This window comes from Acidovorax carolinensis (assembly GCF_002157145.1).
Taxonomy (GTDB): domain Bacteria; phylum Pseudomonadota; class Gammaproteobacteria; order Burkholderiales; family Burkholderiaceae_C; genus Acidovorax; species Acidovorax carolinensis.
In genome coordinates, this window is record NZ_CP021361.1 from 1,915,001 (window position 1) to 1,972,180 (window position 57,180).

At 62.9% G+C, this 57,180-nt stretch carries 47 protein-coding genes, 2 rRNA genes and 6 pseudogenes (2 of these 55 only partly in view); 29 read left to right on the forward strand and 26 right to left on the reverse strand.

All coding sequences use genetic code 11. The features are described from left to right. Both CBP34_RS08940 and rrf read left to right on the forward strand, forming a co-directional pair. Positions 1-1,026: ribosomal RNA gene (locus CBP34_RS08940) — 23S ribosomal RNA — on the forward strand (it extends 1,853 nt beyond the left edge of the window). A 155-nt stretch (positions 1,027-1,181) separates the two neighbouring features. After that, a 5S ribosomal RNA gene (rrf, locus tag CBP34_RS08945) occupies positions 1,182-1,294 on the forward strand. A gap of 155 nt (positions 1,295-1,449) precedes the next feature. Here the strand turns inward: rrf and CBP34_RS08950 are convergent. From CBP34_RS08950 to lptF, 5 genes are read right to left on the reverse strand one after another with little or no spacing between them, the layout of a single operon-like run. Next, a complete protein-coding gene (locus CBP34_RS08950) occupies positions 1,450-2,622 on the reverse strand; it encodes a pyridoxal phosphate-dependent aminotransferase (protein ID WP_086927168.1) in 1,173 nt (390 codons plus the stop codon). A gap of 48 nt (positions 2,623-2,670) precedes the next feature. Next, complete coding sequence (locus CBP34_RS08955) at positions 2,671-3,612, reverse strand: CysB family HTH-type transcriptional regulator (protein WP_086912307.1); 942 nt, start codon at positions 3,610-3,612, stop codon at positions 2,671-2,673. Positions 3,613-3,655: 43 nt separating this feature from the next. Beyond that, positions 3,656-4,048, reverse strand: a complete 393-nt coding sequence (locus tag CBP34_RS08960) for a sirohydrochlorin chelatase (protein ID WP_094097813.1) — start codon at positions 4,046-4,048, stop codon at positions 3,656-3,658. Positions 4,049-4,065: 17 nt separating this feature from the next. Further along, on the reverse strand, positions 4,066-5,172 hold the full coding sequence (gene lptG / locus CBP34_RS08965) for an LPS export ABC transporter permease LptG (RefSeq protein WP_094099119.1): 1,107 nt from the start codon (positions 5,170-5,172) through the stop codon (positions 4,066-4,068). Next, the gene (gene lptF, locus CBP34_RS08970) at positions 5,169-6,266 is read right to left on the reverse strand and encodes an LPS export ABC transporter permease LptF (protein ID WP_094097814.1); all 1,098 of its coding nucleotides are present in this window, start codon (positions 6,264-6,266) and stop codon (positions 5,169-5,171) included. The genes lptG and lptF overlap by 4 nt, the downstream gene beginning before the upstream one ends. Before the next feature lie 23 nt (positions 6,267-6,289). Between lptF and CBP34_RS08975 the strand changes: the two genes are divergently transcribed. The 4 genes from CBP34_RS08975 to CBP34_RS08990 all read left to right on the forward strand — a co-directional run bounded on the left by CBP34_RS08975 (position 6,290) and on the right by CBP34_RS08990 (position 10,002). Beyond that, entirely contained in the window at positions 6,290-7,810 is a 1,521-nt protein-coding gene (locus CBP34_RS08975; protein WP_094097815.1) for a leucyl aminopeptidase, read from the forward strand. 7 nt (positions 7,811-7,817) lie between these two features. Next, positions 7,818-8,252, forward strand: coding sequence for a DNA polymerase III subunit chi (locus CBP34_RS08980; RefSeq protein ID WP_094097816.1), 435 nt, complete (start codon positions 7,818-7,820; stop codon positions 8,250-8,252). A gap of 194 nt (positions 8,253-8,446) precedes the next feature. Further along, entirely contained in the window at positions 8,447-8,740 is a 294-nt protein-coding gene (locus CBP34_RS19995) for a hypothetical protein (protein ID WP_236748544.1), read from the forward strand. 131 nt (positions 8,741-8,871) lie between these two features. Then, entirely contained in the window at positions 8,872-10,002 is a 1,131-nt protein-coding gene (locus CBP34_RS08990; protein ID WP_086912313.1) for a branched-chain amino acid ABC transporter substrate-binding protein, read from the forward strand. 123 nt (positions 10,003-10,125) lie between these two features. On the opposite strand, the gene CBP34_RS08995 is transcribed toward CBP34_RS08990, so the two are convergent. Next, entirely contained in the window at positions 10,126-11,133 is a 1,008-nt protein-coding gene (locus tag CBP34_RS08995) for a D-2-hydroxyacid dehydrogenase family protein (RefSeq protein WP_094097818.1), read from the reverse strand. Between the two features lie 688 nt (positions 11,134-11,821). Further along, a complete protein-coding gene (gene lexA, locus CBP34_RS09000; RefSeq protein WP_086912315.1) occupies positions 11,822-12,496 on the reverse strand; it encodes a transcriptional repressor LexA in 675 nt (224 codons plus the stop codon). A 99-nt stretch (positions 12,497-12,595) separates the two neighbouring features. On the opposite strand from lexA, the gene CBP34_RS09005 reads away from it, so the two are divergent. Next, positions 12,596-13,543: an asparaginase gene (locus tag CBP34_RS09005; protein ID WP_086912316.1), complete on the forward strand. Its 948-nt coding sequence runs from the start codon at positions 12,596-12,598 to the stop codon at positions 13,541-13,543. A 67-nt stretch (positions 13,544-13,610) separates the two neighbouring features. On the opposite strand, the gene adk is transcribed toward CBP34_RS09005, so the two are convergent. The 6 genes and pseudogenes from adk to CBP34_RS09035 all read right to left on the reverse strand — a co-directional run bounded on the left by adk (position 13,611) and on the right by CBP34_RS09035 (position 17,588). Beyond that, positions 13,611-14,267, reverse strand: coding sequence for an adenylate kinase (gene adk / locus CBP34_RS09010; RefSeq protein WP_086912317.1), 657 nt, complete (start codon positions 14,265-14,267; stop codon positions 13,611-13,613). Between the two features lie 159 nt (positions 14,268-14,426). Next, a pseudogene (kdsB, locus tag CBP34_RS09015) lies at positions 14,427-15,220 on the reverse strand (3-deoxy-manno-octulosonate cytidylyltransferase). Positions 15,221-15,228: 8 nt separating this feature from the next. Continuing rightward, positions 15,229-15,411: a Trm112 family protein gene (locus CBP34_RS09020; protein WP_026436501.1), complete on the reverse strand. Its 183-nt coding sequence runs from the start codon at positions 15,409-15,411 to the stop codon at positions 15,229-15,231. 18 nt (positions 15,412-15,429) lie between these two features. After that, positions 15,430-16,467 carry a tetraacyldisaccharide 4'-kinase gene (gene lpxK / locus CBP34_RS09025; RefSeq protein ID WP_094097819.1) on the reverse strand — a complete coding sequence of 346 codons (1,038 nt, stop codon included), beginning with the start codon at positions 16,465-16,467 and terminating at the stop codon, positions 15,430-15,432. Positions 16,468-16,472: 5 nt separating this feature from the next. Then, positions 16,473-16,910 (reverse strand): ExbD/TolR family protein, encoded by a 438-nt coding sequence (locus CBP34_RS09030; protein WP_086927178.1) that lies wholly within the window; start codon positions 16,908-16,910, stop codon positions 16,473-16,475. A gap of 30 nt (positions 16,911-16,940) precedes the next feature. Then, on the reverse strand, positions 16,941-17,588 hold the full coding sequence (locus CBP34_RS09035) for a MotA/TolQ/ExbB proton channel family protein (RefSeq protein WP_094097820.1): 648 nt from the start codon (positions 17,586-17,588) through the stop codon (positions 16,941-16,943). 351 nt (positions 17,589-17,939) lie between these two features. On the opposite strand from CBP34_RS09035, the gene xseA reads away from it, so the two are divergent. Both xseA and CBP34_RS09045 read left to right on the forward strand, forming a co-directional pair. Next, complete coding sequence (xseA, locus tag CBP34_RS09040; protein ID WP_094097821.1) at positions 17,940-19,265, forward strand: exodeoxyribonuclease VII large subunit; 1,326 nt, start codon at positions 17,940-17,942, stop codon at positions 19,263-19,265. A gap of 153 nt (positions 19,266-19,418) precedes the next feature. Continuing rightward, positions 19,419-20,000: a superoxide dismutase gene (locus tag CBP34_RS09045; protein WP_086912323.1), complete on the forward strand. Its 582-nt coding sequence runs from the start codon at positions 19,419-19,421 to the stop codon at positions 19,998-20,000. 142 nt (positions 20,001-20,142) lie between these two features. On the opposite strand, the gene CBP34_RS09050 is transcribed toward CBP34_RS09045, so the two are convergent. Beyond that, positions 20,143-20,655 carry a DUF192 domain-containing protein gene (locus tag CBP34_RS09050; protein ID WP_094097822.1) on the reverse strand — a complete coding sequence of 171 codons (513 nt, stop codon included), beginning with the start codon at positions 20,653-20,655 and terminating at the stop codon, positions 20,143-20,145. A gap of 673 nt (positions 20,656-21,328) precedes the next feature. Between CBP34_RS09050 and CBP34_RS09060 the strand changes: the two genes are divergently transcribed. The 5 genes from CBP34_RS09060 (at position 21,329) to CBP34_RS09080 (ending at position 27,393) form a co-directional block, all read left to right on the forward strand. Continuing rightward, positions 21,329-23,566, forward strand: a complete 2,238-nt coding sequence (locus tag CBP34_RS09060) for an NADP-dependent isocitrate dehydrogenase (RefSeq protein ID WP_094097823.1) — start codon at positions 21,329-21,331, stop codon at positions 23,564-23,566. A gap of 274 nt (positions 23,567-23,840) precedes the next feature. Further along, the gene (icd, locus tag CBP34_RS09065) at positions 23,841-25,100 is read left to right on the forward strand and encodes an NADP-dependent isocitrate dehydrogenase (RefSeq protein WP_094097824.1); all 1,260 of its coding nucleotides are present in this window, start codon (positions 23,841-23,843) and stop codon (positions 25,098-25,100) included. Positions 25,101-25,463: 363 nt separating this feature from the next. After that, a complete protein-coding gene (locus CBP34_RS09070; RefSeq protein ID WP_094097825.1) occupies positions 25,464-26,405 on the forward strand; it encodes a GSU2403 family nucleotidyltransferase fold protein in 942 nt (313 codons plus the stop codon). A gap of 133 nt (positions 26,406-26,538) precedes the next feature. After that, positions 26,539-26,877, forward strand: coding sequence for a hypothetical protein (locus CBP34_RS09075; RefSeq protein ID WP_236748545.1), 339 nt, complete (start codon positions 26,539-26,541; stop codon positions 26,875-26,877). Between the two features lie 213 nt (positions 26,878-27,090). After that, a complete protein-coding gene (locus CBP34_RS09080) occupies positions 27,091-27,393 on the forward strand; it encodes a monooxygenase (protein WP_094097826.1) in 303 nt (100 codons plus the stop codon). A 204-nt stretch (positions 27,394-27,597) separates the two neighbouring features. Here CBP34_RS09080 and CBP34_RS09085 read toward each other — a convergent pair whose 3' ends face one another. The 6 genes from CBP34_RS09085 to CBP34_RS09110 form a co-directional block, all read right to left on the reverse strand. Next, positions 27,598-28,182: an HNH endonuclease gene (locus tag CBP34_RS09085; RefSeq protein ID WP_094097827.1), complete on the reverse strand. Its 585-nt coding sequence runs from the start codon at positions 28,180-28,182 to the stop codon at positions 27,598-27,600. A gap of 222 nt (positions 28,183-28,404) precedes the next feature. Beyond that, positions 28,405-29,301, reverse strand: a complete 897-nt coding sequence (gene mmsB / locus CBP34_RS09090; protein WP_094097828.1) for a 3-hydroxyisobutyrate dehydrogenase — start codon at positions 29,299-29,301, stop codon at positions 28,405-28,407. A gap of 105 nt (positions 29,302-29,406) precedes the next feature. Continuing rightward, entirely contained in the window at positions 29,407-29,847 is a 441-nt protein-coding gene (locus CBP34_RS09095) for a TfoX/Sxy family protein (protein WP_094097829.1), read from the reverse strand. 59 nt (positions 29,848-29,906) lie between these two features. Beyond that, positions 29,907-31,073 (reverse strand): acyl-CoA dehydrogenase family protein, encoded by a 1,167-nt coding sequence (locus CBP34_RS09100; RefSeq protein ID WP_094097830.1) that lies wholly within the window; start codon positions 31,071-31,073, stop codon positions 29,907-29,909. A gap of 39 nt (positions 31,074-31,112) precedes the next feature. Beyond that, positions 31,113-31,514, reverse strand: a complete 402-nt coding sequence (locus CBP34_RS09105; protein ID WP_094097831.1) for a lysozyme inhibitor LprI family protein — start codon at positions 31,512-31,514, stop codon at positions 31,113-31,115. 7 nt (positions 31,515-31,521) lie between these two features. After that, positions 31,522-33,045, reverse strand: coding sequence for a CoA-acylating methylmalonate-semialdehyde dehydrogenase (locus tag CBP34_RS09110; RefSeq protein WP_094097832.1), 1,524 nt, complete (start codon positions 33,043-33,045; stop codon positions 31,522-31,524). 153 nt (positions 33,046-33,198) lie between these two features. Between CBP34_RS09110 and CBP34_RS09115 the strand changes: the two genes are divergently transcribed. Together CBP34_RS09115 and CBP34_RS09120 are read left to right on the forward strand one after the other, a co-directional pair. Continuing rightward, a complete protein-coding gene (locus tag CBP34_RS09115; protein WP_094097833.1) occupies positions 33,199-34,101 on the forward strand; it encodes a LysR family transcriptional regulator in 903 nt (300 codons plus the stop codon). 163 nt (positions 34,102-34,264) lie between these two features. Then, on the forward strand, positions 34,265-35,233 hold the full coding sequence (locus tag CBP34_RS09120) for a patatin-like phospholipase family protein (RefSeq protein ID WP_094097834.1): 969 nt from the start codon (positions 34,265-34,267) through the stop codon (positions 35,231-35,233). 134 nt (positions 35,234-35,367) lie between these two features. Here the strand turns inward: CBP34_RS09120 and CBP34_RS09125 are convergent, their stop codons facing one another. The 4 genes and pseudogenes from CBP34_RS09125 to CBP34_RS20360 form a co-directional block, all read right to left on the reverse strand. After that, positions 35,368-35,526, reverse strand: coding sequence for a DUF3309 family protein (locus tag CBP34_RS09125; RefSeq protein WP_086912340.1), 159 nt, complete (start codon positions 35,524-35,526; stop codon positions 35,368-35,370). 149 nt (positions 35,527-35,675) lie between these two features. Continuing rightward, positions 35,676-36,143: a CopD family protein gene (locus CBP34_RS09130; protein WP_094097835.1), complete on the reverse strand. Its 468-nt coding sequence runs from the start codon at positions 36,141-36,143 to the stop codon at positions 35,676-35,678. Between the two features lie 91 nt (positions 36,144-36,234). Continuing rightward, on the reverse strand, positions 36,235-37,047 hold the full coding sequence (locus tag CBP34_RS20355; RefSeq protein ID WP_335622278.1) for a sensor domain-containing diguanylate cyclase: 813 nt from the start codon (positions 37,045-37,047) through the stop codon (positions 36,235-36,237). Then, positions 37,011-37,594: pseudogene (locus CBP34_RS20360) on the reverse strand (PAS domain-containing protein). Before CBP34_RS20360 ends, CBP34_RS20355 begins: the two are co-directional and overlap by 37 nt. Before the next feature lie 278 nt (positions 37,595-37,872). Between CBP34_RS20360 and CBP34_RS09140 the strand changes: the two are divergent. The 11 genes and pseudogenes from CBP34_RS09140 to CBP34_RS09180 all read left to right on the forward strand — a co-directional run bounded on the left by CBP34_RS09140 (position 37,873) and on the right by CBP34_RS09180 (position 53,494). Beyond that, positions 37,873-41,048, forward strand: a pseudogene (locus CBP34_RS09140) (bifunctional diguanylate cyclase/phosphodiesterase). A gap of 257 nt (positions 41,049-41,305) precedes the next feature. Continuing rightward, positions 41,306-44,830, forward strand: coding sequence for a chromosome segregation protein SMC (gene smc / locus CBP34_RS09145; protein ID WP_094097836.1), 3,525 nt, complete (start codon positions 41,306-41,308; stop codon positions 44,828-44,830). Between the two features lie 225 nt (positions 44,831-45,055). After that, positions 45,056-46,170, forward strand: a pseudogene (locus CBP34_RS09150) (cell division protein FtsZ). A gap of 13 nt (positions 46,171-46,183) precedes the next feature. Continuing rightward, positions 46,184-48,295, forward strand: coding sequence for an NAD-dependent DNA ligase LigA (gene ligA, locus CBP34_RS09155; RefSeq protein ID WP_094097837.1), 2,112 nt, complete (start codon positions 46,184-46,186; stop codon positions 48,293-48,295). Next, positions 48,295-49,239: a patatin-like phospholipase family protein gene (locus CBP34_RS09160; protein WP_086912347.1), complete on the forward strand. Its 945-nt coding sequence runs from the start codon at positions 48,295-48,297 to the stop codon at positions 49,237-49,239. The genes ligA and CBP34_RS09160 overlap by 1 nt, the downstream gene beginning before the upstream one ends. A gap of 67 nt (positions 49,240-49,306) precedes the next feature. Beyond that, positions 49,307-51,639 (forward strand): annotated as a pseudogene (locus tag CBP34_RS09165) (penicillin-binding protein 1A). A gap of 338 nt (positions 51,640-51,977) precedes the next feature. Further along, positions 51,978-52,199, forward strand: a pseudogene (locus CBP34_RS20420) (sigma factor); the annotation flags it as partial. Positions 52,200-52,273: 74 nt separating this feature from the next. Further along, positions 52,274-52,531 carry a sigma-70 family RNA polymerase sigma factor gene (locus CBP34_RS20425; protein WP_250644843.1) on the forward strand — a complete coding sequence of 86 codons (258 nt, stop codon included), beginning with the start codon at positions 52,274-52,276 and terminating at the stop codon, positions 52,529-52,531. Positions 52,532-52,593: 62 nt separating this feature from the next. Continuing rightward, positions 52,594-52,908, forward strand: coding sequence for an anti-sigma factor family protein (locus tag CBP34_RS20005; protein WP_236748570.1), 315 nt, complete (start codon positions 52,594-52,596; stop codon positions 52,906-52,908). Continuing rightward, positions 52,803-53,024, forward strand: coding sequence for a hypothetical protein (locus tag CBP34_RS20010; RefSeq protein ID WP_236748612.1), 222 nt, complete (start codon positions 52,803-52,805; stop codon positions 53,022-53,024). Before CBP34_RS20005 ends, CBP34_RS20010 begins: the two co-directional genes overlap by 106 nt. After that, positions 53,021-53,494 carry a periplasmic heavy metal sensor gene (locus CBP34_RS09180; RefSeq protein WP_086912350.1) on the forward strand — a complete coding sequence of 158 codons (474 nt, stop codon included), beginning with the start codon at positions 53,021-53,023 and terminating at the stop codon, positions 53,492-53,494. Before CBP34_RS20010 ends, CBP34_RS09180 begins: the two co-directional genes overlap by 4 nt. A gap of 198 nt (positions 53,495-53,692) precedes the next feature. Here CBP34_RS09180 and CBP34_RS20015 read toward each other — a convergent pair whose 3' ends face one another. Next, positions 53,693-53,836 (reverse strand): hypothetical protein, encoded by a 144-nt coding sequence (locus CBP34_RS20015; protein WP_236748546.1) that lies wholly within the window; start codon positions 53,834-53,836, stop codon positions 53,693-53,695. 86 nt (positions 53,837-53,922) lie between these two features. Here CBP34_RS20015 and CBP34_RS20020 point away from each other — a divergent pair, with 86 nt between their 5' ends. Together CBP34_RS20020 and CBP34_RS09190 are read left to right on the forward strand one after the other, a co-directional pair. Further along, the gene (locus CBP34_RS20020; RefSeq protein ID WP_236748547.1) at positions 53,923-54,126 is read left to right on the forward strand and encodes a hypothetical protein; all 204 of its coding nucleotides are present in this window, start codon (positions 53,923-53,925) and stop codon (positions 54,124-54,126) included. A gap of 308 nt (positions 54,127-54,434) precedes the next feature. Beyond that, a complete protein-coding gene (locus CBP34_RS09190) occupies positions 54,435-54,728 on the forward strand; it encodes a GYD domain-containing protein (RefSeq protein ID WP_086912352.1) in 294 nt (97 codons plus the stop codon). 45 nt (positions 54,729-54,773) lie between these two features. Here CBP34_RS09190 and CBP34_RS09195 read toward each other — a convergent pair whose 3' ends face one another. Continuing rightward, positions 54,774-57,180, reverse strand: the 3' portion of a protein-coding gene (locus CBP34_RS09195) for a chemotaxis protein CheW (protein WP_086912353.1). The gene runs 158 nt beyond the window's last position; only the last 2,407 of its 2,565 coding nucleotides appear in the window; the start codon falls outside the window, past its right edge; the stop codon is at positions 54,774-54,776.

Genomic DNA, 57,180 nt, shown 5'->3' on the forward strand with positions numbered 1-57,180 from the left:
GCTCTTGATTGAAGTCCCAGTAAACGGCGGCCGTAACTATAACGGTCCTAAGGTAGCGAAATTCCTTGTCGGGTAAGTTCCGACCTGCACGAATGGCGTAACGATGGCCACACTGTCTCCTCCTGAGACTCAGCGAAGTTGAAATGTTTGTGATGATGCAATCTCCCCGCGGAAAGACGGAAAGACCCCATGAACCTTTACTGTAGCTTTGTATTGGACTTTGAACAGATCTGTGTAGGATAGGTGGGAGGCTTTGAAGTGAGGACGCTAGTTCTCATGGAGCCAACGTTGAAATACCACCCTGGTGTGTTTGAGGTTCTAACCTAGGTCCATTATCTGGATCGGGGACAGTGCATGGTAGGCAGTTTGACTGGGGCGGTCTCCTCCCAAAGCGTAACGGAGGAGTTCGAAGGTACGCTAGTTACGGTCGGACATCGTGACGATAGTGCAATGGCATAAGCGTGCTTAACTGCGAGACTGACAAGTCGAGCAGATGCGAAAGCAGGACATAGTGATCCGGTGGTTCTGTATGGAAGGGCCATCGCTCAACGGATAAAAGGTACTCTGGGGATAACAGGCTGATACCGCCCAAGAGTTCATATCGACGGCGGTGTTTGGCACCTCGATGTCGGCTCATCTCATCCTGGGGCTGTAGCCGGTCCCAAGGGTATGGCTGTTCGCCATTTAAAGAGGTACGTGAGCTGGGTTTAAAACGTCGTGAGACAGTTTGGTCCCTATCTTCCGTGGGCGCTGCAGATTTGAGGAAGCCTGCTCCTAGTACGAGAGGACCGGAGTGGACACACCTCTGGTGTATCGGTTGTCACGCCAGTGGCATTGCCGAGTAGCTAAGTGTGGAAGAGATAACCGCTGAAAGCATCTAAGCGGGAAACTCGTTTCAAGATGAGATCTGCCGGGGCCTTGAGCCCCCTAAAGAGTCGTTCAAGACCAGGACGTTGATAGGCTGGGTGTGGAAGCGCAGTAATGCGTTAAGCTAACCAGTACTAATTGCTCGTGCGGCTTGACCCTATAACTTTGATAGCCAAAGCGCAAACAGTAATGCTTGTGTGAGAAGCTCAAAGATTGTTATGCCAAGTTGACGCAGTCAAAAGACACAAAAATCTGATTCCAAACTCTATGAATTCGTTGTGTTGCTCCCACGAGCAGCACGACAACAAGTTATGCCTGATGACCATAGCAAGTTGGTACCACTCCTTCCCATCCCGAACAGGACAGTGAAATGACTTTGCGCCGATGATAGTGCGGGTTCCCGTGTGAAAGTAGGTCATCGTCAGGCTCTTACAGCCCAGCAACGCCCCACTCAACCTCTGAGTGGGGCGTTTCTGCTTTGGGGAAGCACGTTGGCTGTTGTGGCACAGATCACATACATAGCATGCTTATTGAAACCGAGTGTCCCGAGACTGCTGCAACCGGTCGGGCTTGTCGATCGTTTCAGAGTTTTCGCAATCTTCCGATGGCGTCACGCAACGTTTCATCCCTTTTAGCAAAACAAAAGCGAACGATACCCTGGTCGAATCCATTGCCATAGAAGGCTGACAGGGGAATCGCTGCAACCCCCACCTCGCGCGTAAGCCATTGACAAAAGTCGGAATCACTCAGATCGCTTACGCCTGAAATGTCCACACATTGGAAATAGCTGCCTGTGCTGGGTAGCAGTTTCAAGCGAGAACCTTCCAATCCTTGGCGGAACAGGTTGCGTTTGGCCTGGTAGAAAGCTGGCAGTTGTATATAGGGTGCTGGATCTCTCAAATACTCCGCCAGTCCATGCTGCATTGGGGTGTTTACGGTGAACACGTTGAACTGGTGCACCTTGCGAAATTCGGCGGTGAGCGAAGCAGGTGCGGCCACGGTCCCAACCTTCCAGCCTGTGACATGGAAAGTCTTGCCAAAGCTCGATACCACGAACGCGCGGGCGGCAAGGCCCGGATATCGGGCGGCGCTTTGGTGCTCAGCACCATCGAACACCATGTGTTCGTAGACTTCGTCACTGATCAGCAGAATGTTGGTAGAAGCCAGCAGATCCTGCAGTGTGAACATATCCTCGGCGCTCCAGATGGAGGCGCTCGGATTGTGGGGGCTGTTGATAATAAGGGCGCGGGTGCGTGGTGTGATCGCTGCGGCAATCAAACCAAAGTCTGGGCGAAATGTCCCCGGCGTAAGGGCCACCCGCACAACGGTGCCACCAGCCAGTTGAATGTTGGGAGCATAACTGTCGTAGCACGGATCAAGTACGATGACCTCGTCGCCCGCATGGACGATGGCCAGAATGGCCGTAAGGATCGCTTGCGTGGCTCCTGCAGTGACGGTTATTTCGGTGTTTGCGCAGTATTCTCGACCATGGAGTGCTTTTATTTTTGCAGCAACGGCTTCGCGCAGTGCCGCAATCCCCGGCATGGGCGGGTATTGGTTATGACCGGCCTTCATGGCACGGGTAACAGCATCGATCAAGGCGGGGTCACATTCAAAGTCCGGAAACCCCTGCCCCAGATTCACGGCGTCATGCTCGGCGGCCAGCGCTGACATGACTGTGAAAATGGTGGTGCCGACCTGAGGCAGTTTGCTGGGGAATGTGGGGGTGGGGGATCTCGTGAGGGTGGGTGTCATGGGAGAAGGGACAAACGATGCAGAGATTTGAGAAATTCCGGCAGTTGCTCAGAGTTCGTAATCATTGACATGCCCCGTCATAGCGCGGGCTATCAGTTCGCGGCTCAAGCGGTCGCTGAGCAATTCGGCGAACTTGTAGACAAAATTGCGCAAATAGGCGCCTCGCTTGAACGCCACGCGCGCAACGCTTTGGCCGAAAAGATGCCCCACGGGTCGCACGACCAGGTCACCAACGGGATCATCGCGCATAGCCATTTCTGCCACGATGCCGATGCCGAGGCCCAGGCGCACATACGTCTTGATCACATCGGAATCGATGGCTTCGAGTGCAATGCGAGGCTGCAGGCGCCTGGTTGAAAAGGCCAGATCAATTTTGCCGCGACCAGTAAACGTTGGGTGGTAGGTAATGAGTGGCTCATGGGCGATGTCATCCAGTCCAATGCGCTCTTTCTGGGTCAGCGGGTGGCCTGGAGGGAGTACCAATACATGTTCCCATTCATAGCAGGGCAGGGTCACCAGTTCTGGATAATCCGCCAGTGACTCGGTGGCCATGCCGATCTCCGCCACTTCGTCTATCACCATGCGTGCAACCTGGTCGGGCGTGGTCTGGTGCAGGCTGATGTTGACTTTTGGATATGCCTCCCGAAGGCGGGCCACGGGTACTGGCAACACATAGCGGGCCTGGGTGTGGGTGGTCGCGATCGACAGGGTGCCACTATCTTGCGCGCTGAACTGTTCGCCAATGCGCTTCAGGTTTCCGACCTCGCGCATGATCACTTCAATGCTTTTGAGAACGTGCTGGCCAGGCTCTGTAATGCGCTTGAGCCGCTTTCCATGGCGCGCGAAAATATCAATGCCCAGTTCTTCTTCCAGCTCGATGATTGCCTTGGATACACCGGGTTGCGAAGTGTGCAACGCCTTGGCGGCCTCGGTCAGATTGAGGTTGCGGCGTGCCGCCTCTTGAACAAATCGGAATTGGTGCAGGTTCATATCTGATGGCGACTAAGAAGTCGCATCATTATGCTCCAATGGTCTAAGAATTGGTTGTGGGTATCGAAGAGTCGCAGGCAATCTCTGCCATCAGAGCAGTCATGCGGCTGTCTTCCCCAATGGCATGCTGTACGGTGAACTGTGCGGATTTGTGGCGTGAGCGGAGTTGCTCCACCAGCAAGGGAAGGTCTTCCCTTGCGTGCTTTCCGGTGCCTAAAAACATGGGTACCACGGTTATGCGGGTGGCCCCTTGTTGAACGAGCAACTCAGCGGCTTGCGCCAATGTCGGTTCACACAACTCAAGATAGGCGCATTGCACCGGACGGTCAGGGCATTGCGAGGCAATGCGCTCCGCAACCGCTTCTATGGGGGCACGCCAAAGTGGGTCGCGCGAACCATGGGAAAAGAGCACGATGGCTGGTGGTATTTCGGACATGAATAACTCGTAAAGGCTCAGCGCCGCAGAACCAGCCAGCCAAAGGCGGCAAGGGACAACAGGGTGTAAATCAAACCTGGGGCGGCAGCCGTCAGCCATGGCGACCAGTTTTGCAGATTGCCGGCGTAACCGAATACATTGTTCAACAGGAAGAAGCTGATGCCTGCCATAACGCCGCCAAACACGTACCCCGCGATACCGCCAGCGCGAAAGTGCAAGTAGGCAAAGGGCAATGCCAGCACCACCATCACCAGGCAGCTCAGCGGATAAAAAACCTTGCGCCAGAATTCAATTTCATACCGTTGTGCTGACTGGCCGTTGGCATCGAGATGACGGATGTACTGAAACAGGTCGAACGTAGCCATGCGGTCGGGTTTGATTAGCGAGGCCGCCACCATGTCCGCACTGATGCGAGTTGGCCATTGCAGCACAGGCACCTGCAACTGTTCCACCCGCGCTTCTTCGCTGCCGGGCTGAAGAAAGCTGCTGCGCCGCACCTGTTGCAGCTCCCAACCCCCTGGTAGGGCGAAGCGCCCGCTCGTAGCATGGGTCTGGGACGCTAATCGGCCCTTTTCATCAAACTCGAAAATGCGCACGTCCAGCATGCCGCCGTCGGGCGTCAAAGCCCGCACATTCACTGCAAAAGAATGGTCTTGCTGGCGCTCCTTGAGCCAGGCTCCGGTAGCGCCAGACGTTAAGCGGCCCAGGTGGCGTACCTTGATGAGCTGCGCCGCACGTTCAGTCAGGGGAGCAACATAGTCGCCTACGGCAAAGGTCAGCAGCACGAAAAACCCTCCCAAGGTCAGCAGTGTGCGCAATGCCTGCCATGGACCCATGCCGCTGGTGCGCATGATGGTGAACTCAGAACTTTGTGCCAGCCGTGCCATCACGAAAATGGTTCCTATGAGTACTGTGATGGGCAATAACTCGTAGAGGTGACTGGGAATGCTCAGGGAGACAAACAACAGCGCATGGGAGAGCTGGTAGCCGTCTGGGCCGGTTCGTCCAACCAAACGCAACTCGTCTATCAAATCAAAGAAAAAAAACAGCGCCAAAAACCCGAGCGTCACAAATCCCACAGCAAGCAGGGCTTCGCGATGAATGAAACGGCGAAGAACTTTCATGTGGCGCTCCGGGTTGGCCATAGGCGTCGTAGCGTCCAGTGGTTGTGCCGCACGGCCAAAACGGCCAATGCGAGCGCGAGCGTGCCTCCGTGAAGGGATAGCATGAAGGCGGGCAAACCCAGCTTGCCTGCCCCAACCCAGCTTTGGCCCAGTGTCATGAGGTTGTAGTAGACGACAAAAGCAAACAGCGCGAACATCATGCCGCCGCTGCGTCCCGCGCGGGGATTCACGCTCGCCAGGGCCAGGCCCAGAACCACAAAATTGATGGCTGCCAGCGCTAGCCCCAACCGCCAACCCAGTTCTGCCTGGTAGACCGGTATGGTTGGCTGTAAAAGCAACTCATGCGTGGCACGGGTTTTGACCGCGAGTTGTTCTGTTGCCGCACCTGATGCTGACCCGATGCGGGTGCCGTACTCGGCAAACTCGCTGATCTTCAGGCCAGGCTGGTCCATTGTGGATTCCAGTCGCTGCCCCTGGCTGAGCAACGCGAATCGCTCGTCGGCGCGTATCTCTAGTCGCGCACTTCGGGCGGACGTCACCGATTCCTTGGCGCCGCTGCTCGCCGCGATGAAGATGTTGTTTCCCACCTGGGTGTCCGGACTGTCCTTGTCGATAAAGAACACCCGGCTACCGTTGGCTGACTCCTGAAACTCGCCCGGCGCAATGCGGTCAACGTCGCTACGTTGCTCATAGCGCGTCTTGAGCTCCTGAATCTGCGCGTTGGCCCAGGGCCAAACCCCCAATGACAGGATGGCAATGACCACCATTACGGGCCACGCAAAGCGCAATAGAGGTCGAAGAAGGCTCACGAGTCCCTGGCCACCAGAGAACCAGATAACCATCTCGCTGTCACGGTACATGCGCGACAGGACGCTCACCACGGCCACGAAGAGACTCAGGCTGAGGATGGTTGGGAGCTGTCCCAGCACCGTGAAGCCCATGACCAGCATGACATCAGACGGGCTGACGCTGCCGCGCGACGCTTGACCGAGGGTGCGGATCAGCATCATGGTCATGACCACGGTGACCAGCACGACGAGCGTCGCCCCAAAGCTGCGCGCCAGCTCTTTGCGAATGGATGAATCGAATAACATTGGCTCGAAGGAAAGCACCGATTATGAACTTTGATCTGAAGACTCTGGAGTTGCCCGCAGCGGCTACCGAAAAATGCGACCTGCTGGTCGTTCTGGTGCCCGACGGCTTCAAACCGGGGCAGGACGCCTTGTCAGCGCTCGTAGCCCATGCGCTCAAATGTGGCGACCTGGAATCCAAAGCCGGTAAGCACCTTCAGCTCTATCTGGCACCGGCTGTGAGCGCGCGGCGCGTTGTTCTTTTGGGCGTCGGCAATGGTACTGCCCGGGCCATCCGTCAGGCCTTTCAGGCTATTGCGGCAAGCTTCAAATTGTCGCAGGTCAAGCGTGCGGTGGTTTGCTTTGCCGGTGACGCTCAGGCCGATGGCGTTTGCGCCGCCGTGCAGGCAGTTGCTGATGCCAGTTATGTGTACACCACCACAAAGCCCAAGGCCGATGCGCGCACCTTGAATCGGGTGGTGATCGGGGTCGCCCACGCTGAAGCGGTTCGAGAGGCGTTTGCCCAAGGAGTGGGCCTAGTGGACGGTGTAGAGTTCGCCCGAGAGTGGGGCAACCGTCCGGCCAACCATGCTACGCCGAGTCTTTTGGGCGAAGCCGCTAAGTCCCTTGGCAGGCAACCTCGCATCCAGTGCAAGGTGCATGGCCCCACCGAAGTGGCTCGCCTTGGCATGGGCGCATTCATGGCCGTTGCGCGCGGCTCCGAGGAGCCCCTGCGGCTGATCGAACTGCGATACAGCGGTGCAGACAAGTCCGAGGCCCCGGTGGTGCTGGTAGGGAAGGGCATCACTTTTGACACGGGCGGGATTTCCATCAAGCCTGCTGCCGAGATGGATGAAATGAAATTCGACATGTGCGGTGCCGCCAGCGTCCTGGGTGTGTTTCGTGCACTTGCAGAATTGCAACCCGCAATCAACGTGGTGGGCCTTATCCCGGCCTGTGAAAACATGCCTGACGGTCGGGCGGTGAAGCCCGGTGATGTTGTAACCAGCATGAGCGGTCAGACGATCGAGATACTGAACACCGACGCGGAAGGTCGGCTGGTTCTGTGTGACGTTTTAACCTATGCCGCGCGCTTCAAACCTGCAGCTGTAGTGGACATAGCCACCTTGACCGGGGCGTGTGTGATCGCTTTGGGCGCAGTGCGCAGCGGACTATTCTCAAACAACGATGCGCTGGCCTCTGCCTTGTCTGCGGCTGGGGACGCAGCTCAGGACCTTTGCTGGCGGATGCCGCTGGATGAGGACTATGCCGAGGGGTTGAAGAGCAATTTTGCAGACATGGGCAATGTGGCAGGACGAGCGGGCGGCTCCATCACAGCGGCGAAGTTCCTGCAGCGATTTGTAGGAGAGTTTCCTTGGGCACACCTCGACATTGCTGGCACTGCCTGGAAAGGTGGAGCGGTCAAGGGGTCCACTGGCCGACCGGTAGGCTTGCTGGTGCATTACCTGTTAGGACATGCACAGCACTTGTCTGCAAAAGATGCGTTGAAGGGGGCCGGGCCGTCGGCGACCCCGACCCGACGCAAAGTTCGCTCAAAACCTGCCTGACATTGTCATGACTGAAATAGCTTTCCACTTCAATGCGCCGGACAAAATGGCCTATGCCTGTCGGTTTGCTCGCAAAGCGCAACGCAGTGGTGCACGGCTTGTCATCACGGGTCCTGCGGACACACTGGCTGTGCTGGACGGAATGCTGTGGAGCATGATGCCGCAGGATTTCGTTGCCCATTGCCGTGGCGATGCTGAGGACGAACTCTTGCAATTTTCATCGGTGGTACTTGCCGTGGATGTGCAGCAAGCACCCCATCGAGCGATGCTGCTGAATATGGGTGATGCTGTGCCTGAAGGGTTTGGCAGTTTTGACCGGTTGGTGGAGGTGGTGAGTGCCACAGATGAGGTAGATCGCAATGAAGCGCGTGCCCGCTGGCGCCACTATGCGTCACGGGGCTATGCCATCACGCGCCATGATCTGGTGTTGAAAGCTGATTGATGTCCCTCCCGCCCAAGCCGCTCCCCCGTTTTGTGCCGACACTCACTGAAGTGGTGCAGGGGCCCGATGTGCTCCCGGTTTCAGTGCCTCTGGCGCAACATGGCCCATCTGCTCGGGGGGGCGCCTCCCCCGTTGCGCAAACTGCGCCATCGCTTCATGCAAGCGCTTCAATTCCTGCTGCGCCCGTGCCATCGATGGACAAGACCGTGCGAGGCACTTCTGGCACAAAGCCCGTCCAGACATCTCCTACCCCGCGACGCCCCTTGCCTGAGGGCATGGAAGAGTACATGGTGCACCGGGTGATGCAGCGCGTGGATGTGTTGCTGGATCAGCGGTTGCGTGAGGCGATTGCACTGGTGATTCAGGAACAGACCCGCTCCGTGCTGCCCCGCCTGCGGGAAGAAATTGAATCGGTGGTGCGGCATGCGGTCTATGAGGCCGTGGCCGACGAATTAGCCAGCGGCAATCCCACTGAGCGTGGGAGATGACAGGGTTTTTCCCTGTGGTTTCCCTCTCATTTACGCGTGTTCCCTAATGATCTGGCCCGTAAATTGCGATATGTTCGCCTGCGTTGGGACACAAGAATTATTCTCAGCGTTTATCTTTACTGGAGATTAATATGCAATTGAAGTTGAAACTGACCGTGGTTGCTGCTATCGCGGCTGTTGCTGGTATGGCCTCTGCACAAGAGCAAGTGGTCAAGATCGGTCATGTGGCTCCGGTTTCCGGTGCCCAAGCCCACTACGGCAAGGACAACGAAAATGGTGCGCGCATGGCCATTGAAGAGTTGAACGCTCAGGGCATCACCATTGGCGGCAAGAAGATCAAGTTCGAGTTGCAAGCCGAAGACGATGCAGCGGATCCCAAGCAGGGCACCGCTGCTGCACAGAAGCTGTGCGATGCCAAAGTGGCGGGCGTTGTGGGTCACCTCAACTCCGGCACGACCATTCCCGCCTCCAAGGTCTATAACGACTGCGGCATTCCCCATGTCACGGGCGCAGCTACCAACCCCAACCTGACGAAGCCCGGCTACAAGACCACTTTCCGTATCATCGCCAACGACAACGCCCTGGGTGCTGGCCTGGCTTTCTACGCGGCTGACACACTGAAGCTCAAGACGGTTGCCATTGTCGATGACCGCACGGCCTATGGCCAGGGTGTGGCCAACGTGTTCAAAAAGGTTGCTGCCGAAAAGGGCATGAAGGTGGTGGACGAGCAGTTCACGACCGACAAGGCTACCGATTTCATGGCCATCCTGACGGCCATCAAGTCCAAGAATCCTGATGCCATCTTCTTCGGCGGCATGGATCCTCAAGGCGGCCCGATGCTGCGCCAGATGGAACAGTTGGGCATGGGCAACGTGAAGTATTTTGGTGGTGACGGTATCTGTACTTCCGAAATCGCCAAGCTGGCTGCCGGTGCCAAGACGCTTTCCAACGTGGTGTGCGCTGAAGGTGGCGCGTCGCTCGACAAGATGCCAGGCGGCAAGGCATGGAAGGCCAAGTACGATGCCAAGTACCCAGGTCAGTTCCAAGTTTACAGCCCCTATACCTATGACGCCACGCACCTGATTGTCGACGCCATGAAGCGTGCCAATTCGGTGGACCCCAAAGTCTATACCCCCGAATTGCTGAAATCGCAGTTCAAGGGCGTGACCTCCACAATCGCATTCGAGCCCAATGGAGAAATGAAGAATCCCGCTATCACCCTGTATGTTTACAAGGACGGCAAGAAGACGCCTTTGAATTAAGTCCGAAGACCTGGGTCGGCATCGCGCGGTGCTGTCCAGCAAAATGGCTTCCTTCGGGAAGCCATTTTTTATGGATGAACGCGTGTTGCGCGCCAGCGGGAAGGGGACGATGTGCCTGTGTGTTCAGCGCCGAACCTGCAGCGCGCCCGGGTTCACGATATTCGTGGGCGTGCCCTTGATGTAGTTCACCACGTTGTCGAAGGCGGCGCCGAAGTACAGCTCGTAGCTGTCCTGCTCCACGTAACCGATGTGGGGGGTGCAGATACAATTTTCCAGGCGCAGCAGGGCGTGGCCTTGCAGGATGGGTTCGCTCTCAAATACGTCCACGGCGGCCAGACCAGGGCGTCCGCGGTTCAGGGCCGCAATCAGGGCATCAGGCTCAATCAATTCGGCGCGCGAGGTGTTGACCAGCAGCGCGGTGGGCTTCATGCACGAAAGATCTTCCAGTGAAATGATGCCCCGGGTCTCGTCATTGAGCCGCAGGTGAAGAGACAGTACATCGCATTGCGAGAAGAACTCTTCCCGGTTGGTGGCAGCCTGGTATCCGTCCGTCAGTGCCTGGGCGCGTGAGGCGTCACGACCCCAGACGCGTACGTTCATGCCAAATGCACGGCCGTAACCCGCCACCAGTTGGCCGATACGGCCGTAGCCCCATATGCCCAGTGTTTTTCCTCGCAACACGCTACCGAGGCAGAAGTTTGGCGGCATGGAAGCCGCCTTGAGGCCAGACTGCTGCCAGGCGCCATGCTTGAGGTTGGCGATGTATTGCGGCAGTCGCCGCATGGCAGCCATCACCAGTGCCCAGGTCAGTTCGGCCGGGGCCACCGGCGAACCCACTCCCTCGGCCACCGCAATGCCGCGCTCGGTGCAGGCGGTCACATCAATGTGGCTTCCGATCTTGCCGGTTTGGGCAATCAGTTTCAGCCGGGGCAGTTTTTCGACCAGTTGCCGCGTGATCTGGGTGCGTTCACGCACCAGCACGATGATGTCTGCATCCTTCATGCGCACGGCCAGTTGCCCCTGACCTTTGACCGTGTTGGTGTACACCTTTGCTGAATAGGGATCGAGCCGGCTCGCGCAATGGAGTTTACGCACCGCATCCTGATAGTCATCCAGAATCACAATATTCATCCCGCCATTGTGCCTTGGCGGGAGCTGGGCGGCGATTTCGCGGGGCCGACGGCCTTGATCAGAATGCAACGTTTTGTGGCACCTGTGGCACCAGAGCCAGGGGCGCAGTCATCAATGGCGCCATGTCTCGCATGCCGTCATGCGCTCCAGTTCCGCGCAGACATCGGCCATACGGCCCGCGATGACCATGCGCCCGACCTCTGGGCGTGATGCCGCATGCAGAACGCGCACTGGACGCCGGGCGCTATGGTGGCTGGCAGCGGTCGGCCCGCTGGAGCCGGGAGGCGCACTGTGCCCGCGACCAGGAGCGTGACGGTGGGGACTGGCAGGCACCGACACCGCCGTGCCGGCAGCAAACGCTGGCGGCTGGAAATGGGGCCTCGATTTTGCGGAGGCACCGGGCACTGCACAGGATGAAAGCCCCTCGGGGGCGTTGCTGACGATGCGAACTGCAGGCACTGCACTGTGCGAATCGTCCGTGCATCGACTGGGTTGAAGCCAGTGCACGAAGGCGTGAAGGGGCTGGGAAAAGGCAGAAAGAGCGAACAAGGCAAGTCCCATGTGAAAACTCCGTATATCAGGGGTTGAGCACAGGCAGGATTGCAACGCGGTGCGCACGCTCAGGGCTGGCAAGCCGCTGCCGGCTTGCCAAACGCCCGCCACCTGAGGCGCGCAACAGAGGGCGCAACTACATGAGCATGGTGTTGCGGATCAAGCCCACAGCAAGGCCTTCGATCTCGAAAGCCTCGCCTGGTTGAACAACGATCACGGGGTAATCGGGGTTCTCGGGAAGCAGCTCGATGGCACCGGCCGTGCGGCGCAGTCTTTTGACGGTGACATCATCACCCAGCCTTGCCACCACGATCTGACCGTTGCGCGCTTCCCGTGTGGACTGCACGGCGAGCAGATCGCCGTCCATGATGCCGGCGTCGCGCATGGACATGCCGCGCACCTTGAGCAGGTAGTCGGGCTTGTGTTGAAACAGGCTGTTTTCCACGCTGTAGGTCTGGTCCACATGTTCCTGCGCGAGAATCGGGGAGCCAGCGGCCACGCGACCGATCAGGGGCAGAACCAGTTGCGACAACCCCGGCATGGGCAGACTGAACTGGGTGCCGCGCGCGGCGTTGATGGAACGCACTGTGTCGCTGCGCAGGCGGATGCCGCGGGATGTGCCACTGACCAGTTCGATCACGCCTTTGCGCGCAAGGGCTTGCAGGTGTTCTTCTGCCGCGTTGGCCGATTTGAAACCGAGTTCCGTGGCGATTTCTGCCCGTGTGGGTGGCGCACCCGTGCGGGAAATGGCCACCTGGATAAGGTCCAGGATTTGTTGCTGGCGTGCTGTGAGCTTGGGGTTGTCGAGCATGGCATTTCCAGTGTGTGTCACCAGGGTGGTGGGGAACCGTATGATTACTGTGTATTAATCCAGTAGCTGTATTTTTCACCAGTTTTTCAAAGGACGCAAGTGAGCGCGCAAAAAATTGTCGTTTTGGGCACGGGGGGGACCATCGCTGGCAAGGCTGCCAGCCAGGGAGACAACATTGGCTACACCGCCGCACAGGTGGGCGTGGAGCAGCTGCTGCATGCCGTGCCCAGCCTGCAGGCGGCAGCCTGTGGCGGTCTGGTGGCCGAGCAGATCGCGCAGCTGGACAGCAAGGACATGGAGTTCAGCGTGTGGCGTTTGCTTGCTGAGCGTTGTGCCAGAGCGCTAGCCGATCCCCTGGTGCGAGGATTGGTCATCACCCACGGCACCGATACGCTGGAAGAGACCGCCTGGTTTTTGCAGTCGGTGCTGGATGCCCACAAGCCGGTGGTGTTGACCTGCGCGATGCGCCCCGCAACGGCATTGACGCCGGATGGTCCGCAAAACCTTCTCGATGCCGTCGCCGTGGCAATGACAGCAGGGGCGCGGGGCGTTGTGGTGGTGGCGGCCGGCGCAGTACACGGCGCAATGCGTGTCCAGAAAGTGCACCCCTATCGCGTAGATGCGTTCAGCTCAGGCGATGCCGGGCCGTTGGGCTGGGTGGAGGAGGGTGTTGTGCGATTGGTGCAAAATTGGCCTATAGCGCAATCGGGACAAGCGCAATGTGCTATCGAAAGAATAGTAAATTGCACGCATTGGCCACGCGTTGAGGTCGTCATGAGCTATGCGGGTGCCACGGGAGCCCTGGTGGACTCGCTGGTGCGTGATGGTGTGCAGGGCATCGTGGTGGCCGCCACGGGCAATGGCACGATTCACCAGGCCCTCGAATCGGCATTACTGCGCGCGCAGGCGGCTGGTGTGAAAGTGGTGCGCTCCACGCGCTGCACGGAGGGCCAGGTATTACCCAAGCCCGGTGATGCTCTACCGGACTCCCGGGGCCTGTCTGCGGTGAAGGCACGCATTGCGCTGATGCTCGAACTGCTGCCTTGATCGCGCTGTGGCCTTGATGTGTGCCGGCCGGCCACGGTCCGTGGCCGGCTCCAGCACGCCGCCAGGCTCAGCTGGACAGGGCCTGCAGGGCGCGCGCCGTGATCTCTTCGACGCTGCCCGTGCCGCTGATGGCGCGGTATTTGGGGGCTGCATTGGGCTCGGCCTTGGCCCAGTTACTGTAATAGTCCACCAGGGGGCGTGTCTGATCGCTGTACACCTGCAGGCGCTTCTTGACGGTTTCTTCCTTGTCGTCTTCGCGCTGGATCAGGTCTTCGCCCGTCACGTCGTCCTTGCCTGCCACTTTGGGCGGATTGAACTTGACGTGGTAAGTGCGTCCGCTGGCGGGGTGCGAGCGGCGGCCGCTCATGCGTTCGATGATGGCGTCGAAGGGCACGTCGATTTCGAGCACATAGTCGAGCTTGACGCCGGCTTCCTTCATGGCATCGGCCTGGGGGATGGTGCGGGGGAAACCGTCAAACAGGAAGCCGTTGGCACAGTCGGGCTGCGTGATGCGTTCCTTGACGAGGCCGATGATGATGTCGTCGCTGACCAGGGCGCCCGAGTCCATCACGGCCTTGGCCTGCAGTCCCAGCGGCGTGCCTGCCTTCACGGCTGCGCGCAGCATGTCGCCCGTGGAGATTTGCGGGATGCCATATTTCTGGCAGATGAACGTGGCTTGCGTGCCCTTTCCGGCACCGGGGGCGCCCAACAGAATAAGTCTCATGGAAATCCTCGAAGGTTAGAAATCAGCTGGCACTGCTGGCAAGGGGGGCGCAGCCAGGCGCCCATGACGCAGTGCTCTCTTTGCGGTCAAGGATAGCATGTGACTGCCTTGATGTGGCTTACGGCAGCGCCCGCCAATCGGGCGTCCACGCGCTGGTTTTCAGGCCAGCAGTGTCCGAACCCTGTCGAGGTCTGCCGGGGTGTCAACGCCCGGGCCGGGGGCCTCGTCGGCAATGTGCACGGCGATGCGGTGGCCATGCCAAAGTGCCCGCAATTGTTCCAGCGCCTCCACCGCCTCGGTGGGGGCCTGGGCCAAGCCCGGAAACTGGCGTAGAAATCCCGCACGGTAGCTGTAGATGCCGATATGGCGCAGCGGCGCAAATCCGTGCAGCGCGGCCACGCCGGGTGCGGCCTGCGCCGCGGCGCCTTGCCACCAGGTCTGGCCCGCATGGTCCCGGGCGTGCGGAATCGGCGCACGGCTGAAATAGTGGGCCAGGCCGCGCGCGTCCAGCACCACCTTCACGACGTTGGGGTTCTCGTAGTCGGCCCGGGTATGGATGGCATGGGCTGCCGTGCCCATGCTGGCTTCGGGCGTGCGGGCAGCAGTGCCGCCACGGCATCGATGAGCGCGGGGTCCATCAGGGGTTCGTCGCCCTGCACGTTGACCACAATCGCGTCGCCGTCCAGACCCAGTTGCATGCAGGCCTCTGCCAGCCGGTCGCTGCCGCTGGCGTGGTCGGTGCGGGTGAGCAGGGCCTGCACCCCGTGGGCCTGGCAGGCCTGCACGATGCGCGGGTCGTCGGCAGCCACCACCACGCGGGCCGCCGCGCTTTGTGCCGCGCGGCGGGCCACATGCACCACCATCGGCAGGCCTGCGATATCGGCCAAGGGCTTGTCGGGCAGGCGGCTTGATGCCATGCGTGCCGGGATCAGCACCGTAAAGCCGTGCCCCATGGCTGGGCTCACGCCTCCAGCTCCTCGTCGGTCAGGGTGCGCGCCTCGTTTTCCAGCAGCACCGGAATACCGTCGCGCACGGGGTAGGCCAGGCGCGCACTGCGCGACACCAGCTCCTGGCGCTCGCGGTCATAGGTCAAGGGGCCTTTGGTGACGGGGCAGACCAGCAATTCAAGCAGTTTGGGATCCATGGCGGCGTTTTCCGGAAATCAGGCAGACGGGGATGATAGCGGCGTGGCCCGCCACGGCGCGAGCCGGGCATCAAGGGCCGCGAAGAAGGCGGGATCGACCTCCAGCGCCAGCGGCACCGCCAGCGCATCGGGGTGCAGTGGCCACAGTTTCACGGCATCTTTTTCGGTGCAAACCAGCGTGATTCCCCTGTTGAAAGAGCGCTTCCAGCTATTGAAATCATAGTGGTCTGGTAATGACTCGGTGCCCGCTAGCTGCAGGTCTTGTGCCCGCAACATGGCAAAGAACTCCTCGGGGCGGGCGACCGCAGCCACGGCATGCACAGGGCCTTCACGCAGGGACACCAGAGGCACTTGCCGGCCATCCGCGCGCAGTGCATGGGGCGCGAGCCTGCGCTGCAGCGCAAAACTGGATGCATGCCCGGCAGGGCGCGTGCCTGCGTGCAACACCCAGTCCACAGGCCGCGGCCATGGCTCGCGCAGGGGGCCTGCCGGCAGCAGAAAACCGTTGCCCACGCCGTCGCTGTTGAAGACGCAGATTTCCATGTCACGCGCCAGCGCCAAGTGCTGCAGGCCATCGTCGCACACCAGGATGTTGGTACCGGGGTGCGCGGCCAGCAGCGCACGCGCCGCGGTGATGCGCCGTGGCGCGACAAAAACGGGCGCATGGGTGGCGCGGGCGATCAGGGCGGGTTCGTCCCCCACTTCCCGGGCGGGGCTGTATGGCAGCACCGCGCGGCAGTCGTGGGTGCTGCGGCCATAGCCGCGCGAGATGACGCCCGGTTGCCAGCCCTGCGCCTTTAAATGGCGTACCAGGGCGATCACCACGGGGGTCTTGCCGGCGCCGCCGGCAATCACATTGCCCACCACGATGACCGGCGGGCCGGGGTGTTCGCTGCGCAGCACCTGCAGCCGGTACAGCCCACGCCGCAGCGCCACCAAGGCACCGTAGGCCAGAGACAGCGGCCACAATGCCCAGGCCGCAGGCCCGCGGGAGCGCCAGATGCGTGCCAGGCCGGTAGCTGAAGGCGAGGGCGGCTGCGGCCCGGCGGCAGCCATGGTGCCTAGCGGCCGTTGCCCGCGCGGGCAGATGCCGAAGACTGCGTGGCAAACGTGATCTGGCTGAGGCCTACGCGCCGCGCTGCCTCCATCACGGTAACGACCGCCTGGTGGGGTGCAGTGGCGTCGGCACTGATGATGACCACGCTGCCCTGGCCTGCACTGGCCACCTGGCCCAGCGCACGGGCCACGGCATCCACGCTCTTGCCGTCCACGGCGGTCTTGTTCACGGCATAGCGGCCATCGGCCGCCACGGCCACGATGACTTCCTTGGGATGGTCGCGCTGCTGCTCGGCGTCGGCCACGGGCAGCGTCAGTTGCAGCTCGGTGAACTTGCTGTAGGTGGTGGTCAGCATCATGAAGATGAGGATCACCAGCAGCACATCGATGAACGGGATCAGGTTGATCTCGGGCTCATCCTTGGCACGGGGGCGGAAATTCATGCGCTCAGTCTTTCAGGCACCCAGGGGCACTCAGTTGGCTTTGCGCAGCCGAAGGATGTGGCGCACAAACTGCTCGGAGGCCAGCTCCAGCGTCAGCAGATAAGCGTCCACGCGGCTGCGGAAATAGCGCCAGAAGATCAACGCCGGAATCGCCACGATGAGGCCGAACGCGGTGTTGTAAAGCGCCACCGAGATGCCGTGCGCCAGTTGCGCCGGGTTGCCGCCACCCATGGCCTGGCTGGCGCCGCCGGTGCCCACCTGCGAGCCGAAGATCTCGATCATGCCGATCACGGTGCCCAGCAGACCCAGCAGCGGGGCCGCCGAGGCGATTGTGGCCAGGGCGTTGAGGTATTTTTCAAGCCGGTGTGCCACCGTGCGGCCTGCGCCTTCCATGGTGGCGCGCAAATCCGCCTCGGTGCACAGCGGGTTGTTGTTGAAGGCGCGCAGGCCGCTGGCCAGCACCTCGCCCAATGCCGAGTTTTGCGCCAGCTGGTTTACCACGTCGGGCGTGGGTGCGGCCTTGGCCGACACCTTGATGGCTTCGTCCAGCAGTGTGGGGGGAGCGACACGCGCTGTTTTCAGTGCGACAAAGCGCTCGAAAATCAGCGCCAGTGCCAGGACGGAGCAGGCAATCAGAGGCCAGATGGGCCAGCCTGCGGCTTGTATGATGGACAGCAATTCTCTCTCCGCGCGGGTGAAGGCAATCGGCGATTATGGCCCAGGTGGTCAGGCATTCCATGATACAAAAAGTTACGTGAATGTACAGGCCGTTTGCATTTTTCTCACCCACAAAATCTGTGGATAACTTTGTGGGCAACTGGGCGTCAGGGCCTCGCAAAGTGGCGCCACACCGTGCGTTCAACAGATTGATGAAAAATTGATCAGTGAAAAATCGTTATAAATCAATAGGTTGCACGAGTATTCGTGTTTTCCGGCAGGTCTTGGCCTCATGGATGAAAGTGTCTTTCGCTCGCGCTGCGCTGTGGAATAGTCGCCTGGCGCATGGCCTGCAAACGCTGATGCTGTCTCATGCCTGAGCCCACAACCATCGGCGCGACGCCGCGTATCTGGGAAGTCGGCGCGCTGTGCCGCGCCATTGCTGATGCGCTGGAGGCGCGGTTCAACCCGGTGGCCGTGCGCGGCGAGATCACGGGCTTTTCGCGCGCATCCAGCGGGCATTGCTACTTCTCGGTCAAGGATGCGAACGGCCAGCTGCGTTGCGCCATGTTCCGCCGCTCGGCCAGCCTGCTTGACTTTTCGCCCCGCGACGGCGAATTGGTGGAACTGCGCGGGCGCATCGGTGTGTATGAGGCCCGGGGTGATCTGCAGTTCATTGTCGAGAGCATGCAGCGTGCCGGGCAGGGCGCGCTGTTCGAGCAGTTCTTGCGGCTGAAGGCACAGCTGGAGGGCGAAGGCCTTTTTGATGCAGTGCGCAAGCGGCCCCTGCCGCTGCAGCCACGGGGCATCGGCCTGGTCACATCGCCCGGCGCGGCGGCGCTGCACGATGTGGTGACGGCCTTGCGCCGGCGCGTGCCACATATCCCGGTGGTGCTGGTGCCTGCGCAGGTGCAGGGGGCTGCTGCGCCGCAGGCCCTTGTCGAGGCGCTATCAAAACTGTATCTGCTGGCGCAAGCTGGACAAGCGCCAGGAGCTGATTTGACTCAAAACCCTGCGATCGATGTGATCCTGCTGGTGCGCGGCGGTGGGTCGATGGAAGACCTCTGGGCTTTCAACGACGAGCAGCTCGCGCGCACCATTGTGCAAAGCCCGGTGCCGCTGATCTGCGGCGTGGGGCACGAAACCGATTTCACCATTGCCGATTTCTGCGCTGACCTGCGCGCGCCCACGCCCACGGCGGCGGCCGAGCTGGTTGCACAGCCGCGCGAGGTGTGGCTGGGGGCGCTCGGCCTGTTGGCGGGGCGGCTGGCCGATGGCGTGCAACGCCAGCTGGACGCCCGCCACCAGCGGCTGGACCAGGCCGCCGCCCGGCTGGGCCGCCCCTCGGGCATCGTGGCCCGCCACCAGATGCAGCAGGCCCGCCTGGCCCAGCGCATGCGCCACGCGGTGCTATTGAAAATGCAGCTGCTTGCGCAGACGCAGAAGGCGCTGGAGGCCGAAATGCCGCTCAAGCTGCAGCGCCAGCTGACGCTGCATGCCGAGCGGCTGGACCGCGCCGCCCTGCGGCTGGAGCTGCTCGACCCGCGCCTGGTGCTGCAGCGCGGCTATGCGTTGTTGACCGACACCGCGGGCCAGGCCGTCACCAGCGTACGCCAGGCGCAGCCGGGCGATGCCCTGCGCGCCACACTGGCCGACGGTGCAGTCGATGTCACCGTGGTGCAGCCGCGCCTGCTGTAGGACAAACGCGCCTTCGCGGCACTATGGCGGACGTTCGCACGCCCCATGCAGCACAGGTCTATTGATCTTTCTACAATGCCTGCTCGCCCGTACCTGTTTGCGATGCAGCCGGGTACCCGGGAATCCCAGAATTTCAAACCACGAGGAAACACCATGGAACACACCCTTCCCCCGCTGCCCTACGCCATCGACGCACTGGCCCCGCATTACAGCCAGGAAACGCTGGAATACCACCACGGCAAGCACCACAACGCCTACGTCGTGAACCTCAACAACCTGCAAAAGGGCACCGAGTTTGAAGCCATGACGCTCGAAGAGATCGTCAAGAAGTCGTCCGGCGGCATCTACAACAACGCAGCGCAGATCTGGAACCACACTTTCTTCTGGAGCTGCATGAAGCCCCAGGGCGGTGGCGAGCCCACGGGCGCGCTGGCTGCGGCCATCAATGCCAAGTTCGGCTCTTACGCCGCGTTCAAGGAAGCCTTCGTCAAGTCGGCCGTGGGCAATTTCGGCTCGGGCTGGACCTGGCTGGTGAAGAAGGCCGACGGCAGCGTGGACATCGTCAACACCGGCGCCGCCGGCACGCCGCTGACCACCGCCGACAAGGCGCTGCTGACGGTGGACGTGTGGGAACACGCCTATTACATCGACTACCGCAACCAGCGCCCCAAGTTTGTTGAGACCTTCCTCGACAAGCTGGTGAACTGGAAGTTTGCCGAAAGCAACTTCGCCTGAAGCACGCGGCAGGGGCCGGCACTTCGCCCAATCTGCCCCTGAAAAACAAAACGGCCCGCGCGGGCCGTTTTGTGCTTTTTGGGTTGCAGCGCTTTGCTGGAAAGCGCTTGTAGCTACCTAAATAATAGCGAATCGTGACGCATCAACGCTTCGAAAACAGGGCTCCGCCAAGCCTGAACCCGGCCTTGATGCCCTTCTTGCCAAACCATCCCTGGTTCATCTCCAGCACATAGCGCACGGGCCGGGCCGAACAATGGGAGTCGGTGGTCTGGGGCTTCATGTCGGCCAGGTTGACGATGGTGCCGTCATCGGCCACAAACGCCGCCGTCAGCGGCAGCAAGGTGTTTTTCATCCAGAAGCACTGCACGCCGGGCTGGTCAAAAATGAACAACATGCCTTCCTGCGCCGGCATTTCCCGGCGAAACATCAGGCCGGTCTGGCGTTCTTGCGGGGTCTGCGCCACCTGGGCGTCGATGCGGTGCATGCCGGCCGTCAGTTCGACGCGCTGCAGGGCAAGCTGCGGCCCATCCTGGGCGGGTGCGGCAGTGGTCCACAACGCCAGCGTTGCAGCGACAAAGGCCGTCGCTGCGGTGACGATGGGGCCTGAAATGCGGCGGGACGAACGGAGGCTGCTAGCGCAGGGCGTGGTTGGCATGGAGCAGGCTTTCAACGGTGACATACAGGTGCAAACAGGTGCGTACGGTATCAGCGACAGACACAGGCCGGAAACAAAACCGCCCGCGGCTGCGGGCGATTTTGTTGAAACGGCCGGGGCCGCCGCGCGGGGCCGGCCCATGCCGTTATGGTCAGACGGCTTTCTTGACGGGCTTTTTGGCCTTTTTGGTGGCCACTTTCTTGTGCGTCGCCTTGGCAGGTGCCTTGGCGGCCTTGGGCGCAGGAGCCGCTGCCACTGCGGGCGCAGGGGCTGCCTGGGGGGCCACTGCAGGAGCGGGAGCGGGGCGGGTGCAGCAGCGGGGGCTTGTGCAAAAGCACCCGCAGCGAACAGACCAGCCATCAGGACAGCGAGTAGTTTTTTCATATATGCCATTTCCTTGACGAAGCGTCGGGTTGAGGGCTTCGCGAACCGCCGCGAAGCTCCACCTCCAACGATAGCAGCTCTCTGGGCGTTGACAGGGAAATCCGCTGTGCAGGCCCGTTGGATCAAAAAATTGGTCAATTTGCGTACTTTCATTTCGCATGGCGATATTCCATTGCAAAAAAGCCGGGTGGGGGCTGATGCAAGAAAGCACAATGTCGGAGTTCGATCACTGCTACCGGCTGGGCCACCCGCCGGTGGTTTTTTTCAGCCATTTCTTGAGACATAAGCGATGAGTACCCAGCAACCCACCATCATCTACACCCTGACCGATGAGGCGCCTCGCCTGGCCACGGCTTCTTTCCTGCCCATCGTGCGCGCCTTTGCCGCGCCTGCGGGCATCAACGTGACCGAAAGCGACATCTCGGTGGCGGCCCGCGTGCTGGGTGAGTTCCCCGAGTTCCTGCGCGACGAACAGAAGGTGCCCAACACGCTCGCCGCTTTGGGCAAGAAGACCCTGGAGCCCGATGCCAACATCATCAAGCTGCCCAACATCAGCGCATCGGTGGGCCAGCTCATCGCCTGCATCAAGGAATTGCAGGGCAAGGGTTATGCCGTGCCCGACTACCCTGAAGATCCCAAGACCGAAGAAGACAAGGCGATCCGCGCGCGCTATGCCAAGTGCATCGGCAGCGCAGTGAATCCCGTGCTGCGCGAAGGCAACTCCGACCGCCGTGCGCCCCGGGCCGTCAAGGAATACGCCCGCAAGAACCCGCACAGCATGGCCGAGTGGAGCCAGGCGTCGCGCTCGCATGTCTCGCACATGCACCACGGTGACTTCTATCACGGCGAAAAATCGATGACGCTGGACAAAGCGCGCGACGTGAAGATGGAGCTGATCACCAAGAGCGGCAAGACCATCATCCTCAAGCCCAAGGTGTCGCTGCTGGACCGCGAGATCATCGACAGCATGTTCATGAGCAAGAAGGCCTTGCTCGAGTTCTACGAGAAGGAAATCGAAGACGCGCACAAGACGGGCGTGATGTTCTCGCTGCACGTCAAGGCCACGATGATGAAGGTGTCGCACCCCATCGTGTTCGGCCACTGCGTGAAGATCTTCTACAAGGACGCGTTTGCCAAGCACGGCAAGCTGTTTGACGAGCTGGGCGTGAACGTGAACAACGGCATGGCCAACCTCTACGAAAAAGTGGCCACCTTGCCCACAGCCCAGCGTGAAGAAGTCATGCGCGACCTGCACGCCTGCCACGCCACCCGCCCCGAGCTGGCCATGGTGGACTCGGCCAAGGGCATCACCAATTTCCACTCGCCCAACGACATCATCGTGGACGCATCCATGCCCGCCATGATCAGGAACGGCGGCAAGATGTGGGGCGCCGACGGCCGCCTGAAGGACGTCAAGGCCGTGATGCCCGAATCGACCTTTGCCCGCATCTACCAGGAGATCATCAACTTCTGCAAATGGCACGGCGCCTTCGACCCCAAGACCATGGGCACGGTGCCCAACGTCGGCCTGATGGCCCAGCAGGCCGAGGAATACGGCTCGCACGACAAGACGTTTGAAATCCCCGAAGACGGCGTGGCCAACATCACCGACCTGGCCACGGGCGAAGTGCTGCTCAGCCAGAACGTGGAAGCTGGCGACATCTGGCGCATGTGCCAGGTCAAGGATGCCGCCATCCGTGACTGGGTCAAGCTGGCCGTCACGCGCGCCCGCAATTCCGGCATGCCGGTGGTGTTCTGGCTCGACGCCTACCGCCCGCACGAGGCGCAGCTGATCACCAAGGTCAAGATGTACCTGCACGAGCATGACACCACCGGCCTCGATATCCAGATCATGAGCCAGGTGCGTGCGATGCGTTACACGCTCGAGCGCGTGGTGCGCGGCCTGGACACCATCAGCGCTACCGGCAACATCCTGCGCGACTACCTGACCGACCTGTTCCCCATCATGGAGCTGGGCACCTCGGCCAAGATGCTGTCCATCGTGCCGCTCATGGCCGGTGGCGGCATGTACGAAACCGGCGCGGGCGGCTCGGCCCCCAAGCATGTGCAGCAGTTGGTGGAAGAAAACCACCTACGCTGGGACTCGCTGGGCGAGTTCCTGGCGCTGGCCGTGTCGCTGGAAGACCTGGGCCTGAAAACCGGCAACGCGCAGGCCAAGGTGCTGGCCAAGACGCTGGACGCCGCCACCGGCAAACTGCTGGACAACAACAAGAACCCCTCGCCCAAGACCGGCCAGCTCGACAACCGTGGCAGCCAGTTCTACCTGGCCCTGTACTGGGCGCAAGAGCTGGCCGCGCAGACCGACGATGCCGACCTGGCCAAGCGCTTTGCCCCGCTGGCCCAGCAACTGGCCGCCAACGAGCAAAAGATCGTGGACGAGCTCAATGCCGTGCAGGGCAAGGCCGCCGACATTGGCGGCTATTACCTGCCCGATCTGGCCAAGCTCGATGCCGTGATGCGGCCCAGCCAGACCCTGAACACGGTGCTTGCCGCCGCTGGCGCCTGAGATAGAAATGGGTGGCTGCCCGTGATGCACGGCAGCCATCAACGCTGAGCCGAAATGCCGTGCCGTGGGCCAACGCCCGCAGCACGGCATTTTTCTTGGGCGCTGCGCAGCGGGCCGGGTGCTCTCTCGCCCCTGCCGACGCCGGGCGGCTGCTGGTATGAGCAAGGCATTCTCAATGGCCCGCTACGCAGGGGAGTCGCTAAAATTCAGGGGTTTTACGGATTTTTCCAAACCCGCTGTAGTGCATTCCAACATCCCACCGGAGACTCCCGCCATGACCAGCTACCAGCACATTAAAGTGCCTGCCGAAGGCCAGAAAATCACCGTCAATGCCGACATGTCGCTCAATGTGCCGGACCAGCCCATCATTCCCTTCATCGAAGGCGATGGCACCGGTGCCGACATCACCCCCGTGATGCTCAAGGTGGTGGACGCTGCCGTGGCCAAGGCCTATGGCGGCAAGAAGAAGATCCACTGGATGGAAGTGTTTGCGGGTGAAAAATCCACCAAGGTGTATGGCCCCGACGTGTGGCTGCCCGAAGAAACCCTGCACGCCGTCAAGGACTATGTGGTGTCCATCAAGGGCCCGCTGACCACGCCCGTGGGCGGCGGCATCCGTTCGCTCAACGTGGCACTGCGCCAGGAGCTTGACCTGTACGTCTGCCTGCGCCCCATTCAGTATTTCGACGGCGTGCCCTCGCCCGTGAAAGAGCCGCACAAGACCAACATGGTCATCTTCCGCGAAAACTCGGAAGACATCTACGCGGGTATCGAGTTTGAAGCCGAAAGTGAAAAGGCCAAGAAGCTCATCAAGATCCTGCAGGATGAATTCGGTGTCAAGAAAATCCGCTTTCCCAACACCTCAGGCATCGGCATCAAGCCCGTGTCACGCGAAGGCACCGAGCGCCTGGTGCGCAAGGCCATCCAGTACGCCATCAACAACGACAAGCCCAGCGTGACCATCGTGCACAAGGGCAACATCATGAAGTTCACCGAAGGGGGCTTCCGTGACTGGGCCTACGGCCTGGCGGCCAAAGAGTTTGGCGCCGAGCTGATCGACGGCGGCCCCTGGATGAAGTTCAAGAACCCCAAGACGGGCAAGGACATCGTCATCAAGGACAGCATTGCCGATGCGTTCCTGCAGCAAATCTTGCTGCGTCCCGCCGAATACTCGGTGATCGCCACGCTCAACCTGAACGGCGACTATGTGTCCGACGCCCTGGCCGCGCAGGTGGGCGGCATTGGCATTGCCCCCGGCGCCAACCTGTCCGACACCATCGCCATGTTCGAAGCCACGCACGGCACGGCGCCCAAATATGCGGGCAAGGACTATGTGAATCCCGGCTCCGAAATCCTCTCGGCCGAGATGATGCTGCGCCACATGGGCTGGGTGGAAGCGGCCGACCTCATCATCAGCTCGATGAAGAAATCGATCGCCAGCAAGAACGTAACCTACGACTTCGCTCGCCTGATGGAGGGTGCCAAGCAGGTGAGCTGCTCGGGGTTCGGGCAGGTCATGATCGACCACATGTGAAGTAGTCCGCATGCATCCGCATGCGTCCAAATTAAAAACCCAGTGCCTTGAAAACACTGGGTTTTTTTGTCCTCTTGTGTCCGCTTGTGTCCACTACCATCCGGACCGATTTGAGCCATGAATTGCGCCATGGTGTAGGCGTCGGATTCAGTCACCGTGCGTTCGCTGGCCGTGACGGGCCTGCGGGTGGGCGCCGGCTACACGGGCAGCAGCGACGACGGTGCGCTGCTGGGACAGAACTTTCTACGACATTCCGATGTTCAGATGGGGCGGCATCTGCTGGAGCTGCGGATTGGAGAAAGTTAACTTGTTGTTTTATAATGATTTTCGGTGTAAAACAGCAAAATATATAAAAATGCCGAAATGCAAGAACTCAGCCCCTCTGTCGCACGCCAGTACATCGACGCCGTGGCTGCCTTCGAAGCCTGGGAAGAAGCCGTGCAGGAAGCGCAGCAGGTGCGCGGCGGAATGTATTGGCACGCGGGACCGCCCTCGGCCCCTGAAGCGCGCTACCTCGTGCGCACCACGCCGACCGGCGCCGAAACCAGCCTGGGGCCTCGCACGCCCGAGAATGAAGCCATCTACGAACGTTTCATGCGCCGAAAGCAGGAAAGTGCCGAACGCATGGCAGGCCTCAAGGCTGCATTGGACCTGCACCGCCGTCTGAACCGAGCCCTGCGTGTGGGGCGGGTGGAGCCACTCATCGTGGATTTGCTGGCCCGCCTGGCGAGCACGCAACTCGCGCCGCACTTCCGGGTCGTGGGCACCAACGCGCTGTATGCGTACGAAGCCGCAGCCGGTGTGCGCCTGGATGCCGACGCCCTGGCCACGCGCGATATCGACCTGCTGTGGGACACGCGCAAGCGCATTCAGTTCGCTACCCAGCTGGCGCGCGTGGACAGTTCCATGCTGGGCGTGCTGAAAAAGGTGGACAGCACCTTCCGCATCCGTAAAAGCCAGAAATACACCGCCGTGAACAAGGACGGCTTTGAGGTGGACATCATCCGGCGCGAGCGCGCGGAGGACGACCCTCACCCCATCAAGCTCAGCGATGACGACGAAGATTTCTGGGTCGCCCAGGCCCGCCGCGCCAACGTCCTGCTCGACGCACCGGGATTTTCGGCCGTCATCGTGGCGACGAACGGCACCATGGCGCGGATGAACACCATCCACCCTGCCACCTTTGTGGCATTCAAGCGCTGGCTGGCGGGTCAGCGTGACCGGGACGCGCTCAAGCGGCGGCGCGATGGATTGCAGGCCGATATGGTGCAGCGGATGGTGGATGAATATCTGCCACTGCCCTGAAAGTTGTGCAGCGGCTGTGGGCCATGTGCTTGCCGGGCCTGGGTCGGGAGGTTCTGAGGGGATGGGCAGGGGGTCGATACAAAATTCGATTGGCGTCAATTTTCGTCTGACCCCTTTTTCTGCAGAATCGCCCATGCACCTGCAACCCTACCAAAGCGTCAACGGCACGCCCTTCACCGCCTCGCGCGACGACGTGATCCGCGCCCATGGCCAGCCGCGCAGAGAATCGCGCAACTCCGTGGGCCTGACCGCGCTGGACTATGACGATGTGGTCTACCGCTTTCAGGACAGCGGGCGGCTGGAAGAGGTGACGGCCCGCGCCGAGGTGCTGCACCTGGGCACCGTGGCCGTGCCGTTCCGCGACTTGGCAGCGTTCGTCCAATCGAGCGACAGCATGGCTTTTGACCGCGGGGGTTTCTGGTCAGCCCGCTGTACGGCATTGCCTTTGTGCCACGGGAGACCTGCTGGGTGACGGCGCTGGCGCGGCATTGCATGGCAGAGTGGGAGGCCATCAGGGCCTCGTAAGTGGGAATTGCCGACCGCACGCTGCCAGAGTGTGTGTTGGGCGCTCCTTGCTCGGACCATGTGCGGCACCGGGCAAAAAGCCGACGAGCCCGTGTCTCACGTATTCTTGAAGATGCACTGTGCATCAGCGCCCAGTTTTCTTGCATCAACGGAGTTTTTCATGAGCTACATCCTTCAAGTTGATTTCCCGTACACCGGCCCCTGGGGGCAGGAAATGGCTGCAGCCATGGACGGTCTTGCCCGATCCATCGCCGATGAGCCCGGTTTGATCTGGAAGATATGGACAGAGAACCAGGAAGCTAATGAGGCCGGCGGAATCTATTGCTTCAACGATGCCCAGAGCGCACGGGCCTATTTGGCCATGCACACCGCACGGCTGAAGAGCTTTGGCATTCCCTTGGTCAATGGCAAGATTTTTCTTGTGAATGAAGCGCTTTCGAAGATCGATCACGGACCGGTCTAGAAATTTGATCAGTTATTAACAAAAAAGGCGCCTTGAAGCGCCATTTTTTATGGTGAAATCTAATAGGGCGCTAAATTAGATTAAGACCAAAGTTATTCGGAATGAAGAACTAAGGTTGTCCTCAATTCTTCATAGGCCTACCGCCCTGAATTCAGCCGCCGCCGTAGGCGGCCGGCTGCGATGAATGATTGGATGCAAGAATATCTAACATTTCTTCGATGTTATATCTAGGGATTTCTCAATAGATTCCTGATCCATCGTAATAGTGATCTCCACTCTATTACCTTCCAACTCGATATCTCCAATGTAATTGGTGGAATATTCATCATGCAATGCTGCATGAACCACTTCTTCCTCTATGCCAAGTTCTATGAGATATGTTTCTTTATTGTTTTTCCATTTGTCCATGTCAAATGAAAACTTAAATAACTCTTCTTGGGAGTCAAGTAGTGGTTGCAGTCTCTCCAACTCTTCCTGTTTGTAAAATTCTGATGGTGATTTATCTAGCTTAAGTCCATTGCATCTGCGGCATAGAGAGACCAGATTACCCGGAATAAGATGACCACCAAGAGCCATTGGGATATGGTGATCCATGCAAAGATTTGGTGGAAAACCAATTTCTTGCGTAGATTTTTCTAATTTTCCACATTTAAAGCAGCAATTGCCAAAAAGATTGAAAAATTTCTTTTTGTACAACCTGTCTATAATGCGAAACGGGTACTGGCTAAACAGTTCCCTCTTTTCTTTATTGCGTTGACCTGGATATTTCTCTAAGCTCTTGCGGGCCATAACTTTGTGATTTTTTGGCGAAGTGGGACTAAATATATTTAGACGATTGAGGGTCAACTCGCCATCGTCGAATAAAAGCAATGCCCATCGAAGTTACCCTGAAAACTTGCCGGTTCCCGCCGTATAGGCAAACCTAAAAATTCCCGGTCGAAAAATGATAACGGGTGCTGTAACCACATGCTACAGCACCCGTGTTGCGTTGGGCTTAAAGGAAAACCCGCTTTACCCCTTCTTCTGCAGCATCTTGATCACGCTCGAGAAATCCTCCCCGCCATGCCCCGCAATGCTGTGCGCCGCGTAAATCGCGCGCGCCATGCCGCCCAGCGGCGTACTGGCCTTCACGGCAATGGCGTTTTCCTGGGATAGCCCCAAGTCCTTGAGCATCAAGTCGGTGCCAAAACCGCCTGCGTAGCCCTTGCTGGCGGGGGCGTTTTCGTGCACGCCGGGGTAGGGGTTGTACTTTTCCAGCGCCCAGTTGCCGCCCGAGCTGCGGCGCATGATTTCGGACAGCACCTTGGGGTCGAGGCCGTTGGCCACGCCCAGGGCGATGGCCTCGCTGGTGCCCACCATCAGGATGCCGAGCAGCATGTTGTTGCAGATCTTGGCGGTCTGTCCGGCGCCCACGGCGCCGGCGTGGAAGATGTTGGCGCCCATTTTTTCGAGCAGGGGGCGGGCGCGTTCCAGGGCCTCGGCCGCGCCGCCGACCATGAAGGTGAGCGTGCCCGCGATGGCGCCGCCGGTGCCGCCAGAGACGGGGGCGTCGATGAAGTCGATGCCTGCGGCTTCTGCGGCCTTGGCCACCTTCTGACTGGTGGCGGCGGCGATGGTGGAGCTGTCGATCACCAGCGCCCCCTTGGCAATATTGGCCATCAGGCCGGGCTGGCCGTTGCTGCCCAAAAACAGCGCTTCCACATGCTGGCTGGCGGGCAGCATGGTGATGATGGCCTCTGCACCCTGCGCGGCGGCGGTGGCGCTGGCGGCAATGGCCACGCCGTCGGCGGCCAACTTGGCGCAGGCGGGTTGGGACAGGTCGAACGCCTGGACTTCGTGACCGGCCTTGTGCAGGTTCAGGGCCATGGGGCCGCCCATGTTGCCGAGGCCAATGAATGCGATTTTCATGCGGTGTCTCCTTGTGGTGATGTGGGTGAGGGATGGATAGGTGGTATCGATTTGATAGCTACTGGCGCTTGTTGCATAAGCGCTGGCGGCCAAAAAGGCCTGAAATCATGGGTTGTCGTCGTCAAAAATGCTGTGCCGCTTGCCCTTGGGGGTGGACGGTGTTGGGGAAGGGTGGGTGGCTGCCGTGGCGCGCTTGCGCGGCGGCGTGGCCTTGGCCTGCGGGTTGTAGGCCAGGGCTTCGTGCAGCCAGAAATTCCACTGTGCACGCGTGGCATAGCCGTTGGGCTCCACCCAGAAGTAGCCCTGCATCTTGCCTTCGGGCGATAGCTCGCGCGTGGCCTGCATTTCCTGAAACTCGGCGTGCCGCCCGGGTGGCAGGCGCACCAGCAGTTCGTCGCCCTTGACGCCCACGCACAGCTTGCCATTCACAAAAAAGCAGTAGCTGCCAAACAGCGTGCGTTCCTCTACGTCGTTGCGCTGTGCCAGCGCGGTGCGCACGGCGTCGATCAGGTGCAGGGTTTCGTCGCTGAGGGGGCGGGCGGGCATGGTTTAGATGAAATGGGCCGCTGGCGCTTTATGGATAAGCGCTAGCAGCTATGAAAAAGCTAGCGAATGACATCGGGCGCATCGCCTTCGAGCATGCGCCGCGCAATGATCACCCGCATGATTTCGTTGGTGCCTTCCAGGATCTGGTGCACGCGGGCGTCGCGCAGCAGGCGCTCCAGCGGGTATTCGCGGATGTAGCCGTAGCCGCCGTGCAGTTGCAGCGCCTCGTTGACCACGTTGAAGCCCGCGTCGGTGGCAAAGCGCTTGGCCATGGCGCAATAGGTGCTGGCGTCGCGCGCACCCGCGTCGAGCTTGGCTGCAGCCAGGCGCACCATCTGGCGCGCGGCCACGAGCTCGGTGGCCATGTCGGCCAGCTTGAATTGAAGGGCCTGAAAGCTGGCGATGGACTTGCCAAACTGCTTGCGGTCATGCATGTATTGCTGGGCGGCGTTGAGTGCGCCCTGCGCCGCGCCCACCGAGCAGGTGGCGATGTTGATGCGGCCGCCGTCCAGGCCCTTCATCGCGATCTTGAAGCCTTCGCCCTCGCGGCCCAGCAGGTGGTCGGCGGGGATGCGCACGTTGTCAAAACTGATGGTGCGCGTGGGCTGGCTGTTCCAGCCCATCTTGTGTTCTTTTTTGCCGTAGGTGATGCCTGCGCTGTCTGCGGGCACCACAAAGGCGCTGATGCCGCCTGCGCCCGATGCCGCGTCGCCCGTGCGGGCCATCAGCACCAGCACATCGGTGGCGCCCGCACCGCTGATGAAGGCTTTGCTGCCGTTGATGACGTACTCGTGACCCACCCGCTCGGCGCGGGTTTTGAGCGAGGCGGCGTCCGAGCCTGCGCCGGGTTCGGTCAGGCAATAGCTCGCGAGTTTTTCGCCCGTGGTGAGCAGCGGCCCCCAGTGGTCGCGCACGGCTGGCGTGGCCCAGGTGCCCAGCATCCAGGTGGCCATGTTGTGGATGGTGATGAAGGCGGTGGTCGAAGGATCTACCGCCGCCATTTCCTCGAACACCAGGGTGGCGTCGAGGCGGGGCAGGGCCAGGCCGCCGGCATTTTCGGGTGCATACAGGCCGCAAAAGCCCAGCTCGCCCGCTTTGGCGATGGCTTCTTTGGGGAAGATGCCTTCGGCGTCCCACTGCGCCGCGTGGGGCGCCAGTTGGCCTTCAGCAAATTCGCGCGCGGTCTGGGCAAAGGCGCGTTGTTCTTCGGTAAGTTCAAAGTCCATGGGGGAATCTCTCAGGGGTCTTGCGACGAAAGGGATCTGTCAGGGCTTTGCGGGCGTGTCGGCGCTGAGCCAGCGCATGAGGCCCTGGCGGCGTTGCTGCGTTGCGTGCGTCAGGCACTCATGGTAGAGCCGGGGGCCGTCGGGCTGCTGCTCGGTGGTGCGCGTAGCCTGCTTGCAGCGGGTGGTGCGCTCGCGCAGCCAGGCGCTGTGCTCCTGGCGCAGCTGCGGGCGCTCGTGGGCGGCCAGGGCGCGCATCACGTCGGCATACAGCACGGCGATGGTGGTGTCTGCGGCCTGAAAATCCTGCACCGCGCAGGCATTGACCTCGGCCACGCTGCCGCCGGGGCGGCAGGCGGCGCCCGCCTGTGCCCACGCACCGCCTGCCTGCAGCGCAAGCAGGGCGGTGGCACACCAAGTGACAACAGGCGTGCAGCCCGCCATTACGCTATTACTTCAGGCTGATGGTGGTGTTCACGCCCTGGCTGGTGGTGCTGTCGTCAAACCAGCGGGCCGTCACCGTCTTGGTCTGCGTGTAGAACATGATGACCTGCTTGCCGTAGGGGCCCAGGTCGCCCAGCTTGGACGCGCGCGAACCCGTGAACGAGAACAGTGGCACCGGCACGGGGATTGGCACGTTGATGCCGACCTGGCCCACGTCGATCTCTTCCTGAAACTTGCGCGCCGCAGCGCCGCTTTGCGTGAAGATGGCGGTACCGTTGCCGTTGGGGTTGGCGTTGATGAACTCGATGGCTTCGTCGATGTCCTTGGCGGGCACCAGGGACAGCACGGGGCCAAAGATTTCCTGGTCGTAGATGGCCATGCCGGGCTTGACGTTCGAGAAGATCGTTGGGCCGACGAAGTTGCCTTTTTCATAGCCAGGCACCGTGGGCTTGCGGCCGTCCAGCTCGAGCGTGGCGCCGTCGGCAATGCCGCGCTCGATCAGGCCTTCCACGCGGGCCAGGGCCGCACACGACACCAGCGGGCCCACATCGGTGCCCTTTTCAGTGCCGCCGCTGACCTTGAGCGTCTTGGCCTTGGCCACCAGCTCGGGAATCCACTTTTGCGCTTCACCCACCAGCACCACCACGGGCAAGGCCATGCAGCGCTGGCCGGCCGCGCCGAACGAGGCACCGGCGATGGCGTTGAGCGTTTGCTCCTTGTTCGCGTCGGGCAGGATGATGGCGTGGTTCTTGGCGCCCATCATGCATTGCGCCCGCTTGCCGGCCAGGGTGGCGCGGTTGTAGACATGGGTGCCCACCTTGGTGGAGCCCACGAACGACACGGCCTTGATGTCCTTGTGGTCGCAGATGGCGTTGACGGCGCGCTCGCCACCGTGGATCACGTTCAGCACGCCGGGTGGAATGCCCGCCTCGAGCGCGAGTTCCACGAGGCGCATGGTCACCATGGGGTCTTGCTCGGACGGCTTGAGCACGAAGGTGTTGCCCGTAGCAATGGCCATGGGGAACATCCACAGCGGGATCATGGCCGGGAAGTTGAACGGGGTGATGCCCGCGCACACACCGAGCGGCTGCAGCAGGGTGTAGGTGTCCACGCCACCGGCCACGTTGTTGGCCAGCTCGCCGAGCTGCAGGTTGCCAATGCTGGCTGCGTGCTCGACCACTTCGAGGCCGCGGAACACGTCGCCTTCGGCATCGGGCAGGGTCTTGCCTTGCTCGGCCGTCAGCAGGGCGGCCAGCTCGCCCATGTTTTCACGGATGAGCTGCTGGTACTTGAGGAAGATGCGGGCGCGGGCGCCAATGGCGGTTTTCTTCCAGGTCTTGAACGCTTCCTTGGCGGCGTCCACGGCGGCTTCAATTTCTTCATCGGTGGCAAAGGGCACGCGGGCCAGCACCTCTTGCGTGGCGGGGTTGACCACATCGCGCCACTCGGTGGTCTTGGACTCGACAAACTTGCCGCCGATCAGCAGCTTGACGGTGGGGGCCAATGCGGCCACGTTGGTGGGTGCGTTCATGTGCTTGTCTCCTGAAGGTGTTGCCAAGGTAGGGCCATCAGCCCGAAACCCCGCCATGGTAGCTGTGCGAAATTGTCAGCACAATAGACAATGGTGCGCACGGGGTTTGCAAAAATGCACACCACTTAACACGACACCACAAGAGGCGACACCATGGACTGGGACAACCTGCGCTATTTTCTGGAACTGGCCCGCGCCGGCACGCTGGTGGGCGCGGCGCGCCGCCTGGCGGTGGACCACACCACGGTGGCCCGCCGCATCCAGGCGCTGGAAAAGCAGGTGGGCTCGGCCCTGTTTGCGCGCGAGGCGGGCGGCCACCGGCTGACCGAAGCAGGGCGTGCGCTGCTGCCCCAGGTCGAGGCCATGGAGGCCGCCTTTTTGGCCGTGGAAAACGCCGCGCCCGGCGTGCGCCAGGGCCTGCACGGACTGGTGCGCATTGGCACCACCGAGGGTTTTGGCAACCTGATCCTCGCGCCGCAGCTCGCGCGCTTTGCGCTGGAGCACCGGGGGCTGGTGGTGGACCTGCTGGCGCTGCCGCGCCTGGTGCACCTGTCGCGGCGCGAGGCCGATATTGTGATTTCGCTGGAGCGCCCGGCGCGCGGCGCGGTGCTGGTGGTCAAGCTCACCGACTATGTGCTGCAGCTCTATGGCGCGCGCAGCTACCTGGAGCGCCATGCCCCCATCCGCACGGCCGACGACCTGCGCGGCCACACCTTCATCAGCTATGTGGACGACCTGCTGTTCAGCAAAGAGCTGCAGATACTCGATGAACTGCACCGCCCCGCGCACTTTGCACTGCGCAGCACCAGCATCCTGGCGCAGTACGAGGCAGCACGGGCCGGCGCTGGGCTGGCGGTGCTGCCGGCGTTTGTGGCGGCGCAAGACCCGGCGTTGATCCCGGTGCTGCCCGGGGTGGCGCGGTTTCAGCGCACGTTCTGGATGTCGATGCCCGGCGACAACAAACATGTGGCGCGCATGCAGGCGACCTGGGTTTTTCTGCGCGAAGCGGTGGCGGCGCAGCAGGGGCTGCTTTTGCCGGATACGGTTGCTACATAATTAATAGCTATCAGCGCTTGATACAGCTGCGCTCAAGGCAGTTTTCATGGGGTTTCGGCCATCCATGGCGGCTTTGCCGGATTGGGCAGCCGTTCGTACCATCTGCACTCTGGCTCGCAGCGCAACTCGCGCTGCGCTCTGCAAGATGCAATGGAGGTGACCCATGGCCAAGTACCGGATATTGAGCCTGGACGGCGGCGGTTTGCGCGGCCTGATCACGGCGCGGCTGCTGGCGCGGCTCAACGCCCATCCGGCGATTGCCGGGTGGCTCGACTCGGTGGACCTGTTTGCCGGCACCTCCACCGGCGGCATCCTGGCGCTGGGGCTGGCCAGCGGCAAGACGCCCGAGGAGATAGGCGATGTGTACAAGCAGCGGGGCGGCGTCATTTTTGACGACAGCATCTGGGACAACCTGCGCGACCTGGGCAAAACCATTGGTGCCGACTATTCGTCCAAAGGGCTCAAGGCCGAGTTGAAGAAAGTGTTCGGCACGCTGCAGCTCAAGGACCTCACGCGCAAGGTGGCCATACCCACCTTCGACCTCGATAACGAAGACGTGCCGGCCCGGCGCACCTGGAAGCCCAAGATTTTTCACAACTTCAAGGGTGCCGACTCCGACGGCCAGCAGCTGGTGGCCAATATTGCGCTGTACACCAGCTCGGCGCCTACCTATTTTCCGTCGGCCGACGGCTATATCGACGGCGGCGTGTACGCCAACAACCCCAGCATCGTGGCGTTGGCGCAGGCCATTTCGCGCCGCAACCGGCCCGCCGAGCGCGCGGCGCTGGACGACGTGGTGCTGCTGTCGCTGGGCACCGGCGTGAGCCTCACCTACATCAAGGGCCAGACGCTGGACTGGGGCTATGCCCAGTGGGCGCAGCCGCTCATGAATGTGCTGATGGATGGCGTGGCGGGCATCTCGGACTATCAGGCGCAGCAGCTGCTGGACGACCGCTATCACCGCTTGCAGATCGTGTTCGACCCGAGTGAGACGATCGCGCTCGACGCGGTGGACAAGCTTGACCGCATGGACGAGATTGCCACGGCGCACCCACTGGATGCCGTGGCACCGCACGCCAACGCCAACAACCCCGTCAGCACGGTGGAGTGGATTCGCACGGTGTGGCAGTGAACCCTGGCGCGCCATCCGCCATCCGCCAGCGACCCCGCGCAAAGTATTGCGCGTGCAGAACAGGTGAAGGCTTCGTTGGTGCGACGGTGTGACGAAGACCGGGCGGCGTGCGCCCCCGGTTCACTTCGCCTGCGTCATATCTTGCCCATCAGCAGCAGGATCACCAATATCAGCACCACCAGCCCGATGCCGCCGCTGGGCCCGTAGCCCCACGAGCGGCTGTGGCCCCAGGTGGGCAGGACGCCCAGCAGGATGAGGATCAGGACGATCAGAAGAATCATTGAAATGGACATGGCAGCTCCTCAGGTGGTGAATGACTGCATTCTTCGCGGATGCGGGCCCCGTCGGTGCAGGCGCATGGCTTGACTGTACGTCAGCCATTGCCGATAGCGGGCCTGGGGATGGCCCCCGCAGGTTCGGCCCCTTCCGCGGGGCTGATGGCCTAAGCCAGCAGCGCCACCGCCACGGTCAGCACGCCCAGCCCGAGGTTGATGCCTACCCAGGTGCGGATGCTGGCCAGCGCTTTGGCGCCAGCGGGCCAGTCGGATGCGGTCACGGCGCGTTGCAGGCGTTTGAACAGCGCGAAACGGATGTGGCCGAAGATGGCCACCATCACCAGCCCCAGCGTGGCCATCACGGTCCAGCCCAGGGGCATGGCAAAGCGGCCACCCGATTGCGCGGCCTCGCGTGCGGACTGGCCAATCATCCACAGGCCGCTGATCAGCACCAGCACCACGGCCACCAGCACGGCGGCCAAAAAGCGCTGCAGCACGTCGTGCATCAACCGCACGCGCGCGGCGGGTTCCAGGGTCTGGGCCGCGGGACGCAGGAAAAAGTGCGCAAACACCATGCCGCCAATCCAGACGATGAGGGACAGCAGGTGGATGAGTTTCAGGCTGGCATAGAGCATGGTGTGGATAGTTGGAAGTGAGGAAGGGGGCCGCTATCAGCCGCAGCGCGGGCGCGCAGGGCGCGCGGGATTGCCATTGTGCGGGGGTGTCTCAGTGGGACGCCCCCGACTGCAGTGTGCCCTGCTGCGTGCGGCCGGGCGTGGCGGCGATGCGCACCTGGTTGCCGCCGCCTTTCTTGGAAAGGTACATCGCAGCGTCCGCATGGCTGAGCAGCAGGCTTTCGTCGCCACCATGGTCCGGGTAGACGGCGATGCCGATGCTGGGCCACATGGGCACCTGGTGGCCATCCAGATCAAAGGGCTGGGTGAATGTGGACAGGATTTTCTCTGCCACCGCCGTGGCCTGCTCGGCCGCATGGCCGCTTTCCAGCAGCACGACAAACTCGTCCCCGCCCAGCCGCGCCACGGTGTCCGAGGCGCGCACGCATTCCAGCAGGCGCTGTGCCACGCGCTGCAGCAGCAAATCTCCCATCGCGTGGCCCAGTGTGTCGTTCACCTCTTTGAATCGGTCCAGATCGATGAACAGCAGCGACAGCAGTGTCTCGTCGCGCTGGGCCCGTGTCAGCGCGGTTTTGAGGCGATCAAGAAACAGCTGCCGGTTGGGCAGGTGGGTGAGCTGGTCATACTGCGCCATATGCTGCATGCGTTTGCGCATTTGTGTGCGCTCTATGGCAGACGCCACCTGGGTCGAGACGAATTGCAGCAGCTCCTTGTCGCGGTCGCCATAGCGGGCTTCCTCGGAATAGCCTTGCAGCACCAGCGCGCCCAGCACACCGGCCTGGGTGTGCAGCGGCACACCCAGCCAGTAAAGCGGCCGGGGCGCTGTGGCCATGGGCGGCGCCGTGGGGGGCAGGCTGTCAGGGGTGATCAGCAGCGTCTGCCGTTGCGGATGACGTGGGAGCACAGGGCATCTGCATCCAGTGGGCGCGGTGCAGGGGCCGGATGGCGTTCGTTGACGTGGTAGGGAAAGCTGACCGTGTCGTGCAGGCGGTCGTGCAGCGCGACCGAGAAATTGGAAGCGGGCAACAGCGTGCCGATGGTTTGATGGATGTGCGCAAACAGAGAAACCAGGTCTTCCGCGGCCTGCGCGGCCTCCGAGATGGAATAGATGGCTGCCTGCAGCGACTCGGTGTGCTTGCGTTCGGTGATGTCGTGTGCCACCGCAATTCGCACCTGCTGTTCCTCCACCCAGCGCGCCGTCCAGCGGACGTGGGCGATCTGCCCATCTTTGCGCACATACCGATTCTCGAAATGCAGCTGGAGCTGGCCTTCGGTCACGTATCGAGCTTGGCTCTGGGTGGCGGCGAGATCGTCCGGGTGCACCATGTCCAGCATGCGTTTGCCAATGACCTCTTCGGGGCATAGCCAAAGATTCGCTCGAATGCCGGACTGACATACACGATGGAGCTGTCGGTCTTGACGATGCATACGGCGTCAAGCAGCAGGTCCACGATGTTCGGGGGGTAATGGCAGTCATCGCAAGAGCGGGAAATTCTGGCAGGCCGGAATCAAGGTGGGAATGGGCGCTTTGCAAAGCGAGTGTCGGCGCCATTGTGCTCGCAGAATAGGTCAGTGGAATCCCCCATATGGGCGGTACGCAGCGCTGCACGCGGTACTTTCCGCCACATTGCAGGAGTGACTCCTAAATGCCGCTATTCTTCGGGGCGATTTTTCTGGCTTTCCTTTACTGTCCTTTTTTGCCTGTTGTTCTGCAAAGCCCCGATTCTTGATGGCATTTTCTGGAAATCCGACCCGTCACCGGCACTGGCTGCTGGGTATCGCCGTGGCTGTGCTGGGACTTTTGACCACGGCGTGGCTGGCGCAGCAGCAGGCGCGATCCGTGGCCGCAATTTCCGAGGCCCGCTTTCTGCACGAAGCGAAGGCCTTTTCGGATGCGCTGGCGCAGCGCATGGCCGCGAACACCGAAATCGTCCATGGTCTGCGGGGCCTGTTCATGGTCAACCCCGTGCTCAGCCGTGCCGAGTTCGAGCGCGTTGCCCGTGAGCTGGACGTGCGCCAGCGTTACCCCGGTGTGCGCAACCTGGCGTTCACGCGCTACGTGACCGCCTCCCAGCGACCTGCGTTCGAGGAGCGGGTGCGGGCCGACAGGTCGGCCCATGCGCAGGGGTTGGCTGATTTCGCCATTCACCCTGGGGGCGAGCGCCCCGAATATTTTGTGGCCGAGTACCTGTGGCCCGAGGAAGGCAGCAACGGGGTGTCGGGCCTGGATATCAGTGCGCAGCCCGCCAATCTGGCGGCCATGCATTACAGCCGCGACACGGGCAAAACGGTGGTGTCGGCCCCGTTCGATCTGATGCAGGAGCAGGACCATCGCACTGCATTTGTGCTGCGGGTACCCGTTTTTGGCCCCGCCCGGCCGGGCGAGGCACCGCCTTTTTTGGGGGCGGTGGCGTCCACCATCCGTGTGCATGATCTGGTCGGGAGTCTGCGCAAGCTGGGCTATATGCAGGGCATTGCGGTCTCGATCACCGACCAAGGCCCGGTGCAGGGTGGTGCGGCGGGCAAATTGGGTGAAAAGACGGAAAAGGGGCTTCCCGTGCTGGCGCTATCGGACGTCCCGCTGACCTCGGCGGTGCTGCACGAGGTGGACCTGGATGTGCACGATCGCCGCTGGCGTCTGGGCTTTTTACCCACGCAGGATTTCCTCTCGCCGTCCGAGCGGCGCCTGCCCATGCTGACCGGTCTGGCGGGGGCGCTGGTTTCTGCGCTGCTGGCGGCGCTGGTGGTGTTGCTGGGCCGCCAGCGCGCACTGGCATGGGCGCAGGTGCAGGTGTCTGACGACGCGCGGCGCCAGAGCGAAGAGCGGCTCAGCGCCGTTTTCAAACAGGCGGCCGTGGGAATGGCGCAGATCGATTCGCAGACCGGGCGTTTCGTTCGCGTCAACCAGAAATATGCCGACATCGTTGGCTACTCGGTTGCCCAAATGTGCCAGACCGATTTCCAGGCCATTACCCACCCTGATGATCTGGCTGAGGACCTGGCCCATATGGAGCGCATGAAAGCGGGCGAGATCGCTGAGTTCCACATGGAAAAGCGTTATTTCCACCGCGATGGCCACACCCTGTGGGTGGATCTGACGGTGTCACCCATGTGGACGGCGGGGGCTCAGCCCGACTATCACATCGCCGTGGTGCAGGACATCACCGCCCGCAAGCAGATGGAAAACAGCCTGCGTGGCAACGAGTTGCGCCTGCGCGGCATATTGCAGCGCCTGCCGGTGGGCGTGTGCCTGGTGCAGCCGGACGGGCACATGGTGTTTCGCAACGAGCGCTTTGTGCAGATCTGTGGCTACACCGAGGCCGATGTGCCCACGGGCACGGACTGGTGGCCCACGGTGTACCCCGACGCGCAATACCGCGAGCGCGCCCGCGCCGAATGGACCGCGGCGCGTGCCAGGGCGATCGAAGGCGACGGAACCATTGAATCGGGCGAGTACACCATCCAGTGCAAGGACGGCCAGCAGCGCACCGTGGAAATTGCCGGCGTGATGGTGGATGGCGGCCACCTTTTCACCCTGGTGGACCTCAGCCAGCGCAAGGCCGACGAAGAAGAGATCCGCTACCTGGCCTTCTACGACCCGCTCACGCGCTTGCCCAATCGCCGCCTGCTCATGGACCGCTTGCAGCAGGCGCTGGCCGCCAGCGCCAGGCACCGGCGCAGTGGCGCCTTGCTGCTGCTGGATCTCGACAACTTCAAGACCCTCAATGAAACCCAGGGCCACGAGCGCGGCGATCTGCTGCTGTTGCAGGTGGCCCAGCGGCTGCGCGGCTGCGTGCTGGAAGACGACACCGTGGCGCGCCAGGGGGGTGATGAGTTCGTGATGGTGCTGGAAGACCTGGGCGACAACCCCGAAGAGTCTGCGGCGCGCAGCGAGGAAATTGGCCAGAAGATTCTGGCGGCGCTGCGCGAACCCTATCAGCTCGATGGCGAGGCGCACCACAGCTCGCTGAGCATGGGCATCACCGTTTTCAGCGGCATGCGCGAAACCGTGGACGAACTGCTCAGGCGGGCAGACTTGGCCATGTACCAGGCCAAGGCAGCGGGGCGCGACACCTTGCGCTTTTACGACCCGCAGATGCAGGCTGTCGTGAGCGCCCGGGCGGCCATGGAACTCGACATGCGCGCCGGGCTGGCCCTGGATCAGTTCGAGCTGTATTACCAGCCCCAGATGGAGCATGGCCGCATCACCGGCGCCGAGGCGCTGCTGCGCTGGCGGCACCCGCACAATGGCTTCATCTCGCCCGCCCAGTTCATTCCGCTGGCCGAGGAATCGGGCCTGATCCTGCCGCTGGGCGAATGGGTGCTCAAGGCAGCCTGCGAGCGTCTGGCGCTGTGGGCCGATCAACCTGGCCTTGCCCCACTGGACCTGGCCGTCAATGTGAGCCCGCGGCAGTTTCATCAGGGCGGTTTCGTGCCCCAGGTGCTGGCGGCACTGGCGGGCTCGGGCGCTGATGGGCGTCGCCTCAAGCTCGAGCTGACGGAAGGCCTGCTGCTGGAGGATGTGGAAGACACCATCGAAAAGATGGGCAGCTCAGGGGCTACGGCGTAGGTTTTTCGCTGGACGACTTTGGCACGGGGTATTCGTCGCTGGCCTACCTCAAGCGCCTGCCGCTCGACCAGCTCAAGATCGACCAGAGCTTCGTGCGCGACGTGCTCACCGACCCCAACGACGCAGCCATCGCCCGCACCGTGGTGGCGCTGGCCACCAGCTTGGGCCTGCGCGTGATCGCCGAGGGCGTCGAAACCGAAGCCCAGCGCGAGTTCCTGGCCCGCAACCATTGCCACGCCTGGCAGGGCTATCTGTCGAGCCCGCCCGTGCCAGCGGCCGAGTTCGAAGCGCTGGTGCTGCAGACCAATGGCCCGCTCCGGCCTCGGGCTGCGTAGCCCATGCCTACAGAATCGCTGTTTTTATGATCAAAATTGATAGCTGTAAGCGCTTTTTTCATAAGCGCTAGAGGTCAATTTGATCAAATGGCCAGGATGCGCGACCGGCGTTCGCCTGCCAGGTGTCTGCAGGGCAGGTGCGTGTGGGCGGCGCGGTATCATTCCGGTCCGGCTCCAGCCTGCGGGTTTTCCCCGTGGATGCGTACGGCCCCGGTTTTTCCTGGCGTGTCCCCTTTTTTTGTCTGAACCCCTGACCCGTGCGTCTTACCTCGATCAAGCTCTCCGGCTTCAAGTCGTTCGCTGAACCCACCAACTTCATGCTGCCTGGGCAACTGGTGGGCGTGGTGGGGCCGAACGGCTGCGGCAAGTCCAACATCATGGACGCGGTGCGCTGGGTGCTGGGCGAGAGCAAGGCCAGCGAGTTGCGTGGCGAGTCCATGCAGGACGTGATCTTCAGCGGCACCACCACCCGCAAGCAGGCCAGCCGCGCCAGCGTGGAGCTGGTGTTCGACAACTCCGACCACCGGGCCGGCGGCCAGTGGGGCCAGTACGGCGAGGTCGCGGTGCGCCGCGTGCTCACGCGCGACGGCACCAGCAGCTACTACCTCAACAACCAGCCGGTGCGCCGCCGCGACGTGCAGGACGTGTTCCTGGGCACGGGCCTGGGGCCGCGCGCCTACGCCATCATCGGCCAGGGCACCATCAGCCGCATCATCGAAAGCCGTCCCGAGGAATTGCGGCTGTTCCTCGAAGAGGCCGCCGGGGTTTCCAAATACAAGGAGCGCCGCCGCGAGACCGAAAACCGCCTCTCGGACACGCGCGAGAACCTTACCCGGGTCGAAGACATCCTGCGCGAGCTGAACGCCAACCTCGAAAAGCTTGAAAAGCAGGCCGAGGTGGCCGCCAAGTACAACACCCTGCAGGCCGACGCCACGCTCAAGCAGCACCAGCTGTGGTTTTTGAAACGCACCGACGCCGAGGCGGAGCAGAACAAGGTGCGCCTAGATGGCCTGCAGGCCGTGAACGACCTTGAATCGCGCATGGCCGACCTGCGCGCGGTCGAGTCCGACCTCGAAACCATCCGCCAGGCCCACTACGCGGCGGGCGACCAGGTGAATCAGGCCCAGGGCAAGCTTTATGAAGCCACGGCCGAGGTCGGCAAGCTCGAAGCCGAGATCCGCTACGTGATCGAAGGCCGCCAGCGCGTGGAGCAGCGCCTGGTCACGCTGGCCGAGCAGATCGCCCAGTGGCAGGCGCGCAAGGAAGAGGCCGACATTGAGCTGGAGAACCTGGCCGGTGCCGGTGTGGACGCCGAAGAACGCGCCGAGATGCTGGCCGCCCAGGTCGAAGAACAGGCCATGCAACTGCCCGACCTGGAAGAAGCCCTGCGCCAGGCGCAAAGCCGCACGGCCGAGCAGCGCAGCAGCGTGGTGCAGGTGCAGCAGCAGATTGGCGTGCTGGCCGCCGAGCAGCGCAGCATCGACGAACAAAGCCGCCAGCTCGACAGCCGCTTTGAGCGCCTGCGCACCGACCGCAACGCCCTGGCCGCGCCCGACGAAGCCCGCCTGAACAACCTGCGCGAACAACTGGCGGAAGCCCAGGAAATCGCCGAAAACACCGAGGCCCGCCTGCACGAGCTGCAGGAGTCCGTGCCCCAGCTCGACGACGACCGCCGCGCCCGCCAGCAGGCCGTGAACCTTGAGAGCGCGCGCCAGGCCGACCTGTCGGCGCGCATGGAGGCGCTGAAGGCCCTGCAGGAAAAGGTCAAGACCGACGGCAAGCTGCGCCCCTGGCTGGCCAAGCACGGCCTCGACGGCCTGCAAGGCCTGTGGAGCCGCATCCACATCGAGCCCGGTTGGGAAAACGCGTTGGAAGCCGCCTTGCGCGAGCGCCTGTCCGCGCTGGAAGTAGGGCGCCTGGACATGGTGCGCGGCTTTCTTGGCTCGGGCGGTAACGACGCGCCGCCCGCACGCCTGGCCTTCTACAGCACGCCCGCCGCGGGCCACCCTGAAACCTCGTCACCCCATGCCCGCCTGTCGGACCTGCTGCGCCTTCAGGACGCCGGCCTGCGCGCCGTGCTCATCGACTGGCTGCAGGGCTGCACCACCGCGCCCACGCTGGACGACGCCCTGGCCCGCCGCAGCACGCTGCAACCCGGCGAGGTGGTGTTTGTGCCCACGGGCCATGCCGTCAGTGCCCACAGCGTGAGTTTTTATGCGCAGGACTCCGAGCAGTCCGGCATGCTGGCCCGCGCGCAGGAAATCGAGCACCTCGAAAAGGAACTGCGCGCCCAGGCGCTGATCGCCGAAGAATCGCGCACCGCCCTGGTCCGCGCCGAGGCAGCGTATGCCGATGCATCGCAGCGCCTGGTGGCCGCACGCCGCGAAGCGACCGAAACGCAAAGCCGCGCCCATGAGCTGCAGGTCGAAACCCTGCGCCTCACGCAGTTGGCTGAGCAGACGCGCGCGCGCAGCGAGCAGATCGACGCCGACCTGGCCGAGGTGGAGGCCCAGCTGGCCGACCTGCAGGAGCGCCGCGTGGCCGCCGAGGCGCGTTTTGAAGAACTGGACATGCAGCTGGCCGACAGCCAGGAGCGCGAGGCCCAGCTGGGCGACCGCGTGATCGAGGCCGAGCGCAAGCTCACCGCCTGCCGCGAGCAGCAGCGCACGCTGGAGCGCCAGGCGCAAGAAGCCACGTTCTCGCGGCGCAGCCTGGAGGCGCGCCGTGGCGAGCTGAACCGTTCGATCGAAACCGCCACGCACCAGGCCACTTCGCTGGCCGACGAGCAGCAGCGCGCGCGCGATGAGCTGGCCCGCCTGTCCGACGCGGCCGCCCAGGGCGGCCTGCAGCAGGCGCTGGAGGCGAAGATGGAGCGTGAAAAGGCCCTGTCGGCCCAGCGCAGCGAATACGACGACCTCACCGCCAAGCTGCGCGCCAGCGACGAGCGCCGCATGCAGCTCGAACGCGCACTCGACCCGCTGCGCGCGCGCATTACCGAATTCCAGCTCAAGGAGCAGGCCGCGCGCCTGGGCCTGGAGCAATACACCACCTTGCTGGCCGACGCACAGGCCGACCTCGACGCCGTGGCGCAGTCGATTGCCGACGGCAATGTGCGCGTGGGCGGCCTGCAAGGCGAAATCGACCGCCTGCACCGCGAGATCGCCGCCCTGGGTGCGGTCAATCTGGCAGCACTCGAGGAACTCAAGCTCGCCAGCGAACGCAAGATCTTTCTGGATGCGCAAACGGCCGACCTGACCGAGGCCATGAACACCCTGGAAGACGCGATCCGCAAGATCGACGGCGAAACGCGCCAGCTGCTCTCGGGCACCTTCGACACCGTCAATGCACATTTCGGGCGCATGTTCCCTGAGCTGTTTGGCGGCGGGCAGGCCCGGCTCATCATCACCGGCGACGAAATCCTCGATTCGGGTGTGCAGGTGATGGCGCAGCCGCCGGGCAAGAAGAACCAGACCATTCACCTGCTGTCGGGCGGCGAAAAAGCCCTTACCGCCATTGCGCTAGTGTTTGCCATTTTTCAACTCAACCCCGCGCCCTTCTGTTTGCTGGACGAGGTGGACGCGCCGCTGGACGACGCCAACACCGAACGCTATGCCAAGCTGGTCTCCAGCATGAGCAAAGAAACCCAGTTCCTGTTCATCAGCCACAACAAGATCGCCATGGAAATGGCCGAGCAACTGATTGGCGTGACCATGCAGGAGCAGGGCGTGTCGCGCATCGTGGCGGTGGACATGGATTCCGCTCTCTCGATGGCGGAACTATGAAATCCCCCTGAGCCGCTTCGCGCCTCGGTGGCACGCGCCTGACGCGCGGCCTCTTCGACCTGTCCAAGCCTGCGCAGGCAGGCTTGGAGCCGCAGGCCTCAGCCCTCCAAGGGGACGACGCCCTCACTGGGGGGCGGCCCTTGTTCGGCGTGCCTGGCATGGGTCGCGCCCGTTTCATGCGCGGCGGAACCTGCGCAGCGCAACCGATAGCTGAGAATTTCTTCTATGAGCACATTGCAACTGAGTCTGGCCATCATCGGCGGTCTGGTGCTGGCCCTCATCGTGGCCTACAACGCCTGGACCTCGCGCCGCAATGCCCCCAAGCGCGCGGTGCCGCAAGAGCCCGAGCGCACTGCCGAGCCCACGCTGCGCCAGGAGCCCGCGTTCGATGTCGATGCGGCGGCGCCGGGGGATGGGGCGCGTTTCACGGTCTTGACCGCGGCCCCGAGCCCGCCAGCCACACGGTGGATGCCGCAGATGCCATGGAGCTGCCGGTGCCGCCCCTGCTGCACGAACGCCGCCTGGGGCTGGACCCGCTGATCGACATCATCGCCACGCTGCAGCCCGAGCAATCGGTGTCGGGCGATGCGGCGCTGGCCGCGCTGCCGCCTACGCGCCGCGCGGGCAGCAAGCCCTTTGCCATCGAAGGCCTCAACGAGGTGACGCAACAGTGGGAAACCCCCGCGTCCGGCCAGCGCTACCAGAGCTTTCAGGCCGGCGTGCAACTGGCCAACCGCACGGGCGCGCTCAATGAGATCGAGTTTTCGGAGTTTGTGGTGAAGGCCCAGGCGTTTGCCGACGCCATCAACGCGGCGCCCGATTTTCCCGACATGCTGCAGGAAGTGGCCCGCGCCCGTGAACTCGACCAGTTTGCCAGCGACCACGATGCGCAACTGTCCTTCATGCTGCGCGCCCGCCAGGCGGCCTGGAGCCCCGGTTATGTGCAGCAAAATGCGGCCCGCCTGGGTTTTGTGCCCGGCGCCATGCCGGGCCGGCTGGTGCTGCCTGCCAGTACCCAGGGCCTGCCGCCCGTGCTCACGCTCGGTTATGACACGCAGGCCGCGTTGTCGGAAGACCCAGACCAGTCCGCCATCCGCGACATCACGCTGAGCCTGGATGTCGCCCAGGTGCACCGCAGCGAACAGCCTTTTGCCCGCCTGCGCGAGGTGGCTGCCGCCCTGTGCGAAGCCATGGACGGCGTGCTGTGCGACCAGAACGGCCAGCCACTGCCCGCCATGGCCATGGACCCGATTGCCGCCGACCTGGAACTGCTCTATGACCAGCTCGACGGGCGTGAATTGTCGGCAGGGTCGGTGCTGGCACGGCGTCTCTTCAGTTGAGCGCGGTGCGGTCATGACCGAGAATTTCGACCTGTTTTCGGCCGCAGCGCCCGCAGATATTGCGCAACCAGCTATCAAAATTAAAGCGCTGCGCGACCAGCTCAACCACTGGGCGCACCAGTACTACGTGCTGGACGCGCCCACGGTGCCCGACGCCGACTACGACCGTGCGTTCCGCGAACTGCAGGCCCTGGAGGCCGCGCACCCCGAGCTCATCACCCCCGACTCGCCCACGCAGCGCGTGATTGGCGCGGTGATGGACGGCCTGGCGCCCGTGCGCCACGCGGTGCCCATGCTCAGCATTCACACCGAGACCGACACGGAGGCCACGGGCGCGCAGGCGTTTGATGCGCGCGTACGGCGCGAGCTGGGCCTTTCGGAAACAGACCCCGCCATCGAATACGTGGCCGAACCCAAGTTCGACGGCCTCGCCATGAGCCTGCGCTATGAAAACGGCCGCCTAGTGCAGGCCGCCACGCGCGGTGATGGCGAAGTGGGCGAGGACGTGACGCACAACGTTCGCACCATCCGGCAGATCCCTTTGACCCTACCAGAGGGCGTTCCGCCGCTGCTGGAAGTGCGCGGTGAGGTCTACATGCGCCGTGCCGACTTCGACGCGCTCAACGAGCGCCAGCGCGAGCAGGGCGGCAAGACCTTTGTGAACCCGCGCAATGCGGCGGCGGGCGCGGTGCGCCAGCTCGATTCCGGCATCACCGCCCAGCGCCCTCTGAGCTTTTTTGCCTATGGCCTGGGTGCCATCACACCGCCTGCTGAAGGCGGGCCGGTGTTCCGCACGCACTACGAGATGCTGCAAACCCTGAAATCATGGGGTTTTCCGGTCGCAGCGCAGGTGCAGATTGCGGTAGGCGCTACGGAGTTGGTAGCGTTTCACCAGCAGGTGGGCGCCAGCCGCGATGCATTGCCGTACGACATCGATGGCGTGGTCTACAAGGTCAACTCCCTGCAGCTGCAGCGCGACCTGGGTTTCAAGACCCGCGAGCCGCGCTGGGCCGTGGCGCACAAATACCCGGCACAGGAAATGGCCACGCGCATCGAGGGCATCGATGTACAGGTGGGCCGCACCGGCAAGATCACGCCGGTGGCACGCCTGGCGCCCGTGTTTGTGGGCGGGGTCACCGTCACCAACGCCACGCTGCACAACCTGTTTGAGATCCGCAAGAAGGGCGTGCGCGTGGGCGACCATGTCATCGTGCGCCGCGCGGGCGATGTGATTCCGGAGGTCGTCGGCGTGGTGCCGGGCAACCGCGCCGGCTATGTGCCCAACTTCAAAATGCCCAGAACCTGCCCCGTGTGCGGCAGCGACGTGGTGCGCGAAAAAGGCGAGGCCAACCACCGCTGTACGGGCGGCCTGTTCTGCGCCGCGCAGCGCAAGGAAGCCATCCTGCACTTTGCCGCGCGCCGCGCCATGGACATCGAGGGCCTGGGCGACAAGCTGGTGGACCAGTTGGTGGATGCCAACGTGATCCGCACGCTGCCCGACCTGTACCGGCTGGGGCTCACATCCCTGATTGCGCTGGAGCGCATGGCCGAGAAATCGGCCCAGAACGTGCTGGCTGCGCTCGAAAAATCGAAGCAAACCACGCTGCCGCGCTTTCTGTTCGGCCTGGGGCTGCGCCATGTGGGCGAGGCCACGGCCAAGGACCTGGCGCGCCACTTTGGCACGCTGGACGCCATCATGGATGCCAGCGTCGAGCAATTGCTGCAGGTGCCCGACGTGGGCCCGGTGGTAGCGCAGAGCCTGCACACCTTCTTCCAGCAGCCGCACAACCGCGAGGTGGTGGAGCAACTGCGCGCCTGCGGCGTGACCTGGCCCGAAGGCGCCCCGGCCGAGCGCGCGCCCCAGGTGCTGGCTGGCAAGACGGTGGTGCTGACTGGCACCTTGCCCACCCTGAGCCGCGACGCCGCCAAAGACATGCTCGAAGCCGCTGGCGCCAAGGTGGCCGGTTCGGTCAGCAAAAAGACCAGCTATGTGGTGGCAGGCGAGGAAGCCGGCAGCAAGCTGGCCAAGGCCCAGGAGCTGGGCGTGCCGGTGCTGGATGAGGCCGGCATGCTGGCGCTGTTGCAGCACGCTGGCGGCACGGCCGCAAAAGAAGGCGCCGACTGATGGCGTTGTCCCGCCGCGCACCCCGGCTGGGGCTGGCACTGGGCAGCGGCTCGGCGCGTGGCTGGGCCCATATTGGCGTGCTGCAGGTGTTTGACGAAGAGGGCGTGCGGCCCGACATCGTTTGCGGCTCGTCGATTGGCGCGCTGGTGGGGGCGGCCTACGCTGCGGGCGAGCTCGCGCGTTTTGCCGACTGGGTGCAGGGCCTGGGCATGCGCGACGTGTTCGGCTTCATGGACTTCAACCTCACGGGCGGCATGCTCAAGGGAGAAAAGCTCATCGCTTTCTGGCGCCGCAATTTCGCGGACTTCAACATCGAATCCTCGCCCATGCTTTACGGCGCCGTGGCCACCGATCTGCATTCGGGCGCAGAAGTGTGGCTGCGCCACGGCTCCATCGCCGATGCGGTGCGTGCCTCGATTGCGCTGCCTGGCCTGTTCACGCCTGTGGCGCGAGAGGACGGGCGGCTGCTGGTGGATGGTGGCATCGTCAACCCCGTGCCTACGTCGCTGGCGCGCGCCATGGGGGCGGACATCGTGATTGGCGTAGACCTGAACTCCGACATCCTGCACCGCCACATGCAGCCGCTCGCCATGGTGCAGGCACCCGAGGCCGATGCCGAGGCGTTGTCCGAATCTGAGCCCGAGCCCGCGCAACCCAAGAGCGCGGGCTGGATGCAGCGCCTCACCCCCTGGCGTGCCGATGGCCCCGCCGTGCCCGCGCCGCAGCGCGTGCCTTCGGTGCTGGACGTGGTGATGACCAGCGTCGCCATCATGCAGATGCGCATCACGCGCAGCCGCATGGCCGGCGATCCTCCCGAAGTGGTGGTGGCGCCTGCGCTGTCCAATCTGGGCCTGCTCGACTTTCACCGCGCCAGCGAGGCCATCGAAGAGGGCCGCCGCGCCGCAAAGGCCAGCCTGCCGCAACTGCGGCGCTTCATGCGCTAATGCTCTTTATTTAATAGCTGGTACCGCTTGATACATAAGCGCTAGCGGCGCTTTTATACTGTTTTTCATGTCTTTTTTTGAATCCCTGCCAGCCCGCTGGGCTGCGCTGCGCTCCGTGCTGGCCCGCTTGGTACAACGGCCCGAGCGGCTTGTGTCGCTGCACAGCCTTGCGTGGCTGCTGGCCGCCTTGCCGTTGGCGCTGCTGCTGTATGCGGTGGCGCTGGTGCCTTTTACACCGGGTATCAGCGACATCCGCAAGGCCAAGACCGAGCAGCCCGCGCAGCTCATGTCGGCTGACGGCAAGCTGCTGGCCGAATACCGCTGGGCCAATCGCGAGTGGGTGGCGCTCGACCAGATTTCACCCCATGTGGTGAATGCGCTGATCGCCACCGAGGACCACCGCTTCTACAGCCACTGGGGCCTGGACTGGCGGCGCACGGCGTCGTCGGTGGTGCTCACGCTGCGCGGCGACCCGCAGGGCGGCTCGACCATCACGCAGCAGCTGGCGCGCAATCTGTTCCCCGAGGAAATCGGCCGTTCGCGCACCCTCACGCGCAAGCTCAAGGAGGCGATCACGGCGCTGAAGATCGAGGCGACATACTCCAAGGACGAAATCCTTGAAACCTATCTCAACACCGTGCCGTTTCTCTACAACGCCTACGGCATCGAGATGGCCGCGCGCACGTATTTCGACAAGTCGGCCGACAAGCTCAATGTGCTGGAAAGCGCCACGCTGATCGGCATGCTCAAGGGTACGGCCTATTACAACCCGGTGCTCAACCCCGAGCGCGCCAAGGCGCGGCGCAACACCGTGCTGTCGCAAATGCTCAAGCGCGGCAAGCTGGAGCAAAAGCAGTTCGATGTGCTGCAAAAGCGCCCGCTGCGCGTCAACTTCGAGCGCCAGACCGAGGTCATGGGCCCCGCGCCACACTTTGCGATGCAGCTGCGCAAGCAGCTGATCGACTGGGCCGACGCCAATGGCTACAACCTGTATGCCGACGGGCTGGTGATTCGCTCCACCATTGATTCGCGCCTGCAAAACTTTGCCAACCAGGCCGTGGCCCGCCAGGGCCGCCAGTTGCAGGACGTGGCCGACAAGGCGTGGGCACGCCGCGATGGCTGGGGCCCCGGCAACGCGTTGGTGCAGACACTGGTGCGCGAAAGCGCCGAATACCGCGCCGCACTGGAAAAGGGCACGCCGCCCGATGAAGCGCTGCACAGCCTGCTGGCCGATGCCACCTTCATGCACAAGTTGCGCCTTGAAAAAACGCGCGTGCAGGCGGGTTTTCTGGCGCAAGACCCGGTCAACGGCCATGTACTGGCGTGGGTAGGCAGCCGTGACTTTGGCATTGACCCGTATGACCATGTGGCGGCCGCGCGCCGCCAGCCGGGCTCCACGTTCAAGCCCTTCGTGTATGGGGCCGCTTTTGCCCAGGGGCGTCGCCCACCGACGCGCTGATGGACTCGGCCGTTGAAATCCCCCTGGGGGGTGGTCGCGTGTGGCGCCCCACCGACGGCCGCGCGCCCAGCGAGGAACCCATGACGCTGGCCGACGGCCTTGCGTACTCCAAGAACACCATCACCGCGCAGGTGATGCAGCAAGTGGGCCCCGCCCGCGTGGCCGATGTGGCGCGCGCCCTGGGCGTGCGGCAGTCCCCGCTCGAAGAGGTGCCCTCGCTGGCGCTGGGCACGAGCCCCGTCACCCTCAAGGAAATGATCACGGCCTATTCCAGCATCGTGAACCTGGGTCGCTACGTCGAGCCGGTGCTCATCACCCGCATCGAAGACAAAAGTGGCAAGGTGCTGGCGACATTTGCCCAGTCGACGCCCGAGCCCGTCTTTGACGCCCGCGCCGCCCAGACCCTGCGCAACACCATGCGCGGCGCGGTGGACCGCGGCACGGCCACGGCGATCCGATCGCGCTACGGCATTCAGGCCGATGTGGCGGGCAAGACCGGTACTACACAAGACAACACCGATGGCTGGTTCATCCTGATGAACGCCCGTGTGGTGGCGGGCGCATGGGCGGGCTTCAACGACGGCCGCATCACGCTGCGCAGCGACTACTGGGGGCAGGGTGCACGCAGTGCACTGCCGATGGTGGGCGAGTTCATGCAGCAAGGGTTGCGCGCCAAGGTGATCAATGGCAATGAACGCTTCGTGGATGAATTCGACGTGCAGCTTCCCGCAGACATGTCGCTGGGCAGCATGCGCGATTGGATTCGTGGACTGTTCGGCGGCGGTGGTTCACCCTCTGCGCCACCGGCGCGCCCGCCGGGCACCTTGCCGCCGGTGACCACCGACGATGCGCCACCCTTGCCGGCAGCGCCGATGACTTCGCCCAGGCCACTCGTTCCGTTAACGCCGGCCATGCCTGCACAGGAGTGGGGGGGCGGGTGAGACGTTGAGCGGTGTGCAAACACTGCGTGGTATTCCATGGCGATGCAATGCAGCCCAAAGCGGCCGGTGTTGTGGTCGCTGCAATTGGCTTGCAGCTTTCTTTTGCAACAGCCACCACGCAACACCTGAGACCATGTCCCCGCACCTCGCTTTCGGCGAAAGGTGAGCCTTCGCCGTTTCACAGCCCGGGCTTACCTAGCCGTGCTGCGCCCCGGCATGGAGTGGCATGCTGATGCCCGGGTACGTGCCAAGATGTGGGCGTGCATGGCACCAGTGCGCGCAATCACCTAAATACATGGAACATTCCGGCGGCCCGCGCGTTGAAGCCCTCGTTCACCATGGGAATCTGCAGCCACCTCGATGACGAAGAATGCGCCGCGCACGCACAGCGCGGCGATCGCGCGGCGTTTTCCGAGCTGGTGGGCAGGTACCAGGATCGCATCTACCGCTTTCTGGTGCGGCTTACACGGTCGCCCGACGACGCACGGGAGCTGACGCAGGAAACTTTTTTGCACGCCTACCAGGCACTGGCGCGCTGGACGCCTGATGCCCGGCTGAGCACCTGGCTGTTTCGCATTGCCCGCAACCTGGCGTTTGACTGGTTGCGGCGCGGCAAGCGCGTGGCCTTTGTGCCGTGGGACGACGACGAAGCCGCCAGCCACCCGACCCTGCACCGGCACCCGATGCCGTGCTGGAGACGGCGCAGCGCTACCAGGGCCTGGAGAAAGCCCTGGCGCGTTTGCCCCCGGAACACCGCGAAATCCTGCTCTTGCGGGAGATCGAAGAGATGTCCTATGACGACATTGCTGCCGTACTTCACCTGAACACCGGCACCGTCAAGTCGCGCATTGCACGGGCGCGCGCCGGGCTGCTGGAAAAAATGCCGCGCTGAATGGAGAACTTGCCATGACCTGCCCCCGCCACGCCGATCTGTCCGCCTATGCGGACGACATGATGAAACCCGCCGAGCGCGCCCGCTTCAGACAGCACCTGGCGGGCTGCGCGGCGTGCCAGCGCCGGCTCGACGCAATCACCGCCCTGGGTCAGAGTCTGCGCGCCATGCCATCGCCCCAGCTCGGGCTGGACCTGGCTGCGCAGTGGAACGACCGACTGAACGGCAGCCTTGATGACCGCCTGCGAGCACCGCCACAGGGAGTCGACCCGTGCGCCCCTGGTCTGCCGGGTCAGGCTGGCTGGGCTGGATGCCGGCAGGGCTGGCGGGCGGGTTGGCCCTGGTGTCGGGCATCTGGCTGGGCGGCCTGCTGCTGAGCGGCGGCGCGGCCACGGTGCCCAGCGCCGGTCTGGTGCGGGTGTTCGACCCCGTGCCGCCGGGCGGCCTGTGCGCTGCTGCAGAACTCTGTCGTCTTTCGAAAGGAATGCCATGAACCGCCGCAGCGTACCCGCATGGCTTTTGGCCGTGTCGCTGGCCCTGAATGCAGGCATCGTCGTGGCCGTAGCCCTGCACCAGTTGCGGCCACCGCCCAAGGCACCGGCCATGCAGCCAAGCCCCGTGAACCTGCCGGATTACCTGCAACTGAGCGGCGAACAACGACAGCGCTGGCAGCAGCTCGAACCGGCCTTCCTGCGCGACGTGGCCGCGAACTGGGCCGAGATCCGCCGACACCGCGAGGCACTGGTGCGGCACATTTTTGCCGACCAGCCGCAACGCGCCGCCATCGATGCCGAGCAAGCCCGTATAGCCGCCCTGCAGGCCGCGCAGCAGCAGCGCGTGATCGCGCAGCTGCTGACCGAGCGCGCGCTGCTCGACGACGGGCAGCGTGCGCGGCTGATGGCACTGCTGCTGAGCCGCTATGCCCAGGAATCATCCGAAGAGGAGTTGCTGCACCGCGATTGATGCCTGCGCACGGCCGCCGAGGCCGTGGCAGCCAAAGGTCGCGTCAAAGAAAGATGCAAAACAGATGGAACATTTGTTTTCGCCAGTCGTTTGAAACAGCAAGGCTCGGCAATTGCCGGGCCCCTTTGTTCAACCCACTGGAGTCCACCCATGAAATCCCCTCTGTACCTTGTGCTCGCCGCTGCGCTGGCCCTACCTTTATCCACGCTGGCCGCCAGCCCGGCCGCCCACGACCACGGAGCCGCTGCGCCGCAGAAAGTCGAGCTCAACGCGGGCAAGAAATGGCAGATTGATGCGCCGCTGCGCCAGGGCATGGCCGCCATGCGCAAGGCGGTCAGCCACACGCTGCCCTGGCCCATGCGGGCAAGGCCCAGGCCGCCGACTACGACGCCTTCGGCGCGGAAGTCTCCAAACAGGTCGCGTACATCGTGGAGAACTGCAAGCTCGAACCCAAGGCCGATGCCCAGTTGCACATCGTGATCGGCGAGATCCTGGGCGGCGTGGATGCGGCGCAGGGCAAACAGGGCGACAAGGCGCGGGCCGCAGGGGTGGTGAAAGTGGCCGAGGCGCTCAACACCTACGGCAGCCATTTTGATCACGCCGGCTGGAAATCCGTCCAGCTGCCGCATTGAATGAAAGGCCGCCCCGGGCCCGCAGGTTGCAGTGGGCCGGGGACTATTTCACACCGATGCAATGCCGCCCGAACCAGCAAGTGCAGCCGTCCACAAAACAGGCCGGCGGGCCCAGGTGTGGTTTGACTTTGCCGCAAAGAGAGCGCACCGTGGCGCATGGGCTGCCTGCGAGGCGTTTGCCATCTGCCTGCTGACGCCATCGGGCTTTGGTTTCTTCCATCTACCAGGGCGAACGTGTATTTCCGGTTGGCGCAACGGGGCCTGCCCAACCGGTTTACCTACCAAGGCCCTTGCGTAAAGGAAAGACCATGGCAACATACGTCGCACTGTGTAATTTCACCGACCAAGGCGTCCGCAGCGTCAAGGACACCACCAAGCGCGCCGATGCAGTGAGGGAGGCAGCATCGAAGTTCGGCGCCAAGATGACGCACATCTATTGGACTCTGGGGAAATACGATCTGGTGACCTTGATTGAAGCGCCGGACGATGCAGCGGCTGCTGCATTTGGGTTGGCCATCAGCAGCGCCGGAAATATTCGCCTGCAGACCCTGCGGGCTTTTTCCCGGGACGAAATGGGGCCCATTCTGGGCAAGCTGGGATAGCGGCCCCGCCCTGTGCCAGTGATGGCCAGTGACAGGCCATCCTGCTCATGCAGCCAGCCGTTGCTGGGTCTCCGGGCTATTGGATCCGCTGCGCAACAACGCCATCAAGTGCCCTGCGTCCATGCACTGCACCAGCGTCTGACCCTGGTTGGCCCGGATCAGATGGGTGATGAGTTGACCTTGCTGGCCAGGCATGGCGGGGGCTTTGATGATTTGGTCGCGTGCAAAGGCGGTCACACCATGCAGCTCGCTCACCAGCAGGCCTGTGCGGCGGCCACCATGCTGCAGCACGATGACCTGGCTTTCCTGCGTAATTTCAGAGGGTTTGCCGCGCAGCAGATGGCCCAGGTCGAACACCCAGACGTAACCGGTGATGCTGTCACGGGCCTTGCGCGCCAGCGCGCCCACGCAATAGGGCAGGCGGCCGGCCGATACCGGTGCGATGGCGCTGGCGCTCAGCGCTTCCAGCACCGATCCGGCGTCCAGGGCAAACAGCGCGGAATCGACGAAGAAGGTGGCCATTTCCTGGCCGTCCACCGCAGTGGCCATGGATTGCAGTGCGGTGCGCTGTCGCTGCGCGGCATCGAGTGCGCCGCTTTGTACGGCGCCGAGCGACTCGAAGGACAGCGCCAGCACATCGTCGCGGTAGCCGTCGCTGACTTTGAATTCGCGGTAGCCGTTAGAGGCCGAGCAGCCGACGATGCGGTAATGGCCTTCGTGCACCATGGCGCGCGACAGGCTCGCGCCCCGCCCCAGCTGCAGCATCTCGGGAGGCAAAGGCATGGTGCCGCCCAAGGTACAGCGCGGGTCGGTGCTGGCCAGCACCATGCCCTGGCGATCGACAAACACCGTGCCGGTGCCGGGCTTGCCGGCCGCGGCGCCCCGCAGCATGGCGTCCAGCTCTGTGGCTGCATTGAAGACGATGCCTATACCGCCGACCACGGCATGGGCGTCGTCCGGCGCACGGATGGCTGCGTGGTATAAGTAAGTGGCTTGGCCGTCGCACAGTGGCGAGGGTTGCCAGCGCGTGGCGTGGTACGACTGCGTATTGGGCAGTGCCAGCACCGCGGCCAGCGTGGTGGCATCCACGTGGCTGCCCAGCACAGAGCTGCCGTCCTCACTTTGGGGCCGGCTGGCTGCGACGATGCGGCCCTGGCGGTCGTACACCACCAGGCGCGTGTACACGGTGTAGAGCGCGTTGATATGCTCCAGAATCTGATGAATCTGCTGCCAGTTGGCGGTGTCGGGCTGCGCCAGCGCGACACGCAATTCGGGCGTATGGGCCCACCAGCGGCAATCGTTGGCGCGTTCGTACAGGTTGCGGTCCAGCAGGTCCACCAGCAGGCGGGTGAGGAGTTCGCTGTCGCGCATGCGCGAGCTGAGCACGGTGTCGTAGAGGTCGCGGATGGACTGGGTGAACACCTTGTTGGTGCGTGCGCCGGTTTCTCCAATCTGCTCCAGCACGGCCTTGAGCTGGTGCTGACCGCCGCGCTCGCCGGCCGTCATGACCTGGCCGTTCCACACCACGCGGCGAATGGTGTCCGCAGCGGTGACGATTTCATGCAGTGGCGGGCAAAAGCTTTGCGCATGTGCCAGCAGGCCCTGGGCGATGGCAGGTTCCAGGCTGTCGATGGCGCGGCCCTGTTTGCCCGAAAACGCCAGATCGATCGGCACCATGACCTGGCCCTTCCAGCCCGGCGGGCCGGGATAGCCCTGGTAGCCCTGCGATGCCACGGTCTGCACCAGGTAAGTGCGGCCGCTGCGCACCAGTAACTGCGGTGCACCTTGCTGGTTCACAGGCACCGGGGCGCCGACCGGGATCCAAAGCGGGTCGCCACTGGCAATCACGCGGTGCTCGCCATCAAGCAGCAGCGCAATGCTGCGGCGGTCTTCCTTGGCGCGGGATTGGAAGATGCCTTCCATTTCGCCCTGGAACGCAAAGCTCAGGCACAGCACGCCCACGGGCTCGCCGGTGTGCGGATCCAGCATGCGGTGCGAATAGATCAGGGCGTGCTCTTTGCCGGGGCGCAGGCCGGTGGGGCGGAAGGTTTCCAAGTAGCCGTGGTGTTGCAGCGTCTGCGCGATCAGTGGGTCGTGGCTGCCTTCCACGGGCGAGTCTTCGTCAATCTGCGCCAGCACGGTGCCATGCCGGTCGAGCAGCATGATTTCGTCGTAAACGGTGTACTTATTGCGGTATTCGCGCAGGCGCTCCAGCACCGGCGCTGGTTCGGTGTCCTGGCCCGCCACGAAGCGGCACAGTTCCTGGTCGGTGGCCAGAAAGCCCACGTCGGCCGTGCGCTCGAAGAGGTTGCGCACCACGATGTCGATCACATGGCGGGCGCTGGTGCCGATTTCGGCCATGACTTCGCTGATCGACTCATGCACCAGCGAGTTCACCAGATCGCGCTCCAGCCTTTGAAATCCGGCGCGCGTGGCCGCCATCATCGGCAAG

Excerpts from the sequence above, each read along its gene's own strand:
- CBP34_RS08950 (WP_086927168.1), bottom strand. The coding sequence starts at position 2,622 with ATGACACCCACCCTCACGAGATCCCCCACCCCCACATTCCCCAGCAAA.
- CBP34_RS08955 (WP_086912307.1), bottom strand. The coding sequence starts at position 3,612 with ATGAACCTGCACCAATTCCGATTTGTTCAAGAGGCGGCACGCCGCAAC.
- CBP34_RS08960 (WP_094097813.1), bottom strand. The coding sequence starts at position 4,048 with ATGTCCGAAATACCACCAGCCATCGTGCTCTTTTCCCATGGTTCGCGC.
- lptG (WP_094099119.1), bottom strand. The coding sequence starts at position 5,172 with ATGAAAGTTCTTCGCCGTTTCATTCATCGCGAAGCCCTGCTTGCTGTG.
- lptF (WP_094097814.1), bottom strand. The coding sequence starts at position 6,266 with ATGTTATTCGATTCATCCATTCGCAAAGAGCTGGCGCGCAGCTTTGGG.
- CBP34_RS08975 (WP_094097815.1), top strand. The coding sequence starts at position 6,290 with ATGAACTTTGATCTGAAGACTCTGGAGTTGCCCGCAGCGGCTACCGAA.
- CBP34_RS08980 (WP_094097816.1), top strand. The coding sequence starts at position 7,818 with ATGACTGAAATAGCTTTCCACTTCAATGCGCCGGACAAAATGGCCTAT.
- CBP34_RS19995 (WP_236748544.1), top strand. The coding sequence starts at position 8,447 with ATGGACAAGACCGTGCGAGGCACTTCTGGCACAAAGCCCGTCCAGACA.
- CBP34_RS08990 (WP_086912313.1), top strand. The coding sequence starts at position 8,872 with ATGCAATTGAAGTTGAAACTGACCGTGGTTGCTGCTATCGCGGCTGTT.
- CBP34_RS08995 (WP_094097818.1), bottom strand. The coding sequence starts at position 11,133 with ATGAATATTGTGATTCTGGATGACTATCAGGATGCGGTGCGTAAACTC.
- lexA (WP_086912315.1), bottom strand. The coding sequence starts at position 12,496 with ATGCTCGACAACCCCAAGCTCACAGCACGCCAGCAACAAATCCTGGAC.
- adk (WP_086912317.1), bottom strand. The coding sequence starts at position 14,267 with ATGAGACTTATTCTGTTGGGCGCCCCCGGTGCCGGAAAGGGCACGCAA.
- CBP34_RS09020 (WP_026436501.1), bottom strand. The coding sequence starts at position 15,411 with ATGGATCCCAAACTGCTTGAATTGCTGGTCTGCCCCGTCACCAAAGGC.
- lpxK (WP_094097819.1), bottom strand. The coding sequence starts at position 16,467 with ATGGCTGCCGCCGGGCCGCAGCCGCCCTCGCCTTCAGCTACCGGCCTG.
- CBP34_RS09030 (WP_086927178.1), bottom strand. The coding sequence starts at position 16,910 with ATGAATTTCCGCCCCCGTGCCAAGGATGAGCCCGAGATCAACCTGATC.
- xseA (WP_094097821.1), top strand. The coding sequence starts at position 17,940 with ATGCCTGAGCCCACAACCATCGGCGCGACGCCGCGTATCTGGGAAGTC.
- CBP34_RS09045 (WP_086912323.1), top strand. The coding sequence starts at position 19,419 with ATGGAACACACCCTTCCCCCGCTGCCCTACGCCATCGACGCACTGGCC.
- CBP34_RS09050 (WP_094097822.1), bottom strand. The coding sequence starts at position 20,655 with ATGCCAACCACGCCCTGCGCTAGCAGCCTCCGTTCGTCCCGCCGCATT.
- CBP34_RS09060 (WP_094097823.1), top strand. The coding sequence starts at position 21,329 with ATGAGTACCCAGCAACCCACCATCATCTACACCCTGACCGATGAGGCG.
- icd (WP_094097824.1), top strand. The coding sequence starts at position 23,841 with ATGACCAGCTACCAGCACATTAAAGTGCCTGCCGAAGGCCAGAAAATC.
- CBP34_RS09070 (WP_094097825.1), top strand. The coding sequence starts at position 25,464 with ATGCAAGAACTCAGCCCCTCTGTCGCACGCCAGTACATCGACGCCGTG.
- CBP34_RS09075 (WP_236748545.1), top strand. The coding sequence starts at position 26,539 with ATGCACCTGCAACCCTACCAAAGCGTCAACGGCACGCCCTTCACCGCC.
- CBP34_RS09080 (WP_094097826.1), top strand. The coding sequence starts at position 27,091 with ATGAGCTACATCCTTCAAGTTGATTTCCCGTACACCGGCCCCTGGGGG.
- CBP34_RS09085 (WP_094097827.1), bottom strand. The coding sequence starts at position 28,182 with ATGGCCCGCAAGAGCTTAGAGAAATATCCAGGTCAACGCAATAAAGAA.
- mmsB (WP_094097828.1), bottom strand. The coding sequence starts at position 29,301 with ATGAAAATCGCATTCATTGGCCTCGGCAACATGGGCGGCCCCATGGCC.
- CBP34_RS09095 (WP_094097829.1), bottom strand. The coding sequence starts at position 29,847 with ATGCCCGCCCGCCCCCTCAGCGACGAAACCCTGCACCTGATCGACGCC.
- CBP34_RS09100 (WP_094097830.1), bottom strand. The coding sequence starts at position 31,073 with ATGGACTTTGAACTTACCGAAGAACAACGCGCCTTTGCCCAGACCGCG.
- CBP34_RS09105 (WP_094097831.1), bottom strand. The coding sequence starts at position 31,514 with ATGGCGGGCTGCACGCCTGTTGTCACTTGGTGTGCCACCGCCCTGCTT.
- CBP34_RS09110 (WP_094097832.1), bottom strand. The coding sequence starts at position 33,045 with ATGAACGCACCCACCAACGTGGCCGCATTGGCCCCCACCGTCAAGCTG.
- CBP34_RS09115 (WP_094097833.1), top strand. The coding sequence starts at position 33,199 with ATGGACTGGGACAACCTGCGCTATTTTCTGGAACTGGCCCGCGCCGGC.
- CBP34_RS09120 (WP_094097834.1), top strand. The coding sequence starts at position 34,265 with ATGGCCAAGTACCGGATATTGAGCCTGGACGGCGGCGGTTTGCGCGGC.
- CBP34_RS09125 (WP_086912340.1), bottom strand. The coding sequence starts at position 35,526 with ATGTCCATTTCAATGATTCTTCTGATCGTCCTGATCCTCATCCTGCTG.
- CBP34_RS09130 (WP_094097835.1), bottom strand. The coding sequence starts at position 36,143 with ATGCTCTATGCCAGCCTGAAACTCATCCACCTGCTGTCCCTCATCGTC.
- ligA (WP_094097837.1), top strand. The coding sequence starts at position 46,184 with ATGACCGAGAATTTCGACCTGTTTTCGGCCGCAGCGCCCGCAGATATT.
- CBP34_RS09160 (WP_086912347.1), top strand. The coding sequence starts at position 48,295 with ATGGCGTTGTCCCGCCGCGCACCCCGGCTGGGGCTGGCACTGGGCAGC.
- CBP34_RS20005 (WP_236748570.1), top strand. The coding sequence starts at position 52,594 with ATGAAACCCGCCGAGCGCGCCCGCTTCAGACAGCACCTGGCGGGCTGC.
- CBP34_RS09180 (WP_086912350.1), top strand. The coding sequence starts at position 53,021 with ATGAACCGCCGCAGCGTACCCGCATGGCTTTTGGCCGTGTCGCTGGCC.
- CBP34_RS09190 (WP_086912352.1), top strand. The coding sequence starts at position 54,435 with ATGGCAACATACGTCGCACTGTGTAATTTCACCGACCAAGGCGTCCGC.